This is a genomic window from Deinococcus puniceus (genome assembly GCF_001644565.1).
GTDB lineage: Bacteria > Deinococcota > Deinococci > Deinococcales > Deinococcaceae > Deinococcus > Deinococcus puniceus.
In genome coordinates this window covers 941889-997740 of sequence record NZ_CP011387.1, presented here as the reverse complement: position 1 = coordinate 997740, position 55852 = coordinate 941889, and the positions used below count along the sequence as shown (strand labels likewise).

Sequence of the window (55852 nt, the reverse complement as noted above, 5' to 3'; positions counted from 1 at the left end):
CGCCCGCTTTCGCCGCATGAGAACGCAGCAACTGGTGACGCTGAACATTCTGCGTTCGCGTGGCCTGATCTCGGAAGCTGAACATCTGGACGCCGTGTCTACGCCGCTGCAACCCCGGCTGTGGCGGGCCGAGTACGCGGGCAGTGGGTCTGATCTGAGGCTGGTGAGCGCCTCGCGCAATCCCGATTACACCAACGAACCCGAACCCGTGTGGGCCATGCAGGAACTGGTGCGCCGGGAACTGCGGGCCGGTGGGCTAGACCCGCGCCGGGTGGCCCGCGTGGTGCTGACCATAGACGCAGGCGCACAGGCGGCCCTGAACCGCAGGCTGGCGGGCAGACCCAAAGGGGTGGCCGAGGGCGCAGCCGTGCTGGACGTGCGCGGCGGCGGCATTGTGGCCCTGAGCAGCAGCACGGGCGGCGAGCAGAGCAGCCAACCGGGGCGGCAATGGGCAGCTTCGGCCAGCCGTCCGGTAGCGAGTACCGTTAAGCCCCTCCTATACGCCGCCGCGTTTGGCGAGGGCCTGACCCAACTCAGCGCCTTTCCCGACGCCGCCACCACTTACGGCGGGCTGCCTATTCGCAACAATTCCGGCACGTTGCTGGGCCGCGCCGTCAGCATTCGGGAGGCCAACGCCCGCAGCCTGAACACGGTGGCCGTGCAGGTAGGCACCGAACGCGAAACCACCCTACGCCGCGTGCTGGACAGCCTGGGCTACACCGAGGACACCGCCAACCGTTCCAGCCCTGCTCTCGGCACCTACCGCTCCTCGCCGTTGAAGGTGGCCGCCGCCTACGCCAGCTTTGCCAATGGCGGCCAACTCTGCACCCCGCACCTGCTGGCCGAGGTGTATGACCGCAGCGGAAAGCCCTTGCCGCTGCCCCGCGCCGACTGTGCCCCGCTGTGGAATGAGGCGGTGGCCTACGAGGCTTTTGACCTGCTGACGGGCGCGGTAAACGATTCGGCAGGCCATCTGGGATTCCTGCGCCCCAGCTTCGTGCAGCGCCTGACTGGGCGCACGGTGCCACTGGGAGCCAAGTCCGGCACCACCGACGACGTGCGCGATACGTGGTGCGCGGGCGTGACGCCGCAGTACGCCATGAGTGTCTGGATTGGCGACCCGGACGGCCTACAAAGTGTTCCCGCCGACCTGTACCAAGAGCAAGCCGCCTGCCGCGAACTGGGCCTGCTGCGCGAGCTACCGCATGAGGTCAGGAATCTGGAAGCCCCCGCCGGAATCACCCGTGTGGGCGGCGTGGCGGTGCCTGTGGCGGGCCTGAATCCCAAGAATCCGACGCCGCCCTGAACAACCCCTTTAACCCACCACCAACGTCCCCACGCTCTCCTGTTTTTCGCACGATCCACACTCCACCCTCCACGATCCCCCTCCGAAGGAGTCCCCAATGCCCCTCTCCCCCCTCCTCTCCCTGCTGCCGCTGCTGACGCCCGCCCCTGCTGCGGCCAGCGCTTCTACCCTGCTGGGCCTCAGCACGCCGCCGCTGCATGTGGTCATTGCCGCCGACATGACGGGCAGTTCCAAAAACCCGGCCTTCGGGTACGCGGCGCAGGCCAAACTGCTGACCCAGAGCGTGCTGCTGAATCAGGTGCGCTCCGGCGATACCGTGACGCTGCTGCGCGTGTGCGCGGGCGTGCAGACGGTGGCCGACTTCCGGTTTCAGTCTCAGAATGGGGCGAGGATGGGCAAGGCCGACATTTTGCGCTACACCGACGCCCTGACCAAACCCTGCACGGGCAAAGGCAGCGCGATCACGGCGGCGCTGGCACAGGCCCGCAGCATGGCGGCCCGCACCGCTGGCGTGGGCGACGTGGTCATCATGTTTACCGATGGAGCCACGCTGGACGACCCCAAACGTGCCGCACTGGGCAGCACCGTCAAAGGGATTCTGAATGCGTCTGCGACTCGGTTACTGTTTTTTGCGGGCCTCAGTCCAGAGCGTGGGGCCGATGGAAATTCGGTGCGGGATGCGTTCGCCAAAGCATTGGGGACGGGCGTAAATGACAAGCGGTTGCTGATGGCCGGAGCCTACGACCTGAACAACGTGTATCCGACCTTCGCCGACGCCGCCAAGAAAGCGAGGCGCTGAGATGACTACCTCGAAGACCCAAAATGGTTCGGAAGATACCTCTTTTCACGCGCCCGCTGCACTGGAAAGCGTGACCCTGAGTGGCCCGGACTTGGGCACAGTGAATATGAGCTTTGCGGGGGAAGAACCACATCCGCAAGCTGAGGCTCCGACTGAGGATGACGCCGTTTCCGCTGTATCAGAGCGGGAGAAAGTGTCGGTAGTCGACCTGTCTCTGAATCCCTACGAAGCCGCCCTCCCCCACCCCGATCCCCTCAGCGCCGAGCAATTTATGCCCGTGCTGCCGCCCGATCATTACGGCGCGTTCCTCAATGACCTGACCGATGAATTGGCGCTGGTGGCCGACCCCGCCGCCCGCAGCCTGCTGACCAAACGCGCCCGGATTCTGGCGCTGAACGTGGAGCAGTACCGCGTAAACCACGCATTGGCCCGCCAGACGCTGACGCGGGTGCTGGCCGAGACGGGTGTGGGCGTGCGCGAGTCGTGGACGCGGCAAGACGAACACCTGCGCTTTATGAACGCGGCCAGCAGCGGCGTGGAACACGAATATACCCGCGCCACCGAAGCCATAGAACAGGCCCGCCAGCAGCGGTTTAATGCCTTGGCCGAGTACGGGGCGCAACCGGACACCCTCAGCGCCGAGGGGTTTTATCAGCAGCAGGCGCTGGCAGACTTGGCCCGCGAAGGCCACCCGATTCGCCCGCCCGAACAGCAGACCGGCAGCAAGCGTGTGTTCAACGGATTCGCCGTGTTCAGCAAGTTTTTTGTGGGCGTCATCAGCGGGGTCAGCATCAACCTCCTGTTTAACCCAGAAAGCCGCCTGTACCTGACGATCATTGCCCTGACCGCCGGAGTGATGTTCAGCGTGCTGCTGCTGTGGCTGGTAGACGAGTTGGCCTACCGGGCAAAAATGGCCGCCAGCGGTACACCGGGCATGGGCCGCCCCGCCACGTACATCGGGGGCATCGTGGCTGTGAGTGCGCTGTATCTGGGTGTAGAGGGCTACCTGAACTGGGACGGCATTTTGCGCGTGACCCAGCAGATTGCCGCCAACGCCGCGCAGCAGGGCCAACTGACCGACCTGAGTACCACCACCGACACCAACGCCGTGCCTCAGCATTGGTCACTGCTCGTCTTTACGATGGCGCTGGTGGGCATGGCGGTGGGAGCCGCGCTGCTGCAAGGCCGGGAACGCGCCCGCACCATATTGGAAAAAGAGCGCCTGCTGGGGCGGGTGGCGCAGATCAAGCAAACGCGCCAGTACGCGGAGGCCGCCCGCGCCACTGACCACGTGGCCTATCTGGAGGCCGCCCGTGACCGCCTCGCCCCCCCACGTGACGTGACCAGCCCTGACCACGCCCGCCTGAACGAGCGCGTACTGAACCATTGGGAGCAGGAACGCGAAACGCAGGTGCAGAGCCTCAGCGCAGGCATCGTTCGGGACGCGAGGCAAGTGCAGGACGCGCTGGAAGACTTTTCCTTACAGTTGCAGGCGGCCCAACACCCTCCGCAGCGGCGCGGGCTGTTGCGGTTCTTGTAGTCGGAATGGCCTCAGGCGGCCAGCCCATCACCCCAGCGTCATCTGCACCGTCACTTCTTCCCCTTCCTCCAGCCCTTCCGCCTTTCTCACGTTGGCCCTGATCGGAATGACATAGTGTTCGTCTTTGTAAAACAGGGACGTCCTCCATGCTGTGTCGCCGATTTGGGCCTGAACAGGAATCATGCCCCAGCCGTAGGTGACGAACCGGGACGCGGCTTTGATTTCGGCGCTCTGTTCGGTGGGAACGGAGATGAAGTACCACGGGGCTGGCCCCCTCCAAAACCAGATGGAGCCGCTGAACTCGAAGGTCATGGCCCAGTATCTATCAGCAGCGGGATCTATCGGCAGCGGGCCGGGTGCGGTAGGCGGGGAGCGGGGCTTTGACAGATTGGCAAGAGCAGACTCGCTAGCCTGCGCCCATGATCGATGTTTCTTTCTTCGTCGTCCTAGCGATTACGGCTGCGCTCATCCTCCTGACGGTGGTGGTCATGACCCTGATGACGGCGGGCCTGTGGTTTTACACCCGCATCACAGGCAAAGCTGTGCCCCGGCCCCGTCGCCTGCAACTCATTTTCGGCGTTACGGCGCTGGTGGTCGTGCCGCTGATTATTACTGTGCTGGTCGTCAATTCTTAGCGCCTGCCAACAAAGCAAGAAAGGCGGCCACTTTCACATGGCCGCCCTCACTAAACTCTGCTGTTACCCGGTCTGACCGAACTGCATTCTGAATACGAATTTGGTCACGTCGTTCTTCAAGTTGTCGATCATCTCGTTAAACATGTTGGTGGCTTCAAACTTGTATTCGGTGAAGGGGTCGCGCTGGCCGTACCCGCGCAGGCCGATGCCTTGGCGCAGCACGTCCATGCCGTGCAGATGCTCCTTCCAGTGCTGATCCACGACTTGCAGCAGCACGTAGCGGCTCAGGCTGTTCAGCATGGTGGGGCCGAGTTCTTCCTTGCGGGCATCGAAGGCGTCGGCCACAGCGGTCAGCAGACGCTCCTGAGCCTCGGCGGGCGACACCCCTCTGAGGGCCGCGAAGTCGAAGCCTTCCAATTGCGGCACAGCGTCCACAACAGCGGTTTGCAGGCCTTCTATATCCCACGTATCCTGATTTTCATCGACGGGGGCGTAGGTCGCCAGTTGCAAATCCACGAAGTCCGCGATCATGCCCTCGGTGCTTTCTTCGACGGCCTCGTCTGGCCCCAGCAGCACTTCACGGCGCTGACCATAGATGGTGTCGCGCTGCACGCTCATCACGTTGTCGAATTCCAGCAGTTGCTTGCGGGTGCTGAAGTTGCGGTCTTCTACGCGGGCCTGCGCTTTCTCGATGGCCCCGGTGACCATTTTGGCTTCAATCGGCTGGCTGTCATCCATGCCCAGCCTGTCCATCATGGACACCACGCGGTCATTGGCAAACAGGCGCATCAGGTCGTCTTCAAAGCTGACATAAAAGCGGCTGCTGCCGGGGTCGCCCTGACGCCCGGCCCGTCCGCGCAACTGGTTGTCGATTCGGCGTGATTCGTGGCGCTCGGTGCCGATGATGTGCAGGCCGCCGATGTCCTGCACGCGGGCATGGTCGGCGATGGTGGCGAGTTCGAGTTGCTGCGCCTGCTGGATGAAGTCGGGCGTGACGCCGGGAATCAGCAGGCCGAGTTCGGTGGCGGCGGGGTCTTGGCGGCTGATGGCTTTGATGAAGTTCTCGGCTTCGGGCGCGAATCGGCTGATGCCAAAGTTCTGCTCGATGGCCTCGCCCAAGAGGAATTCGCTGTCGCCGCCCAGCTTGATGTCGGTGCCGCGTCCGGCCATGTTGGTGGCAATCGTAACGGTGCCGCTGCGTCCGGCCTGCGCCACGATGCTGGCTTCCTGCGCCTCGAATTTGGCGTTCAGGACGGTGTGCGGAATGTTGGCAGCTTTCAGCAGGTCGCTGAGTTGCTCGCTGGTCACGATGCTGGCGGTGCCAATGAGAACTGGGCGGCCCGTGGCGTGCATCTCCACGACTTCTTGCACCACCGCGTTGTACTTGCCGATGCGCGAGCGGTACACCAAATCTTCGGCGTCTTTTCGCAAGATCGACTTGTTGGTGGGAATAACAAGCACATCGCTGCCGTAGATGTCGAGGAACTCTTTTTCCTCGGTTTTGGCCGTACCCGTCATGCCCGCGAACTTGTTGTACAGGCGGAAGAAGTTCTGGTACGTGATGGTGGCGAGCGTCTGGTTCTCGTTTTCGATCTTGACGTTTTCCTTGGCTTCGATGGCCTGATGCAGCCCCTCGCCGTAGCGGCGTCCCGGCATCGAACGGCCCGTGAATTCGTCCACGATCAGCACTTCACCTTCCGCGTTCACCATGTAGTCTTTTTCGCGGTGGTACAGCTCTTTGGCCCGGATCGCCTGCGTAATCATGTGGGCCTTGTCCATGTTTTCGGGGCTGTACAGGTCAGGAATGCTCAGCAATCGCTCGATCTTGCCGATGCCGCCTTCGGTGATATGCACCTGCTTGCCCTTCTCGTCGATGGTGTAATCGCCCGTCGCTTCAGCGCGTTTGCCAGGTTCGGCAGGTTCGCCCTTTTGCAGACGGCGAATCAGCTTGGCGTACACGTAATACAAGTCGGTGGCTTTTTCTGCGGCCCCCGAAATGATCAGCGGCGTGCGGGCCTCGTCGATCAGAATGCTGTCTACTTCGTCCACGATGGCAAAATTCAGCGGCGACTCGGCACGCAGGGCCAAGGCCTCGCGGCTCTGGGCCATGTTGTCGCGCAGATAGTCGAAACCCAACTCGGAGTTGGTGACGTAGGTGATATCGCAGGCGTAGGCAGCCTGCTTTTGCGCGGGCTGGAGTTCGCGGTTGGCGAGACCCACAGTCAGGCCCAGCGTGCGGTACAGCAGGCCCATTTCTTCCATGCCTACCCGCGCCAGATAATCGTTGACGGTGACGAGGTGGCAGCCTTTGCCTTCTAGTGCATTCAGGGCCAGTGCCAGCGTTGCCACCAGCGTTTTGCCTTCTCCAGTCCGCATTTCGGCAATACGGCCCTGATGAAGCGCCGCGCCCCCGATGAGCTGCACGTCGTAATGGCGCTTGCCGATAGAGCGGCGGCCCGCTTCGCGGATCAGGGCAAAGGCCGGAATCAGTACGTCGTCTAGGGACTCCCCGCCCTCCTGCACACGTTTCCGAAGGGCCATAAAGGCCTCGGCGAGATTCTCGACTTTCATCGTTTCTTCTTCCAGCGCGTTCACCGGCTGCACCACCGTTTTGATGATGCGCGAAACGTCGCGCTGGTTGTTATCGAATACTTTGTTCAGGACACGGAACATGACGCCTCCCAGTATACGCCCCGGCAACCTGACCGGAGCGCCTGATTTCAGTGAGATGCACGTAAGCAACTTGAGTCGGGCAGGCTCAGGAATGGGGGGACGGTGGGGGAGCGGCTCTGAGCTGCGGGTAGATTGGACGCCATGACCACAAGGCGAAGACGTTGCTAAGCCCGCTTTGGCCGACGCGTTTAGCGGCCCTTTGCTTTGCTATCGCTGGCCTGCGGCATGGGTGGGATGTGCTGCACGGTGGTTGGCTCCCCTATCACTTTGCACCGCTGCCCATCAATTTATTCTGGACTTCCTTGGTGCTCTGGGACGCTGTTGCCGCCGCGTTGCTGTGGCGCTGGCCCCGGTTGGGCTTGCCGTTCGGCGTTGTCGTCATGCTGCTTGACGTAGGCGTCAACGGTTGGTGGGCAGACAAGGCGGGAATCGTGGGCCAACTGGGAGTGTGGACGTTGGTGACCCAAGCCGCGTTTCTGGGTGTATTGGTGGGGCTGTTAAGTGCCGCGCACTCTGCCCCATCTCACCAGCAAAACAGCCCCCGCGCAGAGGCAGGGGCTGGGGAAAAGAGCTGAGGCTTAGTTGGTCTTGGTCAACTTCAGCTTAAACTTGTTGAAGGGGCCGTCGTCGTTCTGACCCTCGGTGATGGTGAAGCTGGTGGCCAGCAGGTAGTACGTGCCCGCCGCCGTCAGCGTGAAGTTCACTTCGGAATCCGAGTCGATGCGGGGAGTTCCCCGGTCATCGTTTTCGGCCAGTACCGTCACGCCGTCGGGGCCGATGAGGTACAGGTAGGCATCCAAGGAGCCGCCCAGTTGTCCTGCGGCTAGCATTTCAGCCTTGATCTGGTCGCCTGCCGCGCCCGTAAACTTGAAGTAGTCCAAGTCCTTGGGCTTGCCGAAGATGTAGGCCGTATCGGTGGTTTGGCCGTAGGCGATGGTCTTGGCGGTGGCGGGCGTATCGTTGGGTTCGTAGGGGTCTACGGGATTGAAGTCGGGCGCGTTGGCCGTCAGGATGACGTTTTTGCGATCCGGGGTGAAGTAGGTGCTGCCGCTGGTGGCGGTCAGGGTGCCCACGAAGGTGCCCCGGTCTTCGCTCTTGCCGCCCGTGATGCCCAGATCGGCTCCGGCCACGTACAGGTCGTAGGTTCCGGGCGCGATTTCCGAGAAACGGGCGTCGCCAGCAGCGTCGGTGGGCGTGAGGTACAGCGGCGTGGGGTCGTCGGTGGCCCCGGCCCGCATGCCCTGACCACGCAGGATCACGTCGACGAGTTCGCCGGGGCGCGTGCCGCTGCCGTTGGCGTACTTCACGTTGATGTACACGTTTGCGCCCTTGGCGGGCAGCGCGGCGCAGTCGGTGAGGGTCTGGGCCAGCTTGCCTGCGTTCAGTGCGCCCCAGCCCGTGTCGCGGTCAAAGCCGGTGGGGTTGCTGCCGATGGCACCGTTGGCGGTGGTTTCCAGAATGCGGCGCACCTGATAGGGCGTGGCGGCGGGGCATTTTTGCAGCGCGAGAGCGGCCACCGCTGCCGTGTACGGCGCAGAGAACGACGTACCGGAAATCAGTTGGTGGGTCTGGGGTTTGGCGGGGTTGCTGCCCCACAGCCAGGTCGGGTTGGCCAGAATGGTGTCTTGGCCGGGGGCGCTGCTGGAAATGTGCCGCCCAGAGGTCGAGAAGGTCACCTTGCGGTTGCTGCCGTCGAGTGCGCCCGACGCCATCACACCGGGCAGAGCGGCAGGGTACTGGAATTCATCGTGGTAAGAGTTGCCCATAGAGGCCACGATGGTGGTGCCGTTGCTCATGGCGTAGTCGAAGGCGTCCTTGACTGGCCCGAAGGACACGCCGCCGCCCCACGAGTTGTTGATGACGCGCGCGCCGTTGTTGGTGGCCCAGATTGCGCCCAGCGCGATGTTAAAGCTGCTGTACCCGCCGGGGTTGAACATCACGACAGGCATCCACTTGGCTTCGTAGGCCAAGCCCACGATGCCTTTGCCGTCTTTGGCCGCCACGATGCTCGACGCCACGAAGGTGCCGTGCGAGTTGGCAGGCTTCTTGAAGTAGTTGACCCACTCGGCAGCGTCGGTGTAGGTCTTGTTTTGCAGCGGATCGAAGGCCTTGCCTTCCCAGTTGGGGTTCAGGTCGGGGTGAGACACGTCGCCGGGATCGTCGATGACGGCCACTTTCACGCCTTTCCCGGTCAAGCCCGCGTCCCACGCGACTTTGGCGTTCAGGTGCCGGGGATCAAGGGCGTACTGGGGCAGTTCGTCAAAAATCTGATCGGCGCTGGCGGCCAGCGGGGTCAGGCTGGCAGGCTGCACGCCGGAAATGACTTCGGGGGGCGTGGCCACGTCGTTCACGGCGGCGTAGCGCACACCGCTGAGTTGCATGGCTCCCTTGGTCAGTTTCAGGGCGTCGCCCTGCACACGGATCAGGGCCACCTTGATTTCGGGAATGGTGGCGACGACTTGGCCTTTCAGCGCGGTGGCAGCGGCCTGAAGGCTGGCCGCATCGGCGTATCCGACGACCAGTTCGTTCTTGACGTACTTCAGGGGGCCGTTCTGGGCCAGTTCACCAATAACAGCCGGGGCAGAGGCCACCGGAGCCGGAATGCTGGCGTCCAGATTGGTCTGCGAGCAGGCGGCCAAGAGTCCCGTCAGGGCCAGCACGCCAAGTGATTTGGGGAGGGTGCGGCGCAGGTTGTGCGGAGTGTTCTTACGCATCGTTTTGCCTCTCTATCAGGAAGTCGGGGGTCAGGCTGTGTCGGTCAGGAAATCAGGTGAAAACGGGGCTGGGCAAGCACTGCGGATCGGCGCTTGGCGCGGGGGCAGGAGCGGCAGCGCAGAGACTGATGTCGTACACAGATGGGCTGCCCTCCCTGCCGCTTTACCCCAACCGCTCTACTTGGTGCCGGTGATGAAATCCCAGTTGATGTTGGTGCCGCGCGTCTGGTTGATCGGAGCCACTGTGCCGTCGGGCCAGGTGTACACCGAGTAGGCCGAGATGCGGTTGCCCTCGGCGGGAGCGTACTTGTAGGCGAAGCCGGAGTACATTTCCCACTTGTAGGGGCGCAGGGGCTGAAGCGGCGTGGCGACCAGCACATTCCAAGGAATGCTGACCGTATGCGCCGCCGTATCCACGGGAATCAAGTTGGGTTTGGACGCCACGTATTTGCCGGACGTATCGGTGCGAATCGATCCGGCAGTCGTGGGCGGGGTCAGCAGCGCAGCCGTATTGGACGCGCCGCTCGACACGAACACCAGCGACTGTCCGGCGGCGATGCCGTTGCCTGTCGCGCCCGTGCCTTCCTCGACCCGGATCAAGGCGTTGGCCGATGCACCGGGCAGGTTGTAGCCGCCGAGGGTCATCAGGTCGCGCAGACGCAGGTTGTAGCCCGCCCCGTCGGCCCCGATGGCCGTCTGGTTTTGTCCCATGACGAAGGTGGGATTGAGAGACACGCCGGTAGACTCGTCGGCTGGCCCGATGAAGGTGGGCGTGAACTGGGCCAGCGGCGTGGTCTGGGTGGTGTTGCTGGCCACGCTGTTGGCTCCACGCGCCAGCACGCGGTAGGTAAAGGTCTTGCCCACCGTCAGGTCGGCGCTGGTGTCGCGGAAGTTGAAGGGCCGGGCCTGCTGGTTGACGTCACAACTGGTACTGCTGTTGCCGCCCACAGTGCCGATTTTGGTAAAGGTGGTGCCGTCGCCAGACCGCTCGATATCGAAGGCGAAGGGCCTAGCCGTCGCAGTGACGTTGGTGTAGCACCAGCGCACTTCTACGAACACGCCGGAGCCGCTCGGAGCCGCGTCGGGCGTGGGGGTGCTGTAGGGCGTCGTCCAAGAGCCCTCCTGCTTGAGGGTGTAGGCGGTGGCGGCGGCCTGTGTAGGAGCGACGACCGTATTGCCCGCTGTGGCCGAGGTATTGATCAGTTTGATCGGCACTACGTAGCGCGAGTAGTTGTAGTTGTAGTCCACGGCCATGACGGTCATGTACACGGTTTCGCCCGCCGCGCTGCCGAAGCCCGCCGTAAAGTTGGGAACGCTGGCGGCGGTGCCCACCGTGACCGAGCCGGAATCCACGACTTTGGGCAGGTTCTGCTGAGGCGTGAAATTGTAGTTGCTGGCGTTGGCGGCGGCAGTAATACCCGCGCTGCCGGGCGTGCGGCCCAGTTGCGCGTACACGATCCGTACTGGCCCCACGTGGTCGGAATCAGCAGCCGACACGATCTTGAAATCTATGCCCGTGCTGGCATTGAAGGTCGCTCCAGCCAGCGGCGTGCTGCCGTCGCCGCGAGTCAGGATCAATTTGGCGGGGTTGGTGGTGGCGCTGGTGTCGAAGGCGGGGCGCTGCACGAGCGACACGGAAGTCGCCGCGCCGTCGGTCACCACGACGCCGTACAGGTCGCTGCCTGCGTGTCCGGCTTTGCGGGCCTTGATGTCGTAGCTGCCTGCAGCCAACGAGGGCAAGCTGAACGAGCCGTCTGCGCCGCTGGTGAAGGTGCCCAGATTGGTTGCGCCCTGCATGACCGTGATGGTGCTGCCTGCCACAGGTGCGCCGATGTTCTGATCAACGACTGTGCCCTGCACCGAACCCGTTCCCGCAGCCACACTGACGCTGGTGGTGGCCGACGCCTTGTTGCCTGCCGCGTCGTAGGCGGTGGCGGTGTAGGTGGTGGTTGCGCCGACGGTGACGACTGCCTCGTAGGGCGCGGTGGTGTCTTCGGAAAGCTTGGTCGCACCGTTGAAAAACTCGACCTTGGTCACGGCCACGTTATCGGTGGCAGTAGCGGTCAGGGTGGTGCTCGCGCCCTGGGCCACTGCGGTCAAGGCAGCGCTCAGACTGACGGTAGGCGGGGTGGTATCGCCAGTCGGTACGGGATCGGTGGGGTTACAACCGATGAGGAGCGTACCGAGCAGGAGTGCCGAGCCAATAGAGATCGGTTTCAGGGCCATGAGGTAAAGTGACTCCTTTATGAGAGCAGCGGGGAACGGTAAGAATGGCCCAAGTTCCGCAGGCGCGGAAAGGGTCAGCGGATGATCTGATGCCTTGACGGGCGAACAGGAACAACTGCCGAATCTTGAATGACTCGTGAAAGGCATATTAGACGCACATCTGCCAATGGTCAATGTGTAGAGCCTCTATTTCATGACAGCCCAGCCAGTTACGGTGAGAACCAGTATCGGAGAAAGTAGAATTTGTTAGAGCAATGGCTCCCGCCACAGTACGCGTACATCTGAAAAGAGCGGCCTGATCTGAGGAAAAAGTGCAAGTAACGGAGCAATTTCGCGGGACGGACACCCTCACTCCTCAAAGCTTGCGGGCTTTAGCTCAATTTGAGCCTTCACTCATGACTGCCGCTTTTTTCGCCCCGATCTCTTGCAGCCATACAGGCCGAGTTTAATAACTCTACCTTATGCAAGTCGGAGGGGACAAATAGCTGTCAAACGCAAACTGAAATTTAAAGACAGCAATAACATGTTAGGCCGAATGTCCTCATTAGGACAGGGGATTTGGGACGTTTATGCCTCGGCCAGCGGCGTTGCCAGCGGTGCGTATGCCTCTGCTCCAGCGTCCAGCGCACTTGGGGAGCGGCCCGCGTGCAAGGCGGCGGCTCCGGCCAAGGCGATCATCGCGCCGTTGTCGGTATTCAGGCCCGCACCGGGAAACACGGCGTGTAGGTCGGTGGCGGCGAAGGCAGCGCGGAGGGCACGGTTGGCGGCCACTCCGCCCGACACCACCACCGTGCCGCGCCCATATGCGTGGGCGGCCCGCAGGGTGGTTTTCACCAAAAAGCGCACAGCGGCCCGCTCGAAACTGGCGGCCAAGTCTTCGGGTTTGGCTCCGGCTTTGTGGGCCAACAGCGCGGCAGTTTTCAGGCCGCTGAAGCTGAATTCGAAGCCTTTCTGGCCCTGTAGCGGCTCCTTGAAGGGCACGGCGTCGGGGTCGCCCCGCGTGGCCGCCTCGCTGATGGCTGGGCCGCCGGGATAACCGAGGCCCGCCAGCCGCGCAATCTTATCGAAGGCTTCGCCTGCCGCGTCGTCGCGGGTGGCCCCCACCAGCACGTACTTGCCTTCTTCGGGTACGTCGAACAGGTGGGTGTGGCCGCCACTGACCACCAGCGCCAGATAGGGAGCCTGCAACTCTTCTTCCGAGGCCGCCGCGAAAATATGGCCTTCCAGATGGTGGGCGGCAAAAAACGGCACATTCAGCGCCTGCGCCACGCCTTTGCCGTACATCAGCCCCACCAGCAACGCGCCCACCAAGCCCGGCCCGGACGTGGCCGCCACCGCGCCGATGTCCTGCACACTCAGGCCCGCTTCTTCCAGCGCCGCGCCCATGATTTCGTCTATGCGCTCCACGTGTTCGCGGCTGGCGAGTTCCGGCATGACCCCGCCGTACCGGGCATGCACCTGCTGAGACCAGATCCGGTTGGCCCGCACCCGCACGCTGCCGCTGGGCAACAGTTCCACCACGCCCACGCCCGTATCGTCGCAGGAGGTGTCTATGCCCAGAATGAGGCGGGGAGCAGAAATGGAGGGGGAGAGCGGCGGCACGGCATTCATCGGGGGCAAGTGTAGAGGACGCGGGGCCGCAGAACTGGCCCGCCCTCACCAAACGGAACAGGGAGGCAGATCAAGCGGCTACCAGCGGCGCAACTGGCCTTCGGGTTCTTCGGCCAAGACCCACAACTGGCGGCCCGCCTCGGTGGCGCTGCGCTGGGCGTCCAGCAGCACGGCTTCCAGCTCTGCACACAGCTTGGCGTGGCGCTTACGGAAATGGTCGTAGTCGCACAGCACCAGCGCAAAGCGGGCGGGGCGGGCTTCGGGGTCGGTCAGCACGTCAAACAGGGCGTCCCAGTTGTGCCCAAACGTCTGGGTCAGCGCCAGCCCGCGCAACAGCGCCAGCATCAGGCTGTCTTTGTCGCGCACGCGGGTCAGGTCGACTTCGCGCACCGACACCTGATACCCGGCGGCAATGATTCGCATGTCGTGTGGGGCGGTCTGGATGCCTTCGGGCGGGGCGTTGAACACATTGATCATGGGCGGATTCTCTGGAAGGAGGCGTAGTGGTCGGCGGTGTAATAGCACTCGGTAAACGTCTGGACGCCGCCGCACACGATGCGCCGCGCCCCCCGGTCACGTTCTCCGGGCGTTTTGACGGTGTACTCGCGGTAATAGTTGCGCGGCTGCTGGGGCAAAATGCCCTCGCGGTTGCCAAAGCTCGCGCCGTCTTTGGAGTACGGGAAAGGCCCGTTCTGGTCGATCAGGCGCAGGGTTTGCTGACCCTCACGCGGGAGGGCGGTGACGGCGATGAAGGGCAGGCCGCTTTGTGAGTCGGTGCGGGGAGCTTGTGCGGATGGCGTCCGCTGCGTCTGCTGGGTCTGGGTCTGCTGGGTCTGAGTCTGCGTTTGCTGGGTCTGCGCCGAGCCATCCTGCGGCGAACAGGCCGACAGACCCGCCGTAAGCAACAAGCCTAGGCCAACCCACCATCGGCGAACATTCACGCCCCATAGTCTAGCTCTCATTGGCCTGCCGCCTGCCCAGCCAACCACGCCAGCAGATCGGGCAGCAGAGCAGTCAAGCCCTTGTACTCCACCTGTTCGGGCGTCATGGAGCGGTGCGCGGCGGCCAGAGCGCGGGCATGAGCGGGGTCGGCCACCGCCTGACGCAGCGGATAGATGAAGGGCCGAATGGTAAACAGCGCCCCGTGTGCCTCTGGGAATCCGGTCAGGGTCTGGCGCTCTACACGCACAAAAGCCCGGTCAGGATCGAAGGCAGTGGCCTGGGCGCGGTCTGCGTCAGGCGGGGCGGCAGGATGATGGTCTAGGCGGTCACTCATCGCCACGCCCCACGCGAAACGCACGAACGGCCCCCGCGAAATCACGGCGTCCACGAGGCGCGGCGCGGTGGCGTTCAGGGGGCCGCTGCCCGCAACGGGTGCGTGGACGAAAGTAAAATCTCGCCCCAGCTTGTCCAGCGGGTGCCAGTGCTGCGGCGACATCACATGCACGGCAGCCAAAAAATCCGCCCCTGTGGCCGGATGCCGGGCCAAGAGGGCGAGGTCTTCGGGGGCATTCAGGGCCAAAAAATCGAGGGCAGAAATAGGCTGGATGTCGGCTATCAAATCGGAAAGCGGGCCAGCAGCTTTGGTCAGGCTTTCCACCGTGCCGCGTTCTACATCTAGGGCCGCCGTCCAGCCCAACGCCGCGTTACTGAAGTGCTGGCCGTCCCACGTCATGCACCCCTCACTCTCGGCGGCCAGGGTGCGGGCGATAAAATCTAACGCCGCCCACCGCAGCGCAGGCGTCAGGCCTGCCTCTCCCGCGTACTGGTGCAAGGCCCGCGCATGGGCCGCTGCTTTGCTCGCCACGAACGCCGGGTAGGTGTCGTCCAGCGCAAACGTATGTGTTTCCAGCGCCTCTGCCGCGTCCGGCCCCACGAACGGTACAGGCTGCACGCCTAAGCGGTACAGGCCCGCCGACACGGTGTATTTCCCGCTGAGGAAAGGGCGGTACAGAGTGGGCGAACTGTGGGTCACGGGATCAGTCTAAAAGAGTTGGGGCAGAAGGGACACACTGGCCCCTGCCGCCCCGCCCCCTCCGAAATTTTTGTATTTACTGGGTCACGGCCAGCGAACCATTGCTCATCACGTTTGTCGCCACCAAGATCAGGATGATGACGCCCACGATAACGCGGTAAACGGCAAAACCCTTGAAATTGTTGGTGGACACGAACTTCAGGAGCCAGCCGATGGCGAGGTAAGCCACGCCGAAGCTGGTGGCCGCGCCGATAAACACGTTCAGTAGGCCAATTTCGCCCAAGATCAGTTCGCGTTCCTGAATGAAATTGAGCAGCGCCGCGCCGCCCAGCGTGGGCACACCCAGATAGAAGCTGAATTTGGTGGCGGTCTGGCGGTCTAGGCCCAGCACCATGCCGCCCAGAATAGAACTGGCACTGCGCGAAAATCCGGGCCACAGCAGCGCGAGGCATTGCAGCGCCCCGATCATGAAGGCCTTGCCCACGCCGATATTTTTGATGTCGTGGACGGCAGGCTGCACTTTGCGGCTTTCTATGAGCCACATGATGACGCCGCCCACGATCAAGGCCCATGCCACCACACTGGGCCGGAACAGGTTGGCCTTGATGAAGTCTCCGAAGGCGAGGCCCAGCACGACGGCGGGAATGCAGGCCACCAGCACGCCCAGCCACAGCCTTTGCGTCGGCTGATCGCGGCCAATGTCGCGCCCCTGCTGCACGAAATCGCGCCAGTAGAAGGCCACCACGGCCAGAATCGCGCCGCCCTGAATGACTACCTCGAAGGCGGCCTTGACCTCTTGTGTCCACGGCACGCCCATCAGGTTTCCGGCCAAAATCAGGTGCCCGGTAGAACTGATGGGAAGGAATTCGGTGATGCCTTCGACGATGCCGTAAATGAGTGCGTAGAACCAATCCATATCCGGGTGAGCCTAACACTTGGGGGGAAGGTGAGCCTCATTCCAAAGGATGGGAGTTGTTTGGCTTGGAAGGTGAACCCCCGTTGCTGGCAAGCAGCTGAGCTTCTGGGTGAACCCCCCCGTTGCTGGCGCAACGCCCCCCCTTGAGGGGAGGACAACTGATTTTGCGCTCCCTTTTAAGGGGGCCGACTGCGGAGCAGACTGGGGGATTTACACGCGACTCAACTCGTCTTTTCTGCCGGAAAAATCAGCCTGCATTCACGATAAAGCGGTGATACCCCGTCGCCCCTTCCGGTAGGGCGTCGCGTTCGGCGGTTTTTTGCTCTATTTGGCCGCTGTAGGCGCGGGCCATCAGCATGGCGGCTCCGGCGGTGGGTGTCCAGTCGAAGGCCCACAGCGTCCACACCGACGTATTGCGCGGCGGCGTGAGTTTGGCCTGTCCCCACGTTTGGCCGCCGTCCGTACTGACCTCCACGCGGGTAATGGGTTTGGTGCCAAAAAACGCCATACCGCGCACCGTGATGGGCTGGCCTGCCTTGACCTGCGGGTTGATTTCTTCGGGAAAATCGATGCGGCTTTGCAGTTCTAGGCGGGCGGTGCGGCTCCAGTCCCGCTGCACCCAGTAGCCGGGTTTATCGGTGGCGCTGAGGGTAATTTTGGTCAGCCAGCGCGGCTGCTTCATGCCGTAGCGGTCAGGAATCAGCACGCGCAGAGGAAACCCGTGCTTGGGCGTCAGCGGCGCACCGTTCAGGCGCGTGACCAGCAGCACTTCGGGGTCTAGCGCGTCGCCCAGCGGCAGGCTTTCGGTGTAGCCGTCTTCGGCTTCCCACAGGACAAAACGGGCCTCTTTGCCGATGCCCACCTCGCGCAGCAAGTCGGCCAGTCGGAAGCCTTCCCAGATGCCGTTGGAAATCAGCGGGCCGCCCACCGGATTGCTGATGCAGGCCAGCGTGCGTTCACTGGTCACGGCGGGAAAGCGGGCGAGGTCTTCCAGCGTCAGGGTTTTGGGTGTGCCGACCAATCCATCTACCTTCAAACGCCACTTTTCGCCCTTGATACGCGGGTCTAAAGCTTCCAGATTCTTGCTGACGTAGTACCAGTTGGAGACGGGCGTAACGCCAGCGGGCAGACTGCCGGGCGTGACCGGAACTGCTGCCGAAGCTGCTGCACTGCCACCGCCGACAGAAATCAGGCGGCCTGCTCCCGCAGCCAGAACCGCCGCGCCTGTGCCCGCCAAGGCCAGCGTGACTGTGCGGCGCGTGGTATCCGCTTTGGCTAAGCGCACATTGGGCAGATGGGGCGGCGGCACCAACTCGGCAGATGCGGGCGGCGCAACCGTAGCAACGGGAGCGTGGGGAGACAGCAGTTTCTCTGCGGCCCACAGCAGCAAACCGAAGACCACGCCGTTGCCAATCGCCACTTCTAGCGGAGTAAACGCCAAGAGCGCCAACGCCACCACCGCGCCCGCTTGCCAAGGCCTGACCAACGCCCCCAGCAACGTCAGGCCGCCGACCCAGCCCACCAGCACCCCCGCGAAGGCCACGCTTTTGCCTGTGCTGCCCAAACCGAAAATCTGGTGCAGGAACTGAAAAACCGCCGGAACGCCCAACGCCTGCGTAATCCGGCCAAACAGGGCCACCACCGGATTGACCCAGCCCAGCACTTCTAATCCGATAAAGCCCAATACGCTCAGCAGGGCAACGGCGATGAACGCCCGTAAAAATTTCATGTCAGTCCTCCTTTCAAGGCTGTGAGAATTGAGCTGTGGGCCATGCAACAGAATTACTCCGAATAGTTTGTCGTTCACAGCTCAGAGCCAAAAAAGCGGGCTGGGCGGCCAAATTTCTGCGCCCCCCAGCCTGCTTTCCTATATTCCGATCCTAGAGACTACGCCCCAAGATCAGAATCGGACTTACTTCTCGTTCATGCTCCCCATGACCAGTTTGTCTTCGGCCACGACGACATCAAAGGTCTTGCCGCCCAGCGTGCCCACTGCGAACAGGCTGTAGCTCTTGCCGCCCGCCACGCTGATGCCGCTGATGTTCTTGACGACGGGTTCCATCTTGCCGAAAGGCACGACGTTCAGGTTGACGCCCATCGGGTTGACCAGCAGGCTGGCCTTGTTGCCGTAGGCGAGGCCCATGGGCAGCAGCTTGGCGTTGCTCATGTCTACAGCCAAAGCCTGCACGCGGGGGCCGTCGGGCGAGAGGTGGTAGACGTTGACGGCGGCCTTGGCCTTGTTCATGTTCATGCTGGTGGCCGTGAAGATCTTGGGCTTCACGTTCTTCAGGTAGCCGACAGCGGCGACGGTGTAGTACGTTCCGGCGGTCAGGTTCACGTCGGCCTCGAAGACCACAGTGTCCATCATTCCAGCGGCGGTGACCATGACTTTGTGTGGGCCAGCAGGCACTTCACCGAAGCTGGTGACGGCCTTGAAAGGCGCGTTGGCGACGGTGCGGACGCCGTCCACGTACACGTCGACATTGGGGGCGTCGCTGACGGCGTGAACGACACGCACGTAGGCTTGACCCATCTGGGCGCTGGCGGCGGAGGCGAGAGAAAGGGCGGCGAGGGCGGTCAGTCCGATTTTAATGTTCGTCATGGTGGTTCTCCTTGTGGGCCATGCGGCTCGGCCTCTTGTTCTGAACAGCTATATGCACGGCAGAGCTGTTTGGATCAGGCACGGGGGGAAGATGAAGGTGGGCTAAAGATTCGGACGGTCTGTGAGAGCGCATAGGCTGGGGCCATGACCCGCCTCCGCTCTCAGCGCCCGCGCCTCTCGCCCCGTGCCCGCGTGTGGCTCGCCATTCTTCTGGCTGGATTTCTGGGCTATTTATTGGCTGTCGGCATCGGGGTGGTGAATCGCCCGCCGTTGGTTGTCGGCCAAGACGCCGCCGTGCAGGGCGCACAGGCCCGCGCCACGCTTCAAAGCACGCCTGGCACATTTTTGGATATTCAGCCTGTAAACGGGCAATACGACACGCTACTGGTGTTCTATTCCGGCGGCTTGGTGCGTCCGCAAGCCTACGAATGGTTGGGCACAGCGCTGGCGGGGCGGGGCGTGCGAACCGTGATTCCCGCCTTCCCGCTGGATTTGGCCGTGACCGGCATTGGCCGCGCCGACGCCCTGATCAAGCAGTTTGGCGGGGGCAAGCGCGTGATTCTGGCCGGGCATTCGCTGGGCGGCGCGATGGCGGCCCAATACGCCCGTGACAACAGGACGCAACTGGCGGGCCTGATCCTGATGGGCGCGTACCCAGCGGGCAACGTGAGCCTGCGCGACTTGCCGGGAGCGCCCTTGCCCGTACTGTCGCTGCTGGCCGAGCATGACGGTGTAGCCGACGCTGCCGATGTTCGGGATGGCCTCAGCCGCCTGCCCACCTCTGCCCGCCTGACCGTCATCAAGGGGGCCAATCACGCTTTTTTCGGACGCTACGGCCCGCAAAAGGGCGACGGCCTTCCTACCGTGACCCGCGCCGAGGCTGAAGCGCAGATCGTGGCAGAGATGGGGGAGTTTGTGGCGGGGATTGGGGTGGAGTAATTCTGGCTCCGAGGCGTGCGATTTAGGCTGTGAACCCCACTCTATTCCGACAAGTCACCAGAATCCAAAGAAAGGGAGAGGCACGCACGCGGCGGCCTCTCCTCTTTTGTTCCTACCCTAGAGCCTAAACCCCAGAACAACTTGCCTTAATTTGTTTTGCTGGCGTCCGTGCCACTGGGCTTAGTGGTATTGCTGGCGTTGCCTGCGGCGGGAGAATCGGGGGCGATGGCTCCGCCCCAGGTGGCTCCGGTGGTGGCTCCCTGCGTGTCTGCGGCGGCTCCGGCGGCGGGGGCCACGGCTGCGGCTGCAGTGGTCGGTGCGGGCGCACTGGCAGCGGGCGGCGTGGCGGGCTTAGGCTCTTCTTCCATGCGCTCTAGCCACATCGTACCGATCAGGTTGCGGGCGCTGCGGCCTGCATTCTTGAGGCCCTGCGCCGCGCCGGGGTTGATGGACTCTACAGCGTTCAGGATGCCCTGACGCGCCACCGGAATCCGGGCCAACACGATTGCGCCCGTTGCCAACAGCACGAGGCCGATGACGCCGCTGCTACTGCTGCGCTCGGTTTCGTTCATCGCTTTGGCCTTGGCCGCCTTCACTTTCACCGTCTTCACCGCTACTTCTTTCTTCATCTTGCCCTCGATCTGGCGGCCACCACGCGCTGCCTGCTTGGTCTTCTTGTGCAGTTCCTTCTCGAACTGAGCCAACTCGCGCTCGGCCTGCTTGTGTAGGGGCGCGATTCGCTTGGCGACGGCTTTTTCCAACTTGGCAGGCTTCCACTCCCTGCGGGCCGCCCGCAGTTCTTTCTCGGCGTCTTTACGGGCGCGGGCCAAGGCTTTTTCGGCGGCGTGGCGGCGGCCTTCCACGGTGTCCTGCGTGTCGCTGAGTAAGCCCTGTACGCGGCTGCTGACATCGGCAATCAGGGCGCTGCCCGCGGTTTTGCCGGTGGCTTGGGCCGCAGTCAATGCTTTAGCGGCGGCTTCCCGGCGTTCGGCGGTAGCCTCCAGCACATCGCCCGACAGCGTGGTCAGGCGTTTGCCAGCTTCCTCGCGGGCCACCTGCGCGGCCTCGCCTGCATCGTGGCGCAACTGCACGGCTTTGGCGGCGGCTCCGGCAGCCAATACGCCCGCCGCTTCCTGTGCGCTGCCCAACAGGGCTTGTGCGCGGGGCGGCACTTCTTCACGCAAGGTTTCCAGCGTGTGCGTAGCCGTGTGCATGGCGGTCTGCACGGCAGATTGCGCCGCAGCCTGCGCCACGTGCCCCGCGTGTCCGGCCTGCAGCGCCGCACCAGCGAGTGCGGGTTTGATGGTGCCGTCCAGCGTGCCCTGCGCCGTGCCCAGCGCGTCACGGGTGCCGAGTACCAGCTTGCGGCGAAGGTCAGGGTTCAGGCTCAGGGCCGCGAGACCGCCGAGCAGCAGCAGGCTGCGTTTGCTTACGCCGCCGTTCATGTCGTTGTTCATGGTTCTCCTTGTCACGCCTGCCCAGCCAAAGTCGGATGTAGAGCAGGCAATGTGGTCATTGTGGCCCGCATCCTAGAGCTGAGGATGGGGGGAATGTAACGCAAGGTTCATGTTCGGCGGGGGCAGCATGGGGAAGGTGGTGCAGATTCCCCTAGATTGAACGTATGGATCAAGTGGTGCTGGTGACAGGCGGAAGTCGGGGCATCGGGGCGGCCACGGCGTTGCTGGCCGCCCGACAAGGCTACGCGGTGGCCGTGAATTACAGGCAGGATGCCGCCGCTGCCCAAGCAGTCGTGACAGCCATAGAGGCAAGTGGAGGCCGAGCAATTGCCATTCAGGCCGACGTGAGCAGTGAAGTTGATGTAGAAAGGATGTTCCGGGAAGTTGCGCGGCAGTTGGGCACGTTGACCGCCTTGGTGAACAACGCGGGCATTTTGGAGCAGCAGACCCGTGTGGAACACTTGGACGCCGCCCGCCTCAGACGAATCTTCGACACCAACGTGATCGGCAGTTTTTTGTGTGCCCGCGAAGCCGTGCGCTGCATGTCCACGCGGCGCGGCGGGCAAGGCGGCGCAATCGTGAACGTGTCGTCGCGGGCGGCGGTGCTGGGTTCGGCGGGCGAATATGTGGACTATGCGGCGTCTAAGGGCGCGGTAGACACCCTGACCGTTGGACTGGCCCACGAAGTCGCGGGCGAAGGCATCCGCGTAAACAGCGTGCGCCCCGGCCTGATTACCACCGACATGCACGCCAGCGGCGGCGAGCCGGAGCGTGTGGCGCGGCTGTCTGCGGGCGTGCCGATGGGCCGGGGCGGGGAACCGGAGGAAGTGGCGCGGGCCATTCTCTGGCTGCTGTCAGAGGAAGCGTCGTATACGACTGGGGCCATTCTGGACGTGTCGGGCGGGCGTTGAGGACTGAATTTTATAGCTCAGCACACCTTTATTCGTCGGCATCGGGCGGGCCGTCTACCCACTCCAGCAGGTCTCCGGGTTGGCAGTGCAGGGCGCGGCAAATGGCGTCCAGCGTGGAAAACCGGATGGCCCGCGCCTTGCCCGTTTTCAGAATGCTGAGGTTGGCGAGCGTGACCCCCACCCGCACCGACAGTTCGCTGAGGGTCATGTGGCGCTCAATCAGCACGCGCTCTAAGTTGACCCGGACAGGCATCAGACGGTGAGTTCCTGATCCAGCCTCAAGCTCCGCTCTTGCTCGCGCAGATCGTGCCCACGCTGGAACACGGCGGCAAGGAGAATGAGGGCGAGAGCGGCCCAGAGCGGAGAAAAATCAATATTAGGAAAGAGACTCCTGCTCACACTGACGGTCTTGATGGCAGCCAAACTCCCAAATGTATTTTCAATCATTCTCTGTGCCTCGCGGCCCCGGCTATCAAAGAAGAGAATTGATTTATAGATTATTTCCAAAAGTTGCATACTTAGGAGAGCGTAAGCCATGATACGAAACTTAGGCGCAATACCTGATTGAAAGGGATCGTCAATAATTTTGTTGAGCAGCTTTTTGAGATAGCCCGCCACATATATAATGGCGGCCAACGTAAAAAAAATTCCAAAAAGTATCAGCATCCTCTGCCAGTCACTGTTAGGCTCTACAGGTAAGTCTAAACCAGATATGCTGAAAGAGTTCTTATTTAGCAGAGTAATGTGTGCATTTAGGGCAATGGAATATGACTGGTTGAAATCAAGTTCACGGCCACTCAGCAGAGCGCCTAAGCCCAAAAAGGTATAGATCGCAAGACCAATCGCAGCAAAAACCTGCGTGGCACTCAGCACGAAATTCAGCACATTGCGGGCGATTTCCGGTGTGACGTTCAACATACATCCCCCCGGTCAGCCGTAGTCTCATAACTGACCCTTGTCGCTTATCAATATACTCCCATATCGTTTATCAATACAAGCCACCCTACCCTTTTCCCAATCGCGGCCCCGCTCTCCATGCCCCCACCCGCAAACGCTCTAAACTCCGGGGCGTGACCCGCAAGGCCCGCACCCCCCACCCCCCCGCCGTACCCCAAACCGCGCCCCAGCCCCAGCAGGTTTTCCCGTCTGGCGGCGGCTTAGCTCGGCTGGAAGTGCGGAATCTGGCGACGATTCCGGCCCTGACGCTGGAACTTCGCGGCGGATTCTCGGCGTTTACGGGCGAAACGGGCGCGGGCAAAAGCATCATCGTAGACGCGCTGGGGCTGCTGCTGGGGGCGCGGGCCAACACCGATCTGATCCGCACGGGAGAAGACGCGCTGCTGGTCACAGGCTTCTGGGAACAGCAGTCGGATGAATTCAGCGCCAGCCGCCGCGTGACCACGCAGGGACGCGGAACGGCGCGGCTGGACGGCGAAGTGGTCAGCGTGCGCGAATTGCAGGAATGGGCCACCACTCACCTCACGATTCACTGGCAGCACAGCGCGGTCAGTTTGCTCACTCCTGCCAACCAGCGTGACCTGCTAGACCGGCAAGTGGCAGCAGAATCGGGCGCATACCGGGCGGCTTACCGGGCGTGGCAGGAAGCGGCGGCGCGGCTGGACGCCCTGCGAACGGGCGAGCGAGAGCGGGCGCGGCAACTGGATTTGTTGACCTTTCAAGCCCGCGAGATTGCCGAAATTGCCCCCCAACCCGGTGAGGAAGAACCGCTGAGTACCGATCTGACCCGGCTGGCAAACTTGGACACCATCGCGCAGGGGGCGGCGGGGGCGCTGGAACTCCTGTCGGATGGAGAAGTAAGCGCGACTGGGCTGATAGCCGAAGCGGTGCGGGCGCTGAACGCCGGGGCCAAATACGACGAAACGAGCGCCGGGTTGCAGCGAGATTTGCGCGAAGCCTTGGACGCCGTGCAGGCCATCGTGGGCGAGCTACGCGGCACCGCCGAAGACAGCGCCCCCGATCCCGAGGAACTGGCCCGCGTAGAAGCCCGGTTGTCGGCACTGGGCAAGCTGCGGGCCAAATACGGGCCGACATTGGAAGATGTACTGGCGTTTCAGGAGTCGGTGAATGCAGAGCTGGCCGCGCTGGAACGCGACGAACACGACGCCGGAACGCTGGAGGCCGATGTGAACGCCCTAAAAGCCGCAGCGTTGGCCGCAGGCAAGGCGCTGGACGCCGCCCGCACCCGCACCGCTGCCCCGCTGGCCGCCTCGCTACTGGCAGTCATTCGGGAATTGGGGATGCCGCACGCCCGCCTCGAATTCCGGCTGTCGCCGCTGCCCACGCCCGTGCTGAGCGGTATCAGCGACGTGCTGCTGTACTTCACGGCCAACCCCGGCGAAGACCTCGCACCCCTGGCCGATGTCGCGTCGGGCGGCGAGTTGTCGCGGGTGATGCTGGCGATCAGTACGGTGTTGGGGGCCGACACCCCCACCGTGATTTTTGACGAAGTCGACGCCGGAATCGGCGGCTCGGCGGCGTTGGCGGTGGCGGCGCAATTGTCGGGGCTGGCCGCGTCGCGTCAAGTGTTGGTGGTCACGCACCTCGCGCAGATTGCCGCCCGCGCCGATCAGCATTACAAGGTGGAAAAGCATGTAGAAGGAGGCCGCACGGTGAGCCGGGTGCGCCTGCTGAACCCCCAAGAACGCCTTGAAGAAATAGCCCGCATGATGAGCGGCAACACGTCGGATGCGGCGCTGACGCATGCGCGGGAGTTGCTGAGCCGCTGAGGCTTCTGCCCTGCGTATGCATTTGCTCAAGGCCCGTTCAGTCGGTCATCAGGCAGCCCGCCTAAGCTGCCCCTATGAAGTCTTCTAAATTCGTTCTGGGTGGTCTGTTGGCACTGAGCGCCGGACTGCTGGCGGGGTGCAGCATGACAGGTGCAGGCAATGTGCGGGTTCACGAAGCCACGCTGTACGGCGGCACGCAGGAACGCATCGTGTGGGTGTACGGCACGCTGGGCAGCAGCACCCAAAGCAGCCTGAAAATTGGCGGCGTGGCGGTGACGTTGCAGCCCCAAGTCGGGCAAGACCCGCTGGCGTTGGCCGGAACCCTCAGCGTGAACGGCAAGGCCACCTACCGCCTGCCCAGCACGCCCAGCAACGTGAAAGTGAACGTGACTCGCGACGCGGCGGGCCTGTTCAGTGTGCGGCCCGAAGGCGGCGCGGCCCTGAGCGCCGTGTACTTTACCGATGGGACGCGCTGGCAGAAGCTGAGCACCACCAATGGGGTGGCTACCGGAGTGGGCGTGAACGGGCTGGCGGGCGCGGGCAATCTGACCAGTGAGGAAGGCGCGGCTCTGGGCCAAGCGCTGCTGGGGCAAGGGCCATTGGCCGTAGCCGTACTGAATGAACAAAGCGCAGGCGACGCCGCCCTGACGGTTGAACCTGCCCCCCAAGAAAGCCTGAGAACCGCGCTGTATGTGCTGCCGGGTGTCCGAACGGTGAGTAGCATCGGCACAGGCACGACGGGAACGGTCACCACTACGCCGGGAACTGGAGCGGGCACGACGGCTGGGCGCGTGGGCTTCGTGGAAGTCGCTAGCGGCACCAATGCCAGCGCCACTAGCGGGGCCATTCAAATCGCCACCACCCAAACCGCCCTCGGCAGCGTGTATGCCACCGCCTATGGCCGCCAGACCGGGATTCCCGCCGCGCCGCGCCTGAATGCGGGAGAAACGGCAGTCGGGATTTTCCTCGGCCAACGCAACACGGGTGGCTACAGCGTGCGCGTGACCAACGCCAGCGCCCAAAACGGCGTGCTGACTCTCACAGTGGCGGTCACGGCTCCCGGCGCGGGTTCGATTACCACGCAGGCCATCACCAGCCCGTGGACTTTGGTGCGCCTAAGCGGCAGCTACAGCCAAGTGCGCGTAGTTGATACGAACGGCACGCCGCTGCAACTGGGGCAGTAAAACTTCTCAGATAACAATCAAACCTCTAGAGGGGCCACGCATGCGGAAGCTGTGTGGCCCTTTTTAAGTGCAAGCCAGAACTTCAGCGCTGGCCCAAGCGTTATGCATCATGCATTTGCGTACACATCAAAAGTGTTGTCCCTGCTGCGGTGACTACACTAAGGTTGGTCTGGAACCGCTTCACAGGCCACAATCAGGGGGTAACCGTTCACACTTATTCATTTTCAAGGGAGGACTTATGAGCCTGACCAGCGCACGCCAAGAGGCGACGGGGTTGCCAGACAGCCATCCAACCACAGCCACCCTGACCGATTTGGGCATCCACAACGCCACGCTACACCTTCAACCCGGCGTGACTGAACTGTACGAGGCTGCCCTGCGGCGCGGCGAAGGCCGAATCGCGGCGGGCGGCCCCTTGGCGGTTCGCACCAACAAAACAGGCCGCAGCCCCAAAGACCGCTTTATCGTGGAAGACGACCTGACGCGCGACGCCGTGTGGTGGGGCGGATTCAACACGCCGATCAGCCCGGTGGTGTTTGACCGCCTGCTGGACAAGATGACGGCGTATATCAACACTGGCGCGAATGCAGATGGAAAAGAGCTATTTGTGCAGCACCTGTTTGCGGGCACCGACCCGGCCCACCGCCTCGGCGTGCGCTTTGTGCAGGAAATGGCGTACCACTCGCTGTTTGTACGCAATATGTTCGTGCGGCCCAGTGCCGAGGAATTGGCCGACTTTGCGCCCGACTGGACAGTGCTGAATCTGCCCGGATTCCGTGCCGACCCCGTGCAGGACGGCGTTCGCAGCGACACCTTCATTCTGGTCAATTTCAGCCGGAAAATGGTACTGATCGGCGGCACCGAGTACGCGGGCGAGAACAAAAAAGCCATCTTCGGCGTGCTGAATTTCCTGTTGCCAGAGCGGGGCGTGATGCCTATGCACTGCTCGGCCAACGTGGGGGCCGATATTGATGGGAAGGGCGGCGACGTAGCGCTGTTTTTCGGACTGAGTGGCACGGGCAAAACCACCCTCAGCGCCGACCCCACTCGCGCCCTGATCGGGGATGACGAACACGGCTGGACAGACGACGGCGTCTTTAATTTCGAAGGCGGCTGCTACGCCAAAGTGATCGGCTTGAACGCCGAGGCGGAACCTGATATTTACCGCACCACCCATACCTTTGGCACGGTGCTGGAAAATGTGGTGTTGGGCAGCGATGGCACGCCTGACCTGAACGACGGCAGCCTGACCGAAAACACCCGCAGCGCCTACCCGATTGATCAGATCGGCAACATCGTGGAGGCGGGCCGCGCCGGGCATCCACGCAATATCGTGTTCCTGACCGCCGACGCTTACGGCGTGCTGCCCCCGATCAGCCGCCTGACGCCCGAACAGACCATGTACTTTTTCCTGAGTGGTTTTACGGCCAAGATTCCCGGCACCGAAGACGGCATCACCGAGCCGCAGCCCACCTTCAGCACCTGCTTTGGTGCGCCCTTTATGCCCCGGCATCCCGGCGAATATGCCCGCCTGCTGGCCCAGAAAGTGCAGGCCAGCGGAGCGCAGGTCTGGTTGGTGAACACGGGCTGGACGGGCGGCATGTACGGTCAGGGCAAACGCATGAGCATCCGGCACACGCGGGCCATGCTGAATGCGGCGCTGTCGGGCGGGCTGGACGGCGTGACGTTTGAGCGCGAACCCCACTTTGGGCTAGAGATTCCGGCACAGGTTTCCGGCGTGCCAGACGGCGTGCTGAACCCGCGCGACGCTTGGGCTGATGCCGCCGCCTATGACGTGGTGGCCCGCAAACTGGCCCGCATGTTCCGCGAGAATTTCAAGCGCTTCGAGAGCGGCGTGGACGGGGCGGTCACAGCGAGTATGCCCGACCCGGACGGACAAAACTGAGGGTGTGGGGCGTCTGAGGGGCTTGTGCTAAGGGGCTAAGGAAGGGCAATCGCCGCGCTCACTTACCCCCGCCCCACTCAAATCAAAACTACATCAGCATCAGCGAGGCGCACCGGATTCATTCCCAAGTGCGCCTCGCAACTTCCCCAGTGTAGCAAACCCGCAGCGGGCACAGGTAAGCCGAGACTCTGGCCTGCCTTGACCGTTGCGTGACAGATGGCTGACGGCGCGGGCGCACGCTCAGGGCAGGAAGAAACACCGTCATAGGCACTCTTTCGAGTATCCACAGGAGCCAGCAGATGCATACCTTGCCCAGTCTTGGCCGTCACGGAACCGTCAGCCCAAGCGCGATTTCAGACCCAAGCCCGCTCACTGCCACACTGCTCAACTACACCTTTCCCACCGCACTTATAGACCGCCTGCAAGCCGAACGCCGCTGGACGCCTGCCCTGACCCTGCGGGCGCTGGAAGAATATCGCCGCTTTCTGGTACTGGCCGCGACGGGCGGGGTTCCGGTCACGCCGTCCAAACTGATAGATGAAGTGTGGCACCTGCACCTGACCTTTACCCGCGACTACTGGGAGCGCCTGACGCCGCTGCTGCCCGCGCCGCTGCACCACGACCCGGCCAATGGGCAACCCGGCGACGCCGCGCACTACGCTCATCAGTACGTGTCTACGCTGAATCTGTACGCCGACACCTTCGGAACCCAGCCGCCTGCTGACCTGTGGCCCGACCCGCGCCAGAGCCGTGCAGCCACACACCGCCCAAAGCTTCGGCGCTGGCTGATTCCACTGGTCGCCGCCTTTATCGCGTGGGCCACGTTCGCATGGAGCAGTTTCGCGGTACTGATCACCTTGGGCGTGCTGGTGGTGGTGGGGTTGGCGGTGGCGTCAAGCAGTTCAGGGATGCCGCCGCGCCGCGAGAAGAATGACGGCGGCAGCTCTGGCGGCAGCACCAGTTCGGACACCAGCGGCGACAGTTGCGATTCTGGCGGGGGCGACGGTGGTGGAGGTGGCTGCGGCGGCGGATGCGGAAGCTAGAGCAACCAGAGTCCAAACAGGGGTAGGTTCGAAGTAGATCAACCCAATCCAACGCAGGCCAAGCAGCGACCCTTTCAGGCGGGGTCGCGTTCGTGTGTTTGGGGGGATGTTTTCGCCTGCCGCACCTGCCGAAACGTGGTTTTGAGGAGCCGCGCCGCCTCCGCCGCCCGCACGCCGCCCAGCACCGTTGGCGTATGACCCCAATGGGCGGCCAACACATCCAGCACGCCGCCCAGCGCCCCGGCTTTGGGGTTGGCCGCGCCGTACACGATGCCCCCGATCCTTGCTTCCAGCGCCGCGCCCAAGCACATCGGGCAGGGTTCCAGCGTGACCACCAACGTGCATTCGGTGAGGTACGGCGTGCCCAGCGTGGCGGCGGCTTCCCTAAGGGCGGCCAATTCCGCGTGCCGGGTCATGTCGCCCGCCTCGCGGGACGTGTTGCGGCCCCGACCCACCACCTTGCCCCCGTGCAGCACCACCGCGCCCACCGGAACCTCTCCGGACTCGGCGGCGGCGTGGGCCAGTGCCAAAGCCTCGCCCATTGCCGTGTGATGGAAATCTTCCGGCACGCCCGCCACGGCGCGGGCACCCTCGGCCCACACGGGCGGGCGCAGACCTACCCACTGCACGCCAGCGGCAGACACCAGCACGGGCACGGCGTCCCGGCTCTCTCGCGGCACTTTGGCATCGGTCAGTACGTCGCTGAGTTTGCGGGTTCCGGCAGACAGGCGAATTCGGTCTGCGGGTTGGCGAGTCCTCAACAGCCAGCCCTCTGGGAAGGGGAGATCGGGCGGGGGCCACGCTTGCGGCGCGGTGTACAGCTTGCCCCCGGTGGCTGTGACCTGCCGCGCTCCCGGCAAGGTCAGGTGCAGGGTGGCCGATTCTTGCAACGCCGCCGCCAATGCCTCCAATTGATCGGCGTGAAAGTCGAGGCCTGACCTCATCAACTCCTGCCTCACCCAGCGGCGCAGCACGGCGGGAGGCTGGGCCGACAACGGAGCATGTGTTGTGATGCGGGCGGCCAATTCGGACAGGGCGGCGTCATCTTCGGCACCGAGTCGGGCCAGTCGGGCCAGAGCCAGTTCTATCCCCGGAAAACGGGCCGCCAGCACGGGCATCACTTCCAGCCGCAGCCACGCCCGCGTAAAGGCCGGATCGGCGTTGCTGGGGTCTTCTCGCCAAGCCTGATGCTGGGCCACCAAAAACGCCTCTACGTCGGCCCGCGACACCGCCAGCCAAGGCCGATGCACCCGCCCCCGCACGGCGGGAATGCCGTGCAGCACCGCTTCCCCACGCAGCAGGGCCATCAGCACGGTTTCGGCCTGATCGCGCCGGGTGTGGGCCGTGAGTATGGCGGAAGCTCCAGCTTTCTTGGCGACTCTGGAGAGGAAATCGTAGCGCACGCGCCGGGCCGCATCTTCCCCATTCCAGCCCCGGCGGGCGGCCACCGCGCCGACATCTACCCGCGCCACCTCGCAGGGCACGCCCAATTCGGCGCACAATCGCTGCACCCAGCGGGCATCGTCGGCAGAATCGGGGCGCAGGGCATGATCGAGGTGGGCCACCCTCACCCGCGCCCCCGCCAAGCGCAAGGCCAGCAGCAACGCCACACTGTCGGCCCCACCCGACACGCCCACCACCACAGTCTGGGCGGCGTAGGGAGTTAGCAGGGAAGTCAGCGACAACACCGTTCGATTCTAGTGGCCCCCGTACAATCGGCGCATGACCACCGCCTCGCCCCTGCTCACCCCAGCGCCCAACATGGCCCCCGAATTTTCGGCCCGCAGCGACGATGGCCGCACGCTGCGCCTGTCGGAACTGCGCGGCAAGTGGGTCATCTTGTTCTTCTACCCGCGTGCCGGATCGCCCGGATGCAGCATCGAGGCCCGGCGGTTCGAGGCCAAAGTCGCCGACTTTGACGCCCTAAACGCCCAGCTGATCGGCGTGAGTCTGGACACCGAAGCCCGGCAGGCCAAGTTCCGCGACTCCTGCGGCCTGTCCTATCCCCTGATTCCAGACGGTGACCGCACCTTGTCTAAGGCGTATGGCGTCATCGGTGGACTCGGCGGGTTGCTGGGCATGGCCGCCCGCGAAACGTTTCTGATTGCCCCAGACGGCACGCTGGCCCGTCACTGGCGCACCGTGAATCCGGCCAACCACGCCTCAGACGTGCTGAAAGACCTGCAAACGCGCAGTTGCGACTGGCCTAAAGCGTAGAGGGCCAAAAAAGGGGCGGCGAGGCATCTGGTTCTGCCCTGCCGCCCGTTTTCTGCACTGTTGGGTGGCTGAGTTGAAAGGGGAACCCCCCCTTAGAAAGGAGGACAACAGCTTTTGCGCTCCCCTTTAAGGGGGGCTGGCTGCGAAGCAGACTGGGGGGTTCACACAGCATCGTCAACGCCCGATTCTTACCCCGCCTATCAACACTCCTGCCTTAAAACTTGGCCCGCGCCTCCATGCCCGTCAGCTTCAGCTTGTCGGTCAGCACAGTGCTGCCGCCCGTGACCAATACGCCGATATAGCCGTGACCCGCTTTGGCCGCCGCATCCAATTCTGGGCCGCGCAGGGTAAAGGGCGTGGCCGTGCCGGAAGTCAGATTGACGGTTCCGATCTGGCGGGCCACTTCTCCGGCGGGGTCACATAAAATGACCGGAGCGAGGTCGGTGGTCGTGCAACCGGCGGGCAGGGGCTCGACGCTGCTGCGAATAAAGACGCTTGCGCCGCTGAGGTTGCCGCCGCCGCTGGTATAGGTCGCCATGCCCGTGATGCTGACCTGTTGCAGCACACCGGGCAGACTCACGCCGCCCAGCACGTCGGTTTTCATGTAGATGACCCGGCCCGCGACTGCGCTGCTGGGCGGCAGGCTCAGTTCTGCGTCGGGAATGGGCACGGCGGGCGTGGGAATGACGCCGCAGGACGAGAAGGCCAGCGAAGCCAAAGCAGCGGCAGCAAGCAAGGTTTTTTGCATAGTGGGTTTATTGTGCGCCGCCCCCCTGCTCGTGCGACACCTAAAACGCCACATCCTGCACGGTGGGATGCAGCAGGATTTCGTCTATGCGGGCGTGTGCGGGGGCGCTCAGGGCGTACAGCGTGGCCTGCGCCACATCTTCGGGGCGCAGCCACGCGGCTTTGTGGGCCTCGCCCTGCTGGGAATCCGCAAAATAGGTGTCCACCATGCCGGGCCGAATTTCGGTGACGCGCAGGCCGTAGCTGTGGCCCTCGTGCGCGAGTGCTTGCGTGATGGCCCGCTGGGCGTATTTGCTGGCCGTATAAAGTGCGCCGCCTGCAAAGGTGCGGCCCGAAACATCGCTGGTGATGTTCACGAGGCTGGACGTGTGGCCCCGCGCGTGCCGCGCCTGAAACTGCCCGATCAAGGCCCGCGTGACCAACAGCGTGCCCAGAACGTTGGTGTCCATCACGCGGTGGTATTCGGCAGGGGTGATGTCCTGCACGGGCAAAAAGGAACCGACACCCGCGTTGTTGACCAAAGAATCTACGCCCGCTTGTTTGGCAGCTTCGGCAAAAGCACCCACGCTGGTTTCGTCGGTCACGTCCAGCGGCAAAAAAGTTGCACCCGGCAGGGTCAGGCCCGACACGTCCCGCGCTCCGCCGATGACCGTCGCGCCCGCCGCAGCCAACGCCTGCACCAGCGCCCAGCCGATGCCTTTGCTTGCGCCTGTAACAGCCACCACGCGGCCTGAGACATCGAATGGGCTGGCGGTCAGGCTGGTTGCACTTGAGGTCATGCGGTCAACTCTACCCGCTCTTGCCTGCTAGCCTGCCCCTATGAAGAAGAGTCTGTCTGTGACCCTCAGCCCTGCTGCTGTTCGGCGCATCGCGGGGCGCTATCCGTTCGGGCATTCCGGCGATATTGCTGCCGCCGATGCGGGTATTGCCCCCGGCGAAGTGGTGGATGTGCGCGACCCCGGCGGGCCGTTTGTGGGCCGGGGCTACTTTAACCCCGACGGCGCGACACCGCTGCGAATGTTGACGTGGCAAAAAGAAGAGATTGACCTGAAGTTTTACCGCTCCCGGATTCGTGCGGCGCTGGCACGGCGGGCCGGAAGAATCCTGAACACCGACGCCATGCGCGTGCTACACGCCGAAGCCGACGGCATGCCGGGAGTGATTGCCGACCAGTTCGGGGGCGTGCTGAGTGTGCAGTTCCGGAATGCGGGTGTGGAGCGTCACCGCGACCTGATCCTGCGTGCCCTGCGCGAAGAAACGGGCGCGGCCAGTGCCTTCGAGCGCAGCGATACGGGCGAACGCCGCCGCGAAGGGCTGGGGCTGCAAACAGGCATCCTGTGGGGCGACGTGCCGGAGCGCGTGACTTTTTTCGAGGACGACCTGAACCTGCACTTTGCGCCGATGGACGCACAGAAAACCGGGTTCTTTCTGGATCAGCGCGACAACCGCCGCATGATGCGCGGCCTGATCAAGCCCGGTGAACACTTTTTGGACGTGTACAGCTACACGGGCGGCTTCTCTCTGCACGCGGCGCGGGCCGGAGCCAAAGCCGTTGCCATAGACAAGGACAATGTGGCGTTGGCCGTGCTGGAGCGCGAAGCAGGCCTGAACGAAGTGCGCGTGGGCGTGCGCTGGGGCGACGCGATAGAGCAATTGACCGGACTGGAAAAGGAGAAGCGCACTTTCAGCGCTGCCGTCCTCGACCCGCCCACGCTGGCTAAGCGCAAGGACGACGTGCCCCGCGCCAAGCGGATTTTTACCGACGGAGCCGCCCGCGCCCTACGAATGCTGACCCCCGGCGGGCATCTGCTGATCAGCACTTGTGCCCATTACATCCGCGTAGACGACCTGCTGGACGCGGCGCGGGTAGCAAGCGGCGAGGCAGGCTGCGACGCCGAAGTGACGGCCATCACCTACCAACCTGCCGACCATCCCCACCTGCTGAGCGTGCCGGAAAGCCTGTACCTCAAGAGTATTTTGCTGCGGAAAGAGGGGTAAGCCTTCTCCCCTACTCCCCGTCCTCGTCACCGAGCGGCACGGCTCCCAGCCCTTCCAAATCCAGCAGATGCACCGTGCGGGGTGTGATGTCCAGCAGGCCCTGCGCTTCCAGTTTCTTCATGACGCGGGCCACCGTTTCGCGGCTGGCGCTGATGCGCTGCATGATGTCCTGCGTGCCCAGCGGCAGCACTTCGGGGTCGGGAATGCCTGCCGCGAGGCGCTGACGGTACTGGGTGGTAAACACGTGGGCGAGTGCGGCTTCGGTGTTCAGGCCAAAGGCGATCAGTTCATCGTTGAGGTTGGTGACGCGCTGTACGAGCATGGCCGCCAAATTCCACAGCACCTTGGGGTGGCGGTTCAGCAGCACCTCGAAATGCTCTCGGTACAGCATCAGGGTGGTCACGTCGGTGAGGGCCGTGACGGTGGCGCTGCGCTGCTGATGCGACAGCACCGAGGTTTCTCCCACCAGACCGGGCGCGTAGATGTCACCCATCACGCGCTCGCGGTGGCCGAGGCTGACCCGGCTGACCCGCACCACGCCGCCCGTAATCAGATGCAGCGCGTCGCCGGACACGTCTTGTGACAGCACCACTTCGCCGGGGCGGTAAGAGCGGGGAGTCAGAATTTGGAGCACATCCCGCAGAGCTTCTTGGGGCACATTCTGAAACAGGGGTGAACGCTGCAAATCTTCCAAACGAGACATCGGGGGCAGTCTAGCGTGACAACTGTCAGTCTAAGGAAAGCGGCTGATTTAGGTTAGAAACTTCACAATACTTAACAAACCCCGGCCTGTTTCAGGAGAAGTTCACCTGGCACCGCCGCATACGACGGACTCGGATCGAATCCCGTCGTTTTGGGGTTCACTCCGAGCGGGGCGAGTGGGAGAGAGTCCGGATTCCGGCAACTGGACGGACAGGCGGTGCTGTCCCGACTGTCCGGGAATCATACGGAATGCGTATGAGCTAGCATGCCCCGCGTGACCCTGCCCACCGCCCCCGTGCCCACCGTCCAGGCTGCGGCCCTCGCTGCCGTGAACGTGCGGCACAGTTTTGGAGAATTGACTGTGCTACACGGTGTATCGCTGAGGGTGGCGGCGGGCGAGGTGGTGGCCGTGACCGGGCCGAGCGGTAGCGGCAAAAGCACATTGCTGCATCTGCTGGGCGGGCTGGACGTGCCGCAGGAAGGCGAGGTGTGGTGGGCAGGCGAACGCGCCGACACGCAAGACACGCAGGCCCGCGCCACGCGGCGTGCTGGACGGGTCGGACTGGTGTTTCAGCACCATTATCTGTTGGAAGATCTGAACGTGCTGGACAACGTGCGCGTTCCCGCGTTGCTGTCGGGGCAAGACGGCACGGAACGCGCCCGCGAACTGCTGGCGAGGGTCGGTCTCGCCGGACGTGAAAAAGCCCTGCCCGGTGTCCTCAGCGGCGGCGAACGCCAGCGGGTGGCCGTAGCCCGCGCCCTCGCCTCCCGCCCTGCGGTGGTGCTGGCCGACGAACCCACCGGGAGCCTAGACCGCGTGAACGCCGACATGGTGGCCGCTCTGCTGATCGATCTGGCACGGGAAAATCAGGCCGGAGTGCTGCTGGTCACCCACGACGAACGCCTCGCGGCCCGCGCTGACCGCACGCTGCATCTGCTGGATGGGCGGATGGTGGAGGGGGGATAGGAGGCTGAGCTTAAGGGGCGAAGGGCGTCTAAGGGTCAAGGGTCAAAGGGTCTAAGAAAGGCAAATACTGTGGTAGACGAGGTTTCTCTAACGCCTTGCCCACCCACAAACCCACCGCCCCAGCACCTTAGACCCTAGACTTTTAGACCCTTAGACTTCGCCCGAGAGAATCAGCGCCCACTGCGGGCATACTGGTTCACCTGTTGGGGGGCCACCCCCAGCGCCGCCGCCGCCGACTGCACCCAATGCGGATCGCGCAGGAAGGGGCGGCCCAGCGCGATCAGGTCAGCCTCTCCAGCTTGCAAAATCCGCTCTGCCAGCTCGGGCGTATCGATCAGGCCCACCGTCATCACGGCCAAATCGGGCACCACCCCCTTGATTTGGGCGGCCATCGGCGTCTGGAAGGCGGGGCCGACGGGGATTTGCTGGGCGGTGGTCAGGCCGCCGCTGCTGATGTCCATCGCGTCCACGCCTTCCCTGTCCAGCAGGGCCGCCAGCGCCATGCTCTGGGCGGTGTCCCAGCCGCCTTCGGCCCAGTCGGTGGCGCTGATCCGCACGAACAGGGGCAGATGCATGGGCCACACCGCCCGCACGCCGCGCACCACCTCTAGCAAAAAGCGGGTGCGGTTTTCGAAGCTGCCGCCGTAACTGTCGGTGCGGGAATTTGCCAGCGGCGAGAGGAATTGATGCAGCAGATAGCCGTGCGCGGCGTGAATTTCTACAGCGTCGAATCCGGCCATCACCGCCCGCTGGGTGGCCGCCACAAAATCAGCGGTGACCCGGTGAATATCGGCCTCGGTCATGGCGCTGGGTACGGGAAACGTGTCGCTGAACGGCTGATCGTCCGGCCCGATGACCGTCCAGCCGCCCTGTTCCGGCAGCACCGCCCCGCGCCCCCGCCAAGGCGCGTAGGTGCTGGCCTTACGCCCCGCGTGCGCCAGCTGAATGCCGATGCGCCCGCCCTGTGCATGCACGAAATCGGTCACGCGGCCCAGCGGCACAATGTGGTTGTCGCCCCACAACCCCAAGTCTTCGGGGCTGATGCGGCCTTCGGGGGAGACGGCGGCGGCTTCGGTAAAAATCAGGCCCGCGCCCGCCAGCGCAAACTGGCCCAGATGCACCAGATGAAACTCGTTGGCTAGGCCGCCCACCGACGAATACATACACATCGGAGACACGACGGCGCGGTTGGGCAGGGTAAGACCCGCCAGTTTGAAGGGTTGAAACAGCAGGGGCGCGGCGGCAGTCATGCGCCAAATCTAGGGCGCTGGCAGGGAGTTAAGCCAGCAGGCAGATGCTTAAGCTTGGGGGGGCAAGACAGAATAGAGACCATGTCGCCTCAGATCGTCACCACTTTGGAAGGCCTGACGCCCGCGCAACTCGGCGGATTCTTCGAGGGCTGGCCCACTCCGCCCTCGCCCGAAACGCTGCACCGGATGCTCTGCGGCTCCTACCGGATTGCGCTGGCGATGGAGAATGAGCAGGTCGTGGGCTTCGCACAGGCCATCAGCGACGGCGTGCTCACCGCCTTTATTCCCTCGTTGGAAGTGCGCCCAGAATGGCGCGGGCAGGGCCTAGGTTCCCGCCTGATGGACACCCTGCTTGACCAATTGGCCCACCTGTACGCCGTAGACCTGTGCTGCGACGACAACCTGATCCCCTTTTATGAGCGGCTGGGAATGCAGCGGGGCAATGCGATGGTGCGCCGAAACTATGCGCGGCAGAGTGGAGCGAGATAAACAGAGCGACGTAAAGCAACGCCTCTGACAGAAGTTTGAATAAGTGGATGTTTTAATCTCTATTCAACGTGAAACGACACTCTTGGTTCCGCCTGCTGTGCCTCGGAGCAACCCTGACCTGTGCCCCAGCAGCGAACGCGCAGGCCGCCCCTTTTGCCGTAGAAGTGCGCTATCTGGGCAAGGCCCTGAACGCCTCGCAGCAGGCCACCGTGCGCGAGGCGGCGGCGCGGGTGTCGGCCCTGATCGCCTCTCCCTTCCAGCCCGTCACGCTAGAGTTGCCCGCCAATTCCTGCGATTCCAACTTGCCCCGGATTCGGGAGCGGGTGCAGCAGTTTTTCGTGTTCGTGCGCGTGCTCGATTTGGGCGAGGACAAATACGCCGAGGCCGCGCCCTGCGAGTTGCAAGACGGTTCCTACTTGCCGATTTACGGCGTGATAGACCTGAACTCCACCGTGCTGCCCGACCTGCCCAAAATCGATCTGCTGGACACCATGATTCACGAAATGCTGCACGCGCTGGGCGTGGGTACGCTGTGGGAAGCCGACTACCGGGTGTCTCTCAGCGGTGACTCGGACGACAAAAACCTGATTACAAAGGTGAACGGGAAGTACTACTACACGGGGGCCAAGGGGTTGGCGGCCTACCGGAATTTGGGAGGCAAGGTGGGCGCGGGCATTCCGCTGGACGCCGACGCTGGGCACTGGGCGGGCGGCGCGGTGTGTTCGGAAATCCTGTCGGGCGACGCCGGAGACTACACGGGCCGCGTGAATCCGGTCAGTCCGCTGACGCTGGGGGCGCTGGAAGACTTGGGCTACCGCGTGAACCGGGCCGCCGGAAACCGCTACACCCTGCCGCTGAACGGCTGCCCGGCAGGCAGTGATGAAGAAGAGGAAGCAGCAGAGGCCGAAGCCGCCGCCAACAGCGTATTTTTTGCCAGTTGCGCCGCCGCCCGCGCTGCCGGGGCCGCCCCCATTCGGCGCGGGCAACCCGGCTACCGCGCCGCGATGGACGGCGACGGGGACGGCGTGGCGTGCGAATAAACGTCAGATGACGGACTACGAATCAGGCTACGCAGAGTTCATGTCGTTTGCCCAACACCGCGTAGTGACGGGCAGCCGCGCCATCGCCAGCGCCGAGGAATTACGCGGCCTGATCGACCTGCACGGCGCGTGGGGCTGGACGTTGGCCGAGTTTCAGGACAGGGCTGGCGTGCGCTTTGAGGGCGATACGGCGTATGTAACCCAGTTCTATTGGGCTGGGGGCGAGGAAACGCTAGAAAGCGTGTGGGCGCGGGTGCAGGAGGCGCGGGGAGGGAGGGAGTCTAAGGGTCAAAAGGTCTAGGGGGCTAAGGAAGGTCAAGAACAAGCTTAGTTGCTCATCAGCTTTCAACTGCTTGCACTCGTGTAACTGCCTACGGCTTTCTTCCAAAAGAGGCGGCTGCCCACGAACAGCACGGCGGCTACCAGCGGCGAGGCCAGCGCCAGCACGGGCGACAATCCTCCGGTGAGGGCTTGGGCAGGCACGGTGGTAATAAATGCGATGGGCACGACAAATGTGAGGAAGGCCCGCACGGGGACAGGGAAAGCCGTGACCGGAAAACGGCCCGCGCCGAACACGCCGTTGAAGAGTTCGGACATATTTTGGGTTTTGACGAACCAGAACGCGGTGGTGCTGAGCGCCAGCCAGATGCAGTACACGATGACTAGGGCCGACAGGTACATGACGGCGGCGGCCAGCACGCCCCCCAGCGTGACCGTGAGAAACGACGCGGCATAGAAGATCAGGCCGAGGCCGATCAGAATGTCGGTGACGCGCAGGACGTTCAGGTTGCGCGTGGACACGTTGAACTGCGCGTCTATGGGCTTGAGCAACGTGAAATCCATGCTACCCGTGCGAACAGCCTCGGAGATTTTGCTCATGTTGGGCTGCACGAACACACTGATAAAGCCTTCGGTGAGCATGAAAAACCCGACCACCAAGAGCGCCTGATAGAACGAGTAGCCGCCCACGCTGACGGTTCCGGGTTGCCCAAAGAGCACCGCGATGCCTAGTAGCGCCACGCCCACTTCTCCGAGACTGGCGAGTATCGCGCCCAGAAAGTTGGCCCTGTATTCCAACTGCGCTGAAATGGTTGCGCCCGTGAAAATGCGGATGAGGCGCAGGTAACGGGTCATGGGCGGCCCCGGCGCGGTAAGTGGTAAGGAGTGAGTGGTGAGTGGGAAGGGCAAAAACCGAACGGCCCACCTCCACAACCCACCAACAACTGACCACTGAGCACTAACAGTCCTTTCACGCCCCCACCGCCCCATATTTCCGCAGACCCACACGCCACACCCACAGGCGCAGCAGCGCGAACACGGCCAGCCAGCCCAGCAGCACCAGCATGCCCTGTCCGGCCTGTTCCAGCGTGGCTTTTCCGGCGATCAGGTTGGCGGGCAGGCCCAGCATGTACGGGAAGGGTGTCCAGACGGCAATATCCTGCACCCACTGAGGATAGAAGGCCAGCGGCGCAAACAGGCCGCCCAGCGCGGCGTAGACCAGCCACACCACTTCCTGAAAACTGGTGCTGGATTCTGTCCAGAAAGCCAGCAGGCCCAGCGAGTATTCCCACAGGAAGCGCACGGTGAAGCCCAAAATGACCAGCACCAATACGGCGGCGTACACGCGCCAATCGGGGCTGAAGCGTGCCCCGGCCAGCCACGCGAACAGGCCCCCCAGCGCCAGCATCAGCGGAAAGCGCACGATTCGTTCGGCCAAATGTCCGGTGTAGTGGCCCCACATCGGGTCTAGCGGGCGCAGCAGCTTGGGCGACAGCGTGCCTTGCCTGACCTCGAAATCCAGTTCCCACGCCACCCAGACCACCAACAACTGCCCCACGAACCAAGTGGCAAGGAAGTACGACGCAAAATCGGACGCCGAGAACCCGCGAATCTGGCCCCCCGGCGCGGCGGCGGCCTGTCCCATCCAGACCAACATCATCACAAGAGACAGCGTGCCAGACAGCATCCAGATGACGATTTCGGCCCGGTATTCGGTCATCAGGGCAAACTGGGTGGAAAAGAGGACGCGGAACTTGCGGAGGAAGGGAGTCATGTGCGCCCTCGGCGCGGGCTGTGGGTTGTGGATTGTGGATCGTGGGAAAGGCACAAGCACCAAACTACGATCCACGATCTACCTTCCACACTCGCTCTAGCCCACCCCGCTCTAAGCCACACTGTCGGCCACCGCCTTTTCCTTCCCAGCCCCGAACAATTCCGCCATCACCGCTTCAATCGGTGGGTCTTCTACCGTCAAGTCGGCTACATCCAAATCGGCCAGCAAGCGGGCGGCGCGGGCGCTGACTTCCGCACGAGGCACGGTCAGTTCGGCGCTGAGGCCGTCTACTTTGGCGCTCTGGCCGTAGCGCGACAATTCCGCCAACGGAATCGGCTGACGCAGTTGCAGCCGCACCGTTTTGCCGCCACTGCTCTGTTCGGCCAAGCTGGCGAGGTCACCGTCGAACACCAAAGCGCCCGCGTCGATGACCAAAATTCGGCGGGCCAGCGCGGTCACGTCGGCCATGTAGTGGCTGGTCAGGATCACGGTGGCCCCGAACCGCTGGTTGTAGTCGCGCACGAAGGCCCGCACGCTTTCCTGCATATTCACGTCTAGGCCGATGGTGGGTTCATCCAAAAACAGCACCTTGGGGCGGTGCAGCAGCGCGGCGGCCAGTTCGCACTTCATCCGCTCGCCCAAACTCAGCTTGCGTACCTGCTTTTTCAGGATGCCTTCCAGCCCCAGTACCTCGGTAAATTCGCGCATGGTGGCCCGATACTGCGCGTCAGGAATCTCGTAGATCGCCTGATTCACGAGGAAGGAATCGAGGGCGGGCAAGTCCCAGATCAGTTGTTGTTTTTGGCCCATGACCAACGTAATTTGTTTGAGGAACGCGTTTTCGCGCCTCCGGGGTTCGAAGCCTGCCACTCGCGCAGTGCCGCCCGTGGGGTGCAGCAGGCCCGACAACATTTTCAGGGTGGTGGTCTTTCCGGCCCCGTTCGGCCCCAAGAATCCCACCACTTCCCCCGGCGCGAGGTCGAAGGACACGCCCTTCACCGCGTCCACTTCATGCGATTTGCGGTTGAAGAACGACTTGACGCTGCCGACGAAGCCGGGGTCTTTTTCGTGGACGGTGTAACTTTTGCGGAGGTCGCGCACCTGCACGGCAACGTTGGGCGGCGGGGAGGTCATGTTGCCTCCCAGCATAAGCCAGCGGCCAGAGTTCCGAATAGGCGAAATGGCGAGGCAGGCTTGCGCAACTTCACCCCGGATGAATTTTGTGCATTGTGTGCGGCCATGTTCCCCACACGGTCACGCTGTTTTTGGCCTGTGGGCGGGGGTGCGGCGGTAGGCTGCGGGGGTGACCGCCACCCAATCCACGCCCCCACCTCTGGAGGACGACCCGACCAGTCCAGTGCCTCACCTGCCGGGAGCGCCCACGACGTTGAATCTGGCCCGCGCTTTTGTGGGTGTGGCGCTAGCGGGCATCGGCGGGGGTATTCCGGCCCATACGCGCCGCGCCATGCTCAGGCGCGGCTGGCTCACCGACCTACAATTTGCCGAGACGTTTACGCTGGCGCAACTGACGCCGGGGCCAAACGGCGTGAACTTGGCCGCCATGATCGGGGCGCGGCTGGGCGGCAAACGCGGCGCACTCGCCAGCACGGTGGGGGTGCTGACGCCGGGGCTGATTGCCATGACCGCCGTCACCGTGCTGCTGTTGGGGCTGCCCGGTGGCCTGCCGCCCGCGCTGCAAAGTGCGCTGCGGGGCGCGGCCTGTGCCGCCTTGGCCGTGATTCTGACGATGGTCGGCCCTATCGTGCGCGTGGGCTGGAGCGTCACGGCCGGACGGCTGCCCATCGGCGCGGCGGTGACGGTGCTGACCTTCGTGGCGCTGGGCGTGCTGCGGCTGGATCTGCTGCCCGTGCTGGCGGTGCTGGTGGGCGTGGGTTTGGTGGCGCACCGTCCATCAAAGGGAAGTCATGGCGACACCTGACCTGCTGCTGGACATCTTTTTGACCTTCGTGCGCCTCGGCCTGACTGGATTTGGCGGCACCAACTTGGCCGAAATGGAGCGGTTGTTGGTGGGACAACGCGGCTGGATAGACGCCCGCACCTTTGCCAACGGTTTTGCACTGGGCCAACTGATGCCGGGGCCGAACCTGCTGGCGGTCACGCATTACGGCCTCGTTATCGCCGGGGGCTGGGGCGCGTTTGCCGCTACGGTAGGCTTTTATGGCCCCACAGCAGTCCTGAGTGCGGCGGCGGCCCTGCTCTGGAAACGGCACAGCGCCCATCCGTGGAGCCTGACCTTCCGGAATGCCTTGTTGCCCTTTGGCGGCGGCGTGATGCTGGCAGGCGTGCTAGTGCTGGGCCAAACCAGTATTCACTCGTGGGCGGCAGCGGCGTTGGTGGCCGTGTCTTTCCTCATTCTCAGCAAAACTCGCCTGAATTCGGCATTGGTGGTGGTGGGAGTGGCGGTGGTTGGGGCGCTGATCGGGCTGTAGGGGACGATTTCTGGGGCTTGATCTAAGGGTCTGGGAAAAGCAATCGCTGCGCTCACTCACCCCCTCCCCAGCCCTCTGCTTCGCAGCTCTGCGAGTCCCCCCTCAAGGGTGAAGGAGCAAGAACGTAGATTCACGAGCCACCCTACAGACCTTCCCTAGCTACACTTGGCCGCGTGAGTGGTTACACCGTCCTCAGCCGCGCCCCGATTCCGGGCAGTTCCGAAGACCTGATCTTGTATCAGCGGGACGACGAATTTACGATCCGGATCAGCGGCTATGTCAGCGAACTGATGAACAGCCGCATGCACGGTTCCGAAGACGCGCTGGCCGAGTATGCCTGTCCGATCATTGCGGGGCGGGCAGGCGTGCGGGTGCTGGTGGGCGGCCTCGGCATGGGCTTTACGCTGGCGGCGGCGCTGCGGTCTACCGGGCCGGATGCGACTGTGACGGTGGCCGAACTGGTGCCGCAGGTGGTGGACTGGAACCGGGGGCCATTGGGCGAATGCGCGGGCCGCCCGCTCGACAACCTCCGAACCCGCGTGCATGTGGGCGATGTGGCCGAACTGCTCCGGGGCAGCCGCGCCGTGTGGGACGCCGTGCTTCTGGACGTAGACAACGGCCCGGACGGAATGACCCACAAGGAAAACGACTGGCTGTACAGCCACAAGGGGCTAAAAGCAATCGCGGCGGCCCTGACCCCCGGCGGCGTGCTGGCGATCTGGTCGGTAGACCCAGACCCCAAATTCACTGCCCGCCTGATCAAAGCCGGATACAGCGTGGAAACCCGAATTGCCCGCGAACGCCCCGGCAAAGGCGCGAAGCACACGATCTGGCTGGCGGTGCGTCCGTAGCGGGCAGTGCCCTTTTTCTTAAACCCTTTGACCCTAGACCCTTAGACTGCCCTTCTACCCCCCCGTCAAAAACCGCACGGTTTCCGTGTACAACATTTCCGTACTGCTGAAGCTTTCGAAGGTGTGCGTGCCGCCGGGAATGCCCACTGCGTCGCAGCCGAGAGCCTGAGCGTAGCGCACGCCAAATTCGGGCGGGCAGGTTTGGTCGGCGTCGCCGTGAAACACGCGGGCCACACCGCCGCCCATGCTTTGTGCCCACGCTGCCGCCGCTTCCAACGGTTTCAGGCGCGTGACTTCCAGCAAAAATTCCCGGCTGATGGGCCAGCCCCCGTGATCGCTGATCACTGGCGGCACGAATCCGCCGCGTAGCATGGGCAACCAGAGTTCCGGCAGGGCGGGTGCCCACAGCGCCAAACGGTGCGGCCTCACCTGCGCGGCGGCCAAAGACACCACGATGCCGCCCATGCTGAAGCCCAGCAACATCACCCGTTCGGGGTCTAGGCCGGGTTGGTGGCGCATGTACTCGAAGGCCGCCACCGTGTCCTGCACCTCGCGGGTCACGGTCATTTCTGAGAAGTCGCCCTGAGAAATGCCGCTGCCCCGGCAGTCAAAGTGTAGGCAGGCCACGCCCCGAGCCGCCAACTGCCGCGCCAGCACAGGCAAGAGGCGGTGATCGCCGCCCTGATTGCCCGTAAAGCCGTGAACCAACACCACCGAAGGCCATCCCTGCGCGGGCCGCTTGCCACTAAGACTGTGTTCACTAGGGCTGTACTCACTAGGGATATGCAGCAAACCGTAGAGGCGTTGGCCGTCAACCGAAAACTGTGCAAACTGCTCTTGGGCGGGAAGCATGGCGCAGATGCTAGAGCATTTGGCGCGGACTGGGGCGGCTGGATTGCGGAAGGTCTAAGGGTCTGGGGTCGAAGGGGGATAAGAAAGGGCAACAACCGCCACCCCACATCGTTCCCGCCCGAATCCGTGGGAGGCCGTCGTGCGTGCAACGCGCGGGCCAATTCCGTGTCCAAGACGACTGGGGATTCAGCTTCAGGCGAGGGATTCAGGCGACTCAAAACACAACAAGATCAATCCTCCTCAGCGGAGCGACAGACTCCCCTGACCCCTGTGGTGGCGGGGGCTGGGGGGTGGGGGAAACGTCAGCACAAACAAGAAAACTAGATTTTTCCGTTCTTCAGCACAAAAGCAAAAGCCGTCACCCGTCCAGCCCCACACGCAAAGCAGCCACTTCAAAAGCCTCCGCCGATGCGTGCGGCACGACAAACCCAGCGTAAGCATCCTCGTCCCGGAGCCAAGGGCGGTAGAGCAAGCCCTGCGGTTCCAGCCACGCGGCAAAGGCGGCCAAAGCTTCTGGCACGCCGTCGCTGGGGTTGGGCGTCCACACGAAGACACCGGGTAAGCCATGTGTTCGGCACATCAACTGGGCCTGCCACTCCACTTCATCTGCCGCCTTCCAGTCCACCTGCATGACCAACCACCACGCCGGAATGTCCTGATCTTCGGCATGAGCGGTCAGGGCGGCCATCAGTGCATCAGCCCGCGCCCAGCGCAGTTGTTTAGGATCGTAGGGCGGCGAACCGGAATCTAGGAGCAAGGTTTCTAAGGCCTGCACGAAGCCCCGGCGCACTTGCCACCCCTCTTCAGCAGGAAGCGGGGCCAGAAGTAAGTCTAGAAGTGCGGCCCACTCACTATTCATGGTCAAGTTTAGAACGCTTCAGCCAGCTTCCTCGCCCCATAAGGTCAGTGTGGGCGGCGAGAGCATGCCGGGTTCGGCCAACTCGGAGCGCTGCGCCACCACGACGCGGTTGCGGCCGTTTTGCTTGGCCTCGTACATGGCGGCGTCGGCCCGCGCGGTCAGCACCCGCAGATCGTCGCCGGGTTCGCAGGTCGCCACGCCCAAGCTGGCAGTCACCTGTCCGGCGGGTGGCTGGGGCGTGTTTTTCATCAGACGGCGCACCCGTTCGGCCACTCTGGTCGCTCCCAGTGTGTCAGTGTCGGGCAAGGTAATCAGGAATTCCTCGCCCCCCCAGCGCCCCACCGTATCGCCGTCGCGCAGGGCCGAACGCAGCAGGGCGGCGGTGTACATCAGCACGTCGTCTCCCACGTTGTGGCCGTAAGTGTCGTTGATGCGCTTGAAGTGATCGAGATCCAGCAAGATCACGCTGCCCGCCGTGCCCTGCGCTGTGGACGCCAAGAGTGCGTCTACGGCGGGATAGAGGGCGCGGCGGTTGGGCAACCCGGTCAGCGGGTCGGTGTGGGCCAGATGGTACAGGGTCAGGCGCTCGCTGCGTTCCTGCAAAAACTGTGCCCTGTACCATGCCAATCCGCTGAGGAGCATCAGAATTGCGCCGCAGGTGAGCTGAACGCGCAGCAGACTGGTGTTGGCGCTCAGGCTGCCTTCTCCACGGGACAGCAGTGCAGCCCAAGGTAACGTTACGCACAGCAGATAACTCATGCTGGTCAGCAGTGCGGCGCGGCCCGTATCAAAAATCAGGAAGGCCAGAATGGACAGGGCCACCAACATCCAATACGTGCTGCTCGATAAATCCAGAACCGACGCGCCGGGGGTCAACACCGTCATCAGGGACTGCGCCAGCACCGCTACGGCATTGAACGTGAACACCACCTGTTCCGCCAGCCGCAGCGGCCTTCCGCGCAACACCCAGCCACCCGCCCAGATGCACATGAGCAGCAGCAGAGGATGGGCATACAGGATGTACTGATCTGGAGCGGGTTGGCCGAGTTGCAACACCCACACCATAAGCAGCACCGGAATACCGAGGGCCAAGGCGGCCAGATACACCCGCCGCCTCAAGACCTGAGACCAAGACACGCCGTTGTCCGGCACCTGCTCCGGCAAGGCAGGCAGACGCAAGTTCTGACGACGCTCGCGGCGATTGGTCATGCAGACTTCAGACTACACTCATGAACTCGAATTTACCGTATAGAAACGTACCTCTTCAGTATTCAATTCGTGTAACTAAGATTGCATGTTGAAAGCTCAGCAGTTGGGCTGTCCCTGAATGAACAAAAAGGACAGAGTTCTTCCTAGCTTCTGCCCTTCTGCACACACAACTCGCCTGATCTTCCCGGTCTTGACCTGATCCGCGCCGTCACACTGATGGGGACAAATCATGTTTGAAAATCGACTGGACTGAAGGCATTTGAATACTCTCAAACACATTTTGCTTTAATTTGCAAATAGCCGACTTGACATTTGTCAGGGTTCTGCGCTCAGGGCGTCAAGCGGTTGCGGTCACGGGGGAAGGCGCGGGCATAGCGCACGTTGGCGATGCCCAGCAGTTTGGCGGTCAGGCGCTCAGCCCCAATCGCAAAACCGCCGTGTGGGGGCATGCCGAACTTGAACACTTCCGAGTAACCGGTCATGGCTTCGGGGTTCATTTTGTAGGCGCGAATCGAGTCCATCAGCATGGCGTGATCGTGGATGCGCTGCCCGCCTGACGTGATTTCTATGCCCCGGAACAGCAAGTCGAAGCCGCGTGTGATGTCGGGGCTGAGGCTGCCGTCGGCGTTGATCTCGGCGTGCGCGTAAAAGGGGCGGGCGGCGCGGGGATACTTGGTGACGAACACGAAATCGCTGCCCTCGGTCTCGGCGTAATGCTGGCACAGCAGGCGCTCGGCTTCGGGGTCAAGGTCTTTGCCGCCCACCGCGTGGCCGTACTTTTCGGTGACCAATGCGCGGGCTTCCATCAGGGGAATGCGCGGAATGTGGGCAGGCACTTCGGGAATGGTGGCCCCCAGCAGCGCGAATTCGGCGGCGCAAGTGGTTTTCAGGCGCTCCATCATGACGGTCAGCACGCTGTTTTCTAGGTTCATCACGTCTTCTTCAGAGTCGATGAAGCCCATTTCCACATCCAAGCTGAGGTATTCGTTGAGGTGGCGGCTCGTGGCATGTTCTTCGGCGCGGTACACGGGGGCCACTTCGTACACGCGCTCGAAGACGCCCACCATGATCTGTTTGTACAACTGCGGGCTTTGGGCCAAATACGCTTGCTCGCCAAAATAGTCCAACTTAAACAGGTTTGCGCCGCCTTCCGCACCCGCCGACACGATTTTGGGCGTGCTGATCTCGGTAAAGCCCTGTTCGCGCAGGTGGCTGTGAAAGGCGAAGACCAGTTCCGCCTGCACCTTCAGCGCCGCCCGTTCGCGCAGCCCACGCACCGATACGTAGCGGTAATCCAGCATCGTTTCGGGGTTCACATTCCATTCCATCTTGGGAATTTCCAGTGGCGAGGCTTCTATGGCCGCCGTGATCACCGTAAACGTCTCCACCTGCACTTCGAATCCGCCGGGGGCTTTGGGGTGCGCCTTCACTTTGCCCACCACTTCCACCGAGCTTTCGGGGAGAGGCAGGCTCAGGCCACTGCCCACGCACTGCGTAATGCCCGAAACGTCGCGCAGCACCACGAATTGCACGCCGCCGAGGTCGCGCCGGGCATGCACGAACCCTTGCAGGCGCACTGTTTGACCGTCGAATTGCGACAGGTTGCGGGTGAGGGTGCGGGGCAGGCGGGCGGGGGCGGCAGTGGACTGGGCTGGTTCGGTGGTCATGGGCGCGGCTCCTTAATTGGGTGCATCGGCTGAAACTCTATGGCTCTAAAGAAAGCCCCCGACTCCGGCTGGGGAGTACGGGGGCGCGGCGTGCGGCGAGGCGTCCCCTACTGGGGATCGTCATTCACGTTGTTCTGGCGAACAAAGCGGGCACGGGTCATACGGGGGAGCATAGCGGGCGCGGGGGCCGGGGGTCAATGCGGGGGCTAGGCAGGCGGGGGGGAGCAGGCTATATCTACAAACCGTCCAGACGGTGTGCTAATCTGGGCGAGAGGTATTCCAGATGACCCGGACACGCAACCCAGAACTGACCCGCGTTACCCTTCTCGACGCCGCTGCCACCGTCCTCAAAGACCTTGGAGCGGGCCTGTCGCTGGACGCCGTCGCCAAGGAGGCAGGCGTCAGCAAAGGCGGGCTGCTGCATCACTTTCCTTCGCGTGAGGCGCTGCTGAATGCGCTGGCGCTGAGGCTGCTGGAACAGTTTCGGGCGCGGGTGGCGGCGGCGCTGGAGGCCGAGTTGACGGCGCACGGGCCACAGCCGGGAGCGTGGGCGCGGGCCTATATCGCTGCTAGTTTTGATCCTAGAGCTGAAGAAGAAGCCATTTACGCGGTGATGCAAACGCTGGCGGTGCAAGCCGACGTGCTGGCCGCATGGCAGGCCACCGAAACCGAGTTGATGGCCGCTGCCGAAACCGATGGACTGCCACTGGGCCGCGCCCACGCCATCCGGCTGGCCTGCGACGGCCTGTGCCTCAGCCACGCGCCCGCCGCCTACTTTGATGCTGTACGCGAGGAGTTGATTCGGTGGACACGCTGAATCCTGCCGCAGTGAATTTAGGCGCACCGCGCCCAGACCCCGGCCCCGGCTGGGAACGGCGATTCTGGGCCATTTTCGGCGGTCAGGCGCTCTCCATGATCGGCTCGGCCCTCACCCAGTTCGTGCTGCTGTGGTGGATCACCGACACCACCGGAAGCGCCTCGGCTCTAGCAACGGCGGGTATGGCCGCGCTGCTGCCGCAAGCCTTGCTGGGGCCACTCGGCGGCACCTTCGCAGACCGCTACAGCCGCCGCCTGATCATGATCGTGGCCGATACCGTCAGCGCCCTGTGCATGCTGGTGCTGATTTTTCTGTTCGCCACCGGGCGCATAGAACTCTGGCACGTCTACACCATGATGTTTGTTCGAAGCTCCATGCAGGCGTTTCAGGGGCCAGCGTCGGCGGCCAGCAGTTCCATGTTGGTGCCAAATGACTTTTTGCCGCGTGCAGCGGGCCTCAACCAATCCCTCATGGGCATCATGACGGTGGCCGCCGCGCCGCTGGGCGCACTCGCCATCAGCGTGATGCCGCTTCAGGGCGCACTCTTGATCGACGTCTTTACCGCCCTGCTGGGCATCGTGCCGCTGCTGATCTACAAGATTCCGCAGATTCGCACGCCCAAAGCGGATCGCCAAGGCGTCTGGAAGGAATTCCGCGAGGGCGTCTCGCTCGTCTGGGGGCATCCGGGGTTGCGCCGCCTGTATGCGCTGCTGGCCGTCGTCGTACTGGCGATTATGCCCACGTTTACCCTCACACCGCTGTTGGTCAAAGAATATTTTGGCGGCGGTGCGGGTCAGGTGGCCCTGATGGAAGGGCTGTCGGGTATCGGCATGATCGCGGGCGGGTTGTTGGTGGCCGCCCTGAATCCCAAGCGGCGGATCGCCACCGTCCTGATCGCCTTTGCGCTGTCGTGCCTCACGGTAGCGTTTACGGCCCTCGCCCCCGCCGATGCGTTTTGGCTGGCCATCGTGTGGTGGGTCATCAGCGGCGCAACCTTCGTGTACGGCAACGCGCCCATGACCGCCGCCCTACAAACCATCATTCCCAACCAGTTGCAAGGTCGCGCTCTCTCGCTGCTGTCTACGGTCATGGGCCTCGCTGCACCGGTAGGCCTCGCACTGGTGGGGCCGCTAGGTTCGGCCATCGGCGTGCGCTGGGTGTTCGTGGTGGCGGGTGTGCTGGCTACACTCGCCAGCCTCGCCGGATTTCTCTCGCCCGCACTGATGCGGCTGGAAAGTACGCCGCTGGCCGGGGAAAAGGGAGCGGGGAGTGGGGAGATGGTGGGCGGGGATGACTGAGGGATTGTTGTCTAAGCTTGCGGGCGAACCCCCCCGTTGCTGGCGCAACGCCCCCCCTTAGAGGTGGGGACAACAGCTCTTGTCCTCCCCTTGAGGGGAGGTGGCCCGCAGGGACGGAGGGGTTTACACGCGGCATCAATTCACCTCGCCCCCGCTATCCTGCCCCCATGCCCCCCATCCCACCCGCCAAACTCCAACAAGAATTAGACACTGCGATCACTCTGGCGCGGGAAGCCGGGGCGCTGCTGCTCTCGCACCTTGCACGGGGCATTACCGTAGAGCACAAAACCTCGGCAGAAGACACGGTGACGGCGGCAGACCGCGAAGCCTCGGCGCTGATCGTGGCGGGCCTGAAGGCGGCGTTTCCGGGCGACGGCCTGCTGAGTGAGGAAGAAACCGACAGCCCCGAAAACAAGGCCGAGCGGCTGGGGCGAGAGCGGGTGTGGATCGTTGACCCGATAGACGGCACCAACGATTTTATTAAAGGCAGCAGCGATTTTAGCGTCAGCATCGGCCTCGCGGTGGGCGGTGAGCCTGTGCTGGGCGTGGTATTCGCGCCTGCAAGCGGTGAACTGTTTGCGGGCATGGCAGGGGCAGGCGTGACCAAAAACGGCGAGGCGACAGCCGTCAGCACTCGCGGCGACTCCTTCGTGATCGCGATTTCGGGCACGGAATACAAGCGCGAACTGCATCTGCACGATCTTCCCGGCATGAAACCCAGCGGCAGCATCGCGCTGAAGCTGGCCCGGATCGCGGCGGGCGAGGCAGACGCGACGTTTACCATGTCGCCGCGTAGTGAGTGGGACATCGCGGCGGGCCACGCGCTCTTGCTGGCCTCGGGCGGGGAACTCCTGCGGCGCGACGGCCTCCCGATTCGCTACAACCAACCCAGCCCGCACATAGAGCAGGGCATCGTGGGCGGGCGGCCTGAGGCGTTGGCGTGGCTGACGGCAGAACTGGCCGCCCGCGCCCTGCCCACCGCACACTTGGGGCTGGATGAATCGGCGCTGGCGTGGGCCACCTTGTCGCAGGCAGATCAAGCAGGGTTGGCCGGACATGGGGGCGTCAGCATTCGGCACGCGGGCGGGCAAACATTGGCCTTGTTGGTGGTCGATCCGGCCACGCGCACGGTAGAACGGGCCGAGGGCGACGCCTTTCACCTGTCGCGCCTGACGCGGGACGTGGTGCGGGCCATCGGCGCACTGAATGAGCAACCACAAGTCAATCCATAAGTGGGTCACACGCGGGCTAGACTACCGATCATGCCAGAGCAAGACCCACCAGAGCCTGAACAGTTCGGTCAGGGGCCGCCGCACGCCAACAGGCGCGTGACGCTGCGGCCCTTGCTGGACTTTGACGCAGGCGAGTGGCGCACGCTGCACAGCTTTTTTCGTGACCGCGAACTGGCCGACTGGAACGATGCCAAGCCCATCAAAATGCCCGAATGGTTGTTCCGGCGCGTGATGCAGGACGAAGAAAAGACCGGCGAACGCGCAGGCTTCGGCGTGCTGGACGAACGCGGCGCACTGATCGGCAGCGCGGAACTGTACGATATGCGCCCGCACCCGCCCAGCATTCCCAGCGTCGCCACATTGGGCGTCATGATCGGCGTGCAAGCACTCTGGGGGCAGGGGTATGGGCGGGAAGCGGTGGCGGCGCTGCTGCGGTGGGCTTTCGAGGAACGCTCCATTCCGCTTTCGCGCATTCGCCTGACTACCTTTGGCCACAATCGCCGCGCCCAGCGTGCTTTTCTGGCCTGCGGCTTCCGCGAGATAGGCCGCACCGAGCGTCCGGGCCGAACCGACGTGCATATGGAAATCACCCGGACAGAATGGCTAGATTTTTCAGCTTCCCATGCCCCTGACCAACCGCCCTCCCCTCCCCTCTGAGGTTCCCCCATGCGCGTCCTGCTGCCCGACTTGCCCGCCTTCCGCGCCCTCGCCCTCCATGATGAACACGGCGTTCCCGGCCTAGACCTCGATTTTTATTCGACCGCGCACGTACCGGACGGCCCTGCCGACGGCGTGGTGCTGTGGCTGACCGGCCCGCACACCCGCGCCCGACTGCTGGCGACGCCGGGACTGGCTTGGGCGCTGACCCTGACGGCGGGTATCGAACATGTGCAGGCGCATTTGCCGGAAGGGGTGCAGTTGTACAACGCCAACCGCCTTCATGACCGGGCTGTAGCGGTGCATGCAGTGGCCGGAATGCTGGGTGCAGCACGCGGGTTCCACCGCTTCCGAGACGCACAGGCCCGCCGCGACTGGGCCTCCCCCGCCCTGCCCGACCATTCTGGCCTAAGCACACTGGACGGCCTGAAGGTAGCGATTTGGGGTCACGGCCACATCGGGCGAATCTTGGAAGGGATGCTGGAACCGTTCGGCGCACAGGTCACGGGCATTCGCAGCGCCACGCCGCCAGAAGAACGGGATGCAGCGTTGGCCGAGGCCGACTGGGTGGTGCTGTTGCTGCCCAGCACGCCCGACACGCGCGGCATCGTGAACGCCGAGTTGCTGTCCCGCCTGAAACCGGGGGCATGGCTGAGCAATCTGGGACGCGGCAACCTGATCGTTTCGGATGATTTGCTGGCCGCCCTGCAATCGGGGCACTTGGGCGGCGCGGTGCTGGACGTGACCGAGCCGGAACCGTTGCCCAAAGATCATGCGCTGTGGGGACAGCCCAACCTGATTCTGACGCCGCACATTGCCAGCACCACCGAAGACCTCGTGCCGCGTGGCGCTCGCCTGACACGGGACTTCTTGCTGGATATGCTGAACGGGCGCGAACCGGAAGGCAAAGTGACGGCGGGGCGGCGGTATTAAGGTGGCCCGCCCTATCGTTATTTATATCGACGTAGACGAAACATTACTCAGAAACTACGGCACGGCCCGTATTCCCATGCCTGCGGTGATTCGGCATGTCCGACAACTCTTTGAGGAGGGTGCGGAACTGTACTGCTGGAGTTCGGGTGGGGCCGACTATGCCCGCCGAAGCGCCGCAGAAGTGGGCCTTGAAGATTGTTTCCGGGCATTTTTGCCCAAGCCACAAGTGATGCTAGACGATCAACCTGTGGCCGACTGGCGCAGACTGGTCTACGTTCACCCAAACGGCTGTGATGGACGCAGCGTTGAAGAGTATCGCGTAGCGCTGAACACCCGACATCTACCCAGTTGAGCAGATCTTCGTCGTATTCAGTGGTAGGCCGCGAATACCTGCACCCACACGTGGTGATTGATGGCGGCGCTGCTGTCCATGTAGGCCACGCCCACATGTGTCATTTCCGGGTTCATCAGGACGGCGCAGTGCAGGGGAGAAGCCAGCCACGCCGCAAGAACAGACCGCGCTGTGGGGTAGCCGTAAGCCGCAGTTTCGCCCCACGCCGCCAAATGGGGCCACAACCCGGCAAAGGCGTTGGGCAGATGCGCGACCTGAAGGCGCTCGGCAGGCCCAATTCCCGTGAAGTACGGGCGGCCCCCGACCTCGCTGTGGCCGCTGTAAGGATTGAAGCCCAGATAGTTGGCGTGCGACTGGGCAGCGGCAGCCAACGGAGCGGCGCTGCCCAGCGGTGGCCGGGGCGAAAAGGCAGCCGCGCAGGTGCCGACCCGCAGGCTGGCGTCTCCGTACAGGGTACCGGAGGTGCGGAATTCATTGACAAGGGCCAGCAGCTCTGACTCTGCGCGGCTGGGGGCGGCAGCGGGAACCGGGGGCAGGGCTGGCAACCTCTGCCCACCTCCCTCCTGCGGCTGTGAATGCACCGGATTGACGGGTGTTGGCTCAGCCACATTACACGAGGCTATAGCACCCATTCCTAGCAGTAGGATGAGAGCCATATGTAGACGCGAAGCTCCTTTGGGGGGATTCAATGGGGGGGTCATCACGCTTGACTATAAGGTTAAATGTGAAAAAATCGTCATTTTGAACTGGGTCAAGACAAGGCCGCCCACCTGACTCTAATACGAATTCCGATTAATTCTGACACAAAGGCCACCAGTGGAAGAGGGTGTGTTGGGTGATGAGGTCAGGTTGGGTTTCGAGCCACGCACACTGCTCTCCGAGCACAGTTTCCAAAGCGGCGAGGTTTTGCGGACAGGTGTTGGCGATGGTGGCATCGGTGAGGTGCCAGACGCGTTCGACAGGTTGGAGTTCTGGCGAGTACGGTGGTAGGCGCACAATCTCGATGCCTGGGGGATGTCCCTGCAGGGCAGGGACATGGAAGCCACCGTTGTCTTCCACCACCACGACATGATGATCTTGGCCCGCCCCCACACTCTGAGCAAAGGCGGCCATGACCAGCCCATAGGCCTGCTGATTGAGCGTTGGCATGATCCAGAAGCGACTTTCGCCGGTCTCTGGGTTGACAAAGGCGTACACATAGAGCCATTCGTAACGGGGGTGCACCGGGCAAATGAACGGCTGCCCGGTGGGTGCCCACGCGGTGCGAAGGATGGGCTGGAGGCCCAAACGATGTTCGTCCATCGCCCACAGCGAGACCCGAGGATGGAGACGCTCCGCACGGCGGAGCGCCTCCCCTAGCTCTTTGTTGTAAACGCTTCTTTCGCTGCCGGATCGCCTTTGACATGCTGTGGGCGGGGTTTTTGTGGGGAAAACCCTGCGGCACGCATAAATTCATAGGTGCGACCCAAATACACCTCTTTGCCAAACTGCTCTTTGATCCACTCTTGAACCCGCTTGCCTTCCCACACCACGCCCTGCTCGAAATCGGCGTGCAGCTGAGCCGCAAGTGCTTGTTGCTCTTCGGCAGTCAAGACGCGTGGCGCACCCCGGTTGTCCCGCCGTCCATCTGACAAGCCCTTCAGACCCAAGCGGTGGTATCGGTCAATCACGTAGCGAGCCGAGCGCACTCCATATTGGGTGATGTCCATGACATCACCTTCACTTCGACCTTCCGCCAGCAGCGCGAAGAATTGCGCCCGTCGTCGCTCCACCGCACAAGTACTCACGCGGTAAATCGCCCAGAATTCGTCAGCCTGATGCTGAAACTTCACCGGAGAATAGAACTTGTTGATCTCCCAGTCTGGCATCTTTATTCGGAGTCCGTATAACCAGTGATTGGGAGCAGCAGGAATGGGTGAGAAGTGCCGTTGAGCAGGCTGTTTATGTGGCGTCTGCTGTAGCAGCAGCCGGGAAATTTTTGTCTAGACAGTCGATCTAAACGGGCAACGCACGCGTATGATCGGCAAT

The 55852-nt window shown here is 63.3% G+C and carries 56 protein-coding genes (2 of these 56 only partly in view); 26 read left to right on the top strand and 30 right to left on the bottom strand.

Annotation, left to right across the window (positions count from 1 at the left end; all coding sequences use genetic code 11):
- The 3 genes from SU48_RS04565 to SU48_RS04555 form a co-directional block, all read left to right on the top strand.
- Nucleotides 1-1306 carry the 3' portion of a transglycosylase domain-containing protein gene (locus tag SU48_RS04565; RefSeq protein ID WP_064014221.1) on the top strand. It extends 782 nt beyond the left edge of the window, so the window shows 1306 of its 2088 coding nt (coding positions 783-2088); the start codon falls outside the window, past its left edge; its stop codon occupies nt 1304-1306.
- Between the two features lie 97 nt (nt 1307-1403).
- Entirely contained in the window at nt 1404-2105 is a 702-nt protein-coding gene (locus SU48_RS04560) for a VWA domain-containing protein (RefSeq protein WP_064014220.1), read from the top strand.
- A 1-nt stretch (nt 2106) separates the two neighbouring features.
- Nucleotides 2107-3645, top strand: coding sequence for a hypothetical protein (locus SU48_RS04555; RefSeq protein WP_231881680.1), 1539 nt, complete (start codon nt 2107-2109; stop codon nt 3643-3645).
- A 27-nt stretch (nt 3646-3672) separates the two neighbouring features.
- Here the strand turns inward: SU48_RS04555 and SU48_RS04550 are convergent, their stop codons facing one another.
- A complete protein-coding gene (locus tag SU48_RS04550) occupies nt 3673-3957 on the bottom strand; it encodes a DUF1905 domain-containing protein (RefSeq protein ID WP_064014219.1) in 285 nt (94 codons plus the stop codon).
- Between the two features lie 107 nt (nt 3958-4064).
- Between SU48_RS04550 and SU48_RS04545 the strand changes: the two genes are divergently transcribed.
- Nucleotides 4065-4280 (top strand): hypothetical protein, encoded by a 216-nt coding sequence (locus tag SU48_RS04545; RefSeq protein ID WP_064014218.1) that lies wholly within the window; start codon nt 4065-4067, stop codon nt 4278-4280.
- 63 nt (nt 4281-4343) lie between these two features.
- Here the strand turns inward: SU48_RS04545 and secA are convergent, their stop codons facing one another.
- Complete coding sequence (secA, locus tag SU48_RS04540; protein ID WP_064014217.1) at nt 4344-6953, bottom strand: preprotein translocase subunit SecA; 2610 nt, start codon at nt 6951-6953, stop codon at nt 4344-4346.
- A 302-nt stretch (nt 6954-7255) separates the two neighbouring features.
- Here secA and SU48_RS04535 point away from each other — a divergent pair, with 302 nt between their 5' ends.
- The gene (locus SU48_RS04535; protein WP_064014216.1) at nt 7256-7528 is read left to right on the top strand and encodes a hypothetical protein; all 273 of its coding nucleotides are present in this window, start codon (nt 7256-7258) and stop codon (nt 7526-7528) included.
- A 3-nt stretch (nt 7529-7531) separates the two neighbouring features.
- Here the strand turns inward: SU48_RS04535 and SU48_RS04530 are convergent, their stop codons facing one another.
- The 9 genes from SU48_RS04530 to SU48_RS04490 form a co-directional block, all read right to left on the bottom strand.
- Nucleotides 7532-9667, bottom strand: a complete 2136-nt coding sequence (locus SU48_RS04530; RefSeq protein ID WP_064014215.1) for a S8 family serine peptidase — start codon at nt 9665-9667, stop codon at nt 7532-7534.
- 177 nt (nt 9668-9844) lie between these two features.
- Complete coding sequence (locus SU48_RS04525) at nt 9845-11893, bottom strand: carboxypeptidase-like regulatory domain-containing protein (RefSeq protein WP_064014214.1); 2049 nt, start codon at nt 11891-11893, stop codon at nt 9845-9847.
- A gap of 567 nt (nt 11894-12460) precedes the next feature.
- Entirely contained in the window at nt 12461-13504 is a 1044-nt protein-coding gene (tsaD, locus tag SU48_RS04520; RefSeq protein ID WP_064014213.1) for a tRNA (adenosine(37)-N6)-threonylcarbamoyltransferase complex transferase subunit TsaD, read from the bottom strand.
- A gap of 78 nt (nt 13505-13582) precedes the next feature.
- Entirely contained in the window at nt 13583-13981 is a 399-nt protein-coding gene (locus tag SU48_RS04515) for a barstar family protein (protein ID WP_064014212.1), read from the bottom strand.
- Entirely contained in the window at nt 13978-14445 is a 468-nt protein-coding gene (locus SU48_RS04510) for a ribonuclease (protein WP_231881679.1), read from the bottom strand. The genes SU48_RS04515 and SU48_RS04510 overlap by 4 nt, the downstream gene beginning before the upstream one ends.
- A gap of 17 nt (nt 14446-14462) precedes the next feature.
- Complete coding sequence (locus tag SU48_RS04505; RefSeq protein ID WP_064014210.1) at nt 14463-15479, bottom strand: heme-dependent oxidative N-demethylase subunit alpha family protein; 1017 nt, start codon at nt 15477-15479, stop codon at nt 14463-14465.
- 76 nt (nt 15480-15555) lie between these two features.
- Nucleotides 15556-16395 carry an undecaprenyl-diphosphate phosphatase gene (locus tag SU48_RS04500; protein ID WP_064014209.1) on the bottom strand — a complete coding sequence of 280 codons (840 nt, stop codon included), beginning with the start codon at nt 16393-16395 and terminating at the stop codon, nt 15556-15558.
- Nucleotides 16396-16642: 247 nt separating this feature from the next.
- Nucleotides 16643-18124 carry a molybdopterin-dependent oxidoreductase gene (locus SU48_RS04495; RefSeq protein ID WP_064014208.1) on the bottom strand — a complete coding sequence of 494 codons (1482 nt, stop codon included), beginning with the start codon at nt 18122-18124 and terminating at the stop codon, nt 16643-16645.
- Nucleotides 18125-18307: 183 nt separating this feature from the next.
- Entirely contained in the window at nt 18308-18997 is a 690-nt protein-coding gene (locus tag SU48_RS04490) for a DUF4397 domain-containing protein (RefSeq protein ID WP_064014207.1), read from the bottom strand.
- 144 nt (nt 18998-19141) lie between these two features.
- Between SU48_RS04490 and SU48_RS04485 the strand changes: the two genes are divergently transcribed.
- On the top strand, nt 19142-19936 hold the full coding sequence (locus SU48_RS04485) for an alpha/beta fold hydrolase (protein ID WP_064014206.1): 795 nt from the start codon (nt 19142-19144) through the stop codon (nt 19934-19936).
- Nucleotides 19937-20082: 146 nt separating this feature from the next.
- Here the strand turns inward: SU48_RS04485 and SU48_RS04480 are convergent, their stop codons facing one another.
- Nucleotides 20083-21393 carry a hypothetical protein gene (locus SU48_RS04480; protein ID WP_064014205.1) on the bottom strand — a complete coding sequence of 437 codons (1311 nt, stop codon included), beginning with the start codon at nt 21391-21393 and terminating at the stop codon, nt 20083-20085.
- Between the two features lie 164 nt (nt 21394-21557).
- On the opposite strand from SU48_RS04480, the gene SU48_RS04475 reads away from it, so the two are divergent.
- Complete coding sequence (locus tag SU48_RS04475; protein ID WP_064014204.1) at nt 21558-22304, top strand: SDR family oxidoreductase; 747 nt, start codon at nt 21558-21560, stop codon at nt 22302-22304.
- Between the two features lie 28 nt (nt 22305-22332).
- Here the strand turns inward: SU48_RS04475 and SU48_RS04470 are convergent, their stop codons facing one another.
- Nucleotides 22333-22557 carry a helix-turn-helix domain-containing protein gene (locus SU48_RS04470; RefSeq protein ID WP_064014203.1) on the bottom strand — a complete coding sequence of 75 codons (225 nt, stop codon included), beginning with the start codon at nt 22555-22557 and terminating at the stop codon, nt 22333-22335.
- Nucleotides 22557-23222 carry a hypothetical protein gene (locus SU48_RS04465; RefSeq protein ID WP_064014202.1) on the bottom strand — a complete coding sequence of 222 codons (666 nt, stop codon included), beginning with the start codon at nt 23220-23222 and terminating at the stop codon, nt 22557-22559. Before SU48_RS04465 ends, SU48_RS04470 begins: the two co-directional genes overlap by 1 nt.
- 152 nt (nt 23223-23374) lie before the next feature.
- Here SU48_RS04465 and recN point away from each other — a divergent pair, with 152 nt between their 5' ends.
- The 4 genes from recN (at nt 23375) to SU48_RS04445 (ending at nt 29184) form a co-directional block, all read left to right on the top strand.
- Complete coding sequence (gene recN / locus SU48_RS04460) at nt 23375-25051, top strand: DNA repair protein RecN (protein ID WP_064014201.1); 1677 nt, start codon at nt 23375-23377, stop codon at nt 25049-25051.
- Between the two features lie 74 nt (nt 25052-25125).
- Nucleotides 25126-26235, top strand: coding sequence for a protease complex subunit PrcB family protein (locus tag SU48_RS04455; RefSeq protein WP_064014200.1), 1110 nt, complete (start codon nt 25126-25128; stop codon nt 26233-26235).
- 238 nt (nt 26236-26473) lie between these two features.
- Nucleotides 26474-28141, top strand: a complete 1668-nt coding sequence (pckA, locus tag SU48_RS04450) for a phosphoenolpyruvate carboxykinase (ATP) (RefSeq protein ID WP_064014199.1) — start codon at nt 26474-26476, stop codon at nt 28139-28141.
- 299 nt (nt 28142-28440) lie between these two features.
- Complete coding sequence (locus SU48_RS04445) at nt 28441-29184, top strand: glycine-rich domain-containing protein (protein WP_064014198.1); 744 nt, start codon at nt 28441-28443, stop codon at nt 29182-29184.
- Nucleotides 29185-29258: 74 nt separating this feature from the next.
- On the opposite strand, the gene tilS is transcribed toward SU48_RS04445, so the two are convergent.
- A complete protein-coding gene (tilS, locus tag SU48_RS04440) occupies nt 29259-30872 on the bottom strand; it encodes a tRNA lysidine(34) synthetase TilS (RefSeq protein WP_064014197.1) in 1614 nt (537 codons plus the stop codon).
- A gap of 34 nt (nt 30873-30906) precedes the next feature.
- On the opposite strand from tilS, the gene SU48_RS04435 reads away from it, so the two are divergent.
- Nucleotides 30907-31401: a peroxiredoxin gene (locus SU48_RS04435; protein WP_064014196.1), complete on the top strand. Its 495-nt coding sequence runs from the start codon at nt 30907-30909 to the stop codon at nt 31399-31401.
- Between the two features lie 214 nt (nt 31402-31615).
- Here SU48_RS04435 and SU48_RS04430 read toward each other — a convergent pair whose 3' ends face one another.
- Together SU48_RS04430 and SU48_RS04425 are read right to left on the bottom strand one after the other, a co-directional pair.
- Nucleotides 31616-32149 carry a hypothetical protein gene (locus tag SU48_RS04430; RefSeq protein ID WP_064014195.1) on the bottom strand — a complete coding sequence of 178 codons (534 nt, stop codon included), beginning with the start codon at nt 32147-32149 and terminating at the stop codon, nt 31616-31618.
- Between the two features lie 40 nt (nt 32150-32189).
- A complete protein-coding gene (locus SU48_RS04425) occupies nt 32190-32927 on the bottom strand; it encodes an SDR family oxidoreductase (protein ID WP_064014194.1) in 738 nt (245 codons plus the stop codon).
- A 40-nt stretch (nt 32928-32967) separates the two neighbouring features.
- Here SU48_RS04425 and SU48_RS04420 point away from each other — a divergent pair, with 40 nt between their 5' ends.
- The gene (locus SU48_RS04420) at nt 32968-34146 is read left to right on the top strand and encodes a class I SAM-dependent rRNA methyltransferase (protein ID WP_064014193.1); all 1179 of its coding nucleotides are present in this window, start codon (nt 32968-32970) and stop codon (nt 34144-34146) included.
- Between the two features lie 10 nt (nt 34147-34156).
- Here the strand turns inward: SU48_RS04420 and SU48_RS04415 are convergent, their stop codons facing one another.
- Entirely contained in the window at nt 34157-34849 is a 693-nt protein-coding gene (locus SU48_RS04415) for a Crp/Fnr family transcriptional regulator (RefSeq protein ID WP_064014192.1), read from the bottom strand.
- 264 nt (nt 34850-35113) lie between these two features.
- On the opposite strand from SU48_RS04415, the gene SU48_RS04410 reads away from it, so the two are divergent.
- Nucleotides 35114-35815, top strand: a complete 702-nt coding sequence (locus SU48_RS04410; protein WP_064014191.1) for an ABC transporter ATP-binding protein — start codon at nt 35114-35116, stop codon at nt 35813-35815.
- Nucleotides 35816-35985: 170 nt separating this feature from the next.
- On the opposite strand, the gene SU48_RS04405 is transcribed toward SU48_RS04410, so the two are convergent.
- Nucleotides 35986-37065, bottom strand: coding sequence for an NADH:flavin oxidoreductase/NADH oxidase (locus SU48_RS04405; RefSeq protein ID WP_064014190.1), 1080 nt, complete (start codon nt 37063-37065; stop codon nt 35986-35988).
- Nucleotides 37066-37146: 81 nt separating this feature from the next.
- Here SU48_RS04405 and SU48_RS04400 point away from each other — a divergent pair, with 81 nt between their 5' ends.
- The 3 genes from SU48_RS04400 to SU48_RS04390 all read left to right on the top strand — a co-directional run bounded on the left by SU48_RS04400 (nt 37147) and on the right by SU48_RS04390 (nt 38895).
- Nucleotides 37147-37554, top strand: a complete 408-nt coding sequence (locus SU48_RS04400; protein ID WP_064014189.1) for a GNAT family N-acetyltransferase — start codon at nt 37147-37149, stop codon at nt 37552-37554.
- Between the two features lie 68 nt (nt 37555-37622).
- Complete coding sequence (locus tag SU48_RS14350; RefSeq protein WP_064014188.1) at nt 37623-38594, top strand: excalibur calcium-binding domain-containing protein; 972 nt, start codon at nt 37623-37625, stop codon at nt 38592-38594.
- A gap of 7 nt (nt 38595-38601) precedes the next feature.
- Nucleotides 38602-38895, top strand: a complete 294-nt coding sequence (locus SU48_RS04390) for a hypothetical protein (RefSeq protein WP_231881678.1) — start codon at nt 38602-38604, stop codon at nt 38893-38895.
- Between the two features lie 44 nt (nt 38896-38939).
- Here SU48_RS04390 and SU48_RS04385 read toward each other — a convergent pair whose 3' ends face one another.
- The 3 genes from SU48_RS04385 to SU48_RS04375 all read right to left on the bottom strand — a co-directional run bounded on the left by SU48_RS04385 (nt 38940) and on the right by SU48_RS04375 (nt 41781).
- Nucleotides 38940-39728: an ABC transporter permease gene (locus SU48_RS04385; protein ID WP_064014187.1), complete on the bottom strand. Its 789-nt coding sequence runs from the start codon at nt 39726-39728 to the stop codon at nt 38940-38942.
- A gap of 115 nt (nt 39729-39843) precedes the next feature.
- The gene (locus SU48_RS04380) at nt 39844-40647 is read right to left on the bottom strand and encodes an ABC transporter permease (RefSeq protein ID WP_064014186.1); all 804 of its coding nucleotides are present in this window, start codon (nt 40645-40647) and stop codon (nt 39844-39846) included.
- A gap of 111 nt (nt 40648-40758) precedes the next feature.
- Entirely contained in the window at nt 40759-41781 is a 1023-nt protein-coding gene (locus SU48_RS04375; RefSeq protein ID WP_064015837.1) for an ABC transporter ATP-binding protein, read from the bottom strand.
- 169 nt (nt 41782-41950) lie between these two features.
- Between SU48_RS04375 and SU48_RS04370 the strand changes: the two genes are divergently transcribed.
- The 3 genes from SU48_RS04370 to SU48_RS04360 all read left to right on the top strand — a co-directional run bounded on the left by SU48_RS04370 (nt 41951) and on the right by SU48_RS04360 (nt 43948).
- Nucleotides 41951-42586 (top strand): chromate transporter, encoded by a 636-nt coding sequence (locus tag SU48_RS04370; protein WP_082869662.1) that lies wholly within the window; start codon nt 41951-41953, stop codon nt 42584-42586.
- Nucleotides 42573-43097: a chromate transporter gene (locus SU48_RS04365; RefSeq protein ID WP_064014185.1), complete on the top strand. Its 525-nt coding sequence runs from the start codon at nt 42573-42575 to the stop codon at nt 43095-43097. The genes SU48_RS04370 and SU48_RS04365 overlap by 14 nt, the downstream gene beginning before the upstream one ends.
- A gap of 173 nt (nt 43098-43270) precedes the next feature.
- On the top strand, nt 43271-43948 hold the full coding sequence (locus SU48_RS04360; RefSeq protein ID WP_064014184.1) for a spermidine synthase: 678 nt from the start codon (nt 43271-43273) through the stop codon (nt 43946-43948).
- A 54-nt stretch (nt 43949-44002) separates the two neighbouring features.
- Here the strand turns inward: SU48_RS04360 and SU48_RS04355 are convergent, their stop codons facing one another.
- The 4 genes from SU48_RS04355 to aspS all read right to left on the bottom strand — a co-directional run bounded on the left by SU48_RS04355 (nt 44003) and on the right by aspS (nt 48535).
- Nucleotides 44003-44800, bottom strand: a complete 798-nt coding sequence (locus SU48_RS04355; RefSeq protein WP_064014183.1) for an alpha/beta hydrolase family protein — start codon at nt 44798-44800, stop codon at nt 44003-44005.
- A 358-nt stretch (nt 44801-45158) separates the two neighbouring features.
- Nucleotides 45159-45659 carry a DUF6630 family protein gene (locus SU48_RS04350; RefSeq protein WP_064014182.1) on the bottom strand — a complete coding sequence of 167 codons (501 nt, stop codon included), beginning with the start codon at nt 45657-45659 and terminating at the stop codon, nt 45159-45161.
- A gap of 18 nt (nt 45660-45677) precedes the next feature.
- A complete protein-coding gene (locus SU48_RS04345; RefSeq protein ID WP_064014181.1) occupies nt 45678-46868 on the bottom strand; it encodes a GGDEF domain-containing protein in 1191 nt (396 codons plus the stop codon).
- 329 nt (nt 46869-47197) lie between these two features.
- Entirely contained in the window at nt 47198-48535 is a 1338-nt protein-coding gene (gene aspS / locus SU48_RS04340; protein WP_064014180.1) for an aspartate--tRNA(Asn) ligase, read from the bottom strand.
- 283 nt (nt 48536-48818) lie between these two features.
- Between aspS and SU48_RS04335 the strand changes: the two genes are divergently transcribed.
- From SU48_RS04335 to SU48_RS04310, 6 genes are all read left to right on the top strand, one after another.
- Nucleotides 48819-49352 carry a TetR/AcrR family transcriptional regulator gene (locus SU48_RS04335; RefSeq protein WP_064014179.1) on the top strand — a complete coding sequence of 178 codons (534 nt, stop codon included), beginning with the start codon at nt 48819-48821 and terminating at the stop codon, nt 49350-49352.
- Nucleotides 49340-50650 carry an MFS transporter gene (locus tag SU48_RS04330; RefSeq protein ID WP_064014178.1) on the top strand — a complete coding sequence of 437 codons (1311 nt, stop codon included), beginning with the start codon at nt 49340-49342 and terminating at the stop codon, nt 50648-50650. The genes SU48_RS04335 and SU48_RS04330 overlap by 13 nt, the downstream gene beginning before the upstream one ends.
- A gap of 167 nt (nt 50651-50817) precedes the next feature.
- Entirely contained in the window at nt 50818-51882 is a 1065-nt protein-coding gene (locus SU48_RS04325; protein WP_064014177.1) for a 3'(2'),5'-bisphosphate nucleotidase CysQ family protein, read from the top strand.
- Nucleotides 51883-51912: 30 nt separating this feature from the next.
- The gene (locus tag SU48_RS04320) at nt 51913-52539 is read left to right on the top strand and encodes a GNAT family N-acetyltransferase (protein WP_231881677.1); all 627 of its coding nucleotides are present in this window, start codon (nt 51913-51915) and stop codon (nt 52537-52539) included.
- A 9-nt stretch (nt 52540-52548) separates the two neighbouring features.
- Entirely contained in the window at nt 52549-53472 is a 924-nt protein-coding gene (locus SU48_RS04315) for an NAD(P)-dependent oxidoreductase (RefSeq protein WP_064014176.1), read from the top strand.
- A gap of 1 nt (nt 53473) precedes the next feature.
- A complete protein-coding gene (locus SU48_RS04310; RefSeq protein WP_082869661.1) occupies nt 53474-53824 on the top strand; it encodes a DUF705 domain-containing protein in 351 nt (116 codons plus the stop codon).
- A gap of 17 nt (nt 53825-53841) precedes the next feature.
- Here the strand turns inward: SU48_RS04310 and SU48_RS04305 are convergent, their stop codons facing one another.
- The 4 genes from SU48_RS04305 to mnmA form a co-directional block, all read right to left on the bottom strand.
- On the bottom strand, nt 53842-54432 hold the full coding sequence (locus tag SU48_RS04305; RefSeq protein WP_197474684.1) for a CAP domain-containing protein: 591 nt from the start codon (nt 54430-54432) through the stop codon (nt 53842-53844).
- Between the two features lie 184 nt (nt 54433-54616).
- Complete coding sequence (locus tag SU48_RS04300) at nt 54617-55276, bottom strand: IS630 family transposase (RefSeq protein ID WP_157451050.1); 660 nt, start codon at nt 55274-55276, stop codon at nt 54617-54619.
- The gene (locus SU48_RS04295) at nt 55180-55692 is read right to left on the bottom strand and encodes a winged helix-turn-helix domain-containing protein (protein ID WP_064013755.1); all 513 of its coding nucleotides are present in this window, start codon (nt 55690-55692) and stop codon (nt 55180-55182) included. The genes SU48_RS04300 and SU48_RS04295 overlap by 97 nt, the downstream gene beginning before the upstream one ends.
- 127 nt (nt 55693-55819) lie before the next feature.
- Nucleotides 55820-55852, bottom strand: the end of a protein-coding gene (gene mnmA, locus SU48_RS04290) for a tRNA 2-thiouridine(34) synthase MnmA (RefSeq protein ID WP_064015834.1). Its footprint extends 1029 nt past the window's final position; only the last 33 of its 1062 coding nucleotides appear in the window; the start codon falls outside the window, past its right edge — the gene reads right to left on this strand; the stop codon is at nt 55820-55822.

Coding starts and splice junctions, on each gene's coding strand:
- SU48_RS04560 (WP_064014220.1), top strand. CDS start 1,404: ATGCCCCTCTCCCCCCTCCTCTCCCTGCTGCCGCTGCTGACGCCCGCC.
- SU48_RS04555 (WP_231881680.1), top strand. CDS start 2,107: ATGACTACCTCGAAGACCCAAAATGGTTCGGAAGATACCTCTTTTCAC.
- SU48_RS04550 (WP_064014219.1), bottom strand. CDS start 3,957: ATGACCTTCGAGTTCAGCGGCTCCATCTGGTTTTGGAGGGGGCCAGCC.
- SU48_RS04545 (WP_064014218.1), top strand. CDS start 4,065: ATGATCGATGTTTCTTTCTTCGTCGTCCTAGCGATTACGGCTGCGCTC.
- secA (WP_064014217.1), bottom strand. CDS start 6,953: ATGTTCCGTGTCCTGAACAAAGTATTCGATAACAACCAGCGCGACGTT.
- SU48_RS04530 (WP_064014215.1), bottom strand. CDS start 9,667: ATGCGTAAGAACACTCCGCACAACCTGCGCCGCACCCTCCCCAAATCA.
- SU48_RS04525 (WP_064014214.1), bottom strand. CDS start 11,893: ATGGCCCTGAAACCGATCTCTATTGGCTCGGCACTCCTGCTCGGTACG.
- tsaD (WP_064014213.1), bottom strand. CDS start 13,504: ATGAATGCCGTGCCGCCGCTCTCCCCCTCCATTTCTGCTCCCCGCCTC.
- SU48_RS04515 (WP_064014212.1), bottom strand. CDS start 13,981: ATGATCAATGTGTTCAACGCCCCGCCCGAAGGCATCCAGACCGCCCCA.
- SU48_RS04500 (WP_064014209.1), bottom strand. CDS start 16,395: ATGGATTGGTTCTACGCACTCATTTACGGCATCGTCGAAGGCATCACC.
- SU48_RS04495 (WP_064014208.1), bottom strand. CDS start 18,124: ATGAAATTTTTACGGGCGTTCATCGCCGTTGCCCTGCTGAGCGTATTG.
- SU48_RS04490 (WP_064014207.1), bottom strand. CDS start 18,997: ATGACGAACATTAAAATCGGACTGACCGCCCTCGCCGCCCTTTCTCTC.
- SU48_RS04485 (WP_064014206.1), top strand. CDS start 19,142: ATGACCCGCCTCCGCTCTCAGCGCCCGCGCCTCTCGCCCCGTGCCCGC.
- SU48_RS04480 (WP_064014205.1), bottom strand. CDS start 21,393: ATGAACAACGACATGAACGGCGGCGTAAGCAAACGCAGCCTGCTGCTG.
- SU48_RS04475 (WP_064014204.1), top strand. CDS start 21,558: ATGGATCAAGTGGTGCTGGTGACAGGCGGAAGTCGGGGCATCGGGGCG.
- SU48_RS04470 (WP_064014203.1), bottom strand. CDS start 22,557: ATGCCTGTCCGGGTCAACTTAGAGCGCGTGCTGATTGAGCGCCACATG.
- SU48_RS04465 (WP_064014202.1), bottom strand. CDS start 23,222: ATGTTGAACGTCACACCGGAAATCGCCCGCAATGTGCTGAATTTCGTG.
- SU48_RS04455 (WP_064014200.1), top strand. CDS start 25,126: ATGAAGTCTTCTAAATTCGTTCTGGGTGGTCTGTTGGCACTGAGCGCC.
- pckA (WP_064014199.1), top strand. CDS start 26,474: ATGAGCCTGACCAGCGCACGCCAAGAGGCGACGGGGTTGCCAGACAGC.
- SU48_RS04445 (WP_064014198.1), top strand. CDS start 28,441: ATGCATACCTTGCCCAGTCTTGGCCGTCACGGAACCGTCAGCCCAAGC.
- SU48_RS04435 (WP_064014196.1), top strand. CDS start 30,907: ATGACCACCGCCTCGCCCCTGCTCACCCCAGCGCCCAACATGGCCCCC.
- SU48_RS04430 (WP_064014195.1), bottom strand. CDS start 32,149: ATGCAAAAAACCTTGCTTGCTGCCGCTGCTTTGGCTTCGCTGGCCTTC.
- SU48_RS04425 (WP_064014194.1), bottom strand. CDS start 32,927: ATGACCTCAAGTGCAACCAGCCTGACCGCCAGCCCATTCGATGTCTCA.
- SU48_RS04420 (WP_064014193.1), top strand. CDS start 32,968: ATGAAGAAGAGTCTGTCTGTGACCCTCAGCCCTGCTGCTGTTCGGCGC.
- SU48_RS04415 (WP_064014192.1), bottom strand. CDS start 34,849: ATGTCTCGTTTGGAAGATTTGCAGCGTTCACCCCTGTTTCAGAATGTG.
- SU48_RS04410 (WP_064014191.1), top strand. CDS start 35,114: ATGCCCCGCGTGACCCTGCCCACCGCCCCCGTGCCCACCGTCCAGGCT.
- SU48_RS04405 (WP_064014190.1), bottom strand. CDS start 37,065: ATGACTGCCGCCGCGCCCCTGCTGTTTCAACCCTTCAAACTGGCGGGT.
- SU48_RS04400 (WP_064014189.1), top strand. CDS start 37,147: ATGTCGCCTCAGATCGTCACCACTTTGGAAGGCCTGACGCCCGCGCAA.
- SU48_RS04390 (WP_231881678.1), top strand. CDS start 38,602: ATGACGGACTACGAATCAGGCTACGCAGAGTTCATGTCGTTTGCCCAA.
- SU48_RS04385 (WP_064014187.1), bottom strand. CDS start 39,728: ATGACCCGTTACCTGCGCCTCATCCGCATTTTCACGGGCGCAACCATT.
- SU48_RS04380 (WP_064014186.1), bottom strand. CDS start 40,647: ATGACTCCCTTCCTCCGCAAGTTCCGCGTCCTCTTTTCCACCCAGTTT.
- SU48_RS04375 (WP_064015837.1), bottom strand. CDS start 41,781: ATGACCTCCCCGCCGCCCAACGTTGCCGTGCAGGTGCGCGACCTCCGC.
- SU48_RS04365 (WP_064014185.1), top strand. CDS start 42,573: ATGGCGACACCTGACCTGCTGCTGGACATCTTTTTGACCTTCGTGCGC.
- SU48_RS04355 (WP_064014183.1), bottom strand. CDS start 44,800: ATGCTTCCCGCCCAAGAGCAGTTTGCACAGTTTTCGGTTGACGGCCAA.
- SU48_RS04350 (WP_064014182.1), bottom strand. CDS start 45,659: ATGAATAGTGAGTGGGCCGCACTTCTAGACTTACTTCTGGCCCCGCTT.
- SU48_RS04345 (WP_064014181.1), bottom strand. CDS start 46,868: ATGACCAATCGCCGCGAGCGTCGTCAGAACTTGCGTCTGCCTGCCTTG.
- aspS (WP_064014180.1), bottom strand. CDS start 48,535: ATGACCACCGAACCAGCCCAGTCCACTGCCGCCCCCGCCCGCCTGCCC.
- SU48_RS04335 (WP_064014179.1), top strand. CDS start 48,819: ATGACCCGGACACGCAACCCAGAACTGACCCGCGTTACCCTTCTCGAC.
- SU48_RS04325 (WP_064014177.1), top strand. CDS start 50,818: ATGCCCCCCATCCCACCCGCCAAACTCCAACAAGAATTAGACACTGCG.
- SU48_RS04320 (WP_231881677.1), top strand. CDS start 51,913: ATGCCAGAGCAAGACCCACCAGAGCCTGAACAGTTCGGTCAGGGGCCG.
- SU48_RS04315 (WP_064014176.1), top strand. CDS start 52,549: ATGCGCGTCCTGCTGCCCGACTTGCCCGCCTTCCGCGCCCTCGCCCTC.
- SU48_RS04295 (WP_064013755.1), bottom strand. CDS start 55,692: ATGCCAGACTGGGAGATCAACAAGTTCTATTCTCCGGTGAAGTTTCAG.